This window comes from Terrabacter sp. Soil811 (assembly GCF_001429655.1).
Taxonomy (GTDB): domain Bacteria; phylum Actinomycetota; class Actinomycetes; order Actinomycetales; family Dermatophilaceae; genus Terrabacter.
Map to the genome: position 1 here is coordinate 56,830 of NZ_LMSX01000014.1, position 54,845 is coordinate 111,674.

The 54,845-nt window shown below is 72.1% G+C and carries 50 protein-coding genes and 1 pseudogene (1 of these 51 running past the window's edge); 15 read left to right on the forward strand and 36 right to left on the reverse strand.

Annotation, left to right across the window (positions count from 1 at the left end):
- The 10 genes and pseudogenes from ASH01_RS23800 to ASH01_RS22100 form a co-directional block, all read right to left on the reverse strand.
- Positions 1–167 (reverse strand): annotated as a pseudogene (locus tag ASH01_RS23800) (NADH-quinone oxidoreductase subunit N) (its annotated part extends 1,210 nt beyond the left edge of the window); the annotation flags it as partial.
- Positions 164–1,669, reverse strand: coding sequence for a complex I subunit 4 family protein (locus ASH01_RS22060; RefSeq protein ID WP_056781456.1), 1,506 nt, complete (start codon positions 1,667–1,669; stop codon positions 164–166). The gene ASH01_RS22060 and the pseudogene ASH01_RS23800, both read right to left, overlap by 4 nt.
- Positions 1,660–3,573: an NADH-quinone oxidoreductase subunit 5 family protein gene (locus ASH01_RS22065; protein WP_056781460.1), complete on the reverse strand. Its 1,914-nt coding sequence runs from the start codon at positions 3,571–3,573 to the stop codon at positions 1,660–1,662. The genes ASH01_RS22060 and ASH01_RS22065 overlap by 10 nt, the downstream gene beginning before the upstream one ends.
- Positions 3,570–4,046: an NADH-quinone oxidoreductase subunit NuoK gene (gene nuoK / locus ASH01_RS23965; protein ID WP_056781462.1), complete on the reverse strand. Its 477-nt coding sequence runs from the start codon at positions 4,044–4,046 to the stop codon at positions 3,570–3,572. The genes ASH01_RS22065 and nuoK (ASH01_RS23965) overlap by 4 nt, the downstream gene beginning before the upstream one ends.
- A complete protein-coding gene (locus tag ASH01_RS22075; protein WP_056781465.1) occupies positions 4,043–4,615 on the reverse strand; it encodes an NADH-quinone oxidoreductase subunit J family protein in 573 nt (190 codons plus the stop codon). Before ASH01_RS22075 ends, nuoK (ASH01_RS23965) begins: the two co-directional genes overlap by 4 nt.
- Entirely contained in the window at positions 4,612–5,463 is an 852-nt protein-coding gene (locus ASH01_RS22080) for a NuoI/complex I 23 kDa subunit family protein (RefSeq protein ID WP_056781469.1), read from the reverse strand. Before ASH01_RS22080 ends, ASH01_RS22075 begins: the two co-directional genes overlap by 4 nt.
- Before the next feature lie 27 nt (positions 5,464–5,490).
- The gene (gene nuoH, locus ASH01_RS22085; protein WP_056781588.1) at positions 5,491–6,459 is read right to left on the reverse strand and encodes an NADH-quinone oxidoreductase subunit NuoH; all 969 of its coding nucleotides are present in this window, start codon (positions 6,457–6,459) and stop codon (positions 5,491–5,493) included.
- On the reverse strand, positions 6,456–6,983 hold the full coding sequence (locus ASH01_RS22090) for an NADH-quinone oxidoreductase subunit C (protein ID WP_056781474.1): 528 nt from the start codon (positions 6,981–6,983) through the stop codon (positions 6,456–6,458). The genes nuoH (ASH01_RS22085) and ASH01_RS22090 overlap by 4 nt, the downstream gene beginning before the upstream one ends.
- Complete coding sequence (locus ASH01_RS22095; protein WP_156415711.1) at positions 6,980–7,627, reverse strand: NuoB/complex I 20 kDa subunit family protein; 648 nt, start codon at positions 7,625–7,627, stop codon at positions 6,980–6,982. The genes ASH01_RS22090 and ASH01_RS22095 overlap by 4 nt, the downstream gene beginning before the upstream one ends.
- A complete protein-coding gene (locus ASH01_RS22100) occupies positions 7,627–7,986 on the reverse strand; it encodes an NADH-quinone oxidoreductase subunit A (protein ID WP_056781480.1) in 360 nt (119 codons plus the stop codon). The genes ASH01_RS22095 and ASH01_RS22100 overlap by 1 nt, the downstream gene beginning before the upstream one ends.
- Before the next feature lie 73 nt (positions 7,987–8,059).
- On the opposite strand from ASH01_RS22100, the gene ASH01_RS22105 reads away from it, so the two are divergent.
- The 5 genes from ASH01_RS22105 (at position 8,060) to ASH01_RS22125 (ending at position 14,100) form a co-directional block, all read left to right on the forward strand.
- Positions 8,060–8,356, forward strand: a complete 297-nt coding sequence (locus ASH01_RS22105; protein ID WP_156415712.1) for a hypothetical protein — start codon at positions 8,060–8,062, stop codon at positions 8,354–8,356.
- Between the two features lie 155 nt (positions 8,357–8,511).
- Positions 8,512–10,410: a 2-oxoacid:acceptor oxidoreductase subunit alpha gene (locus tag ASH01_RS22110; protein WP_056781486.1), complete on the forward strand. Its 1,899-nt coding sequence runs from the start codon at positions 8,512–8,514 to the stop codon at positions 10,408–10,410.
- A complete protein-coding gene (locus tag ASH01_RS22115) occupies positions 10,407–11,495 on the forward strand; it encodes a 2-oxoacid:ferredoxin oxidoreductase subunit beta (protein ID WP_056781489.1) in 1,089 nt (362 codons plus the stop codon). Before ASH01_RS22110 ends, ASH01_RS22115 begins: the two co-directional genes overlap by 4 nt.
- Positions 11,492–12,493 carry an EamA family transporter RarD gene (gene rarD, locus ASH01_RS22120; protein WP_082620096.1) on the forward strand — a complete coding sequence of 334 codons (1,002 nt, stop codon included), beginning with the start codon at positions 11,492–11,494 and terminating at the stop codon, positions 12,491–12,493. The genes ASH01_RS22115 and rarD overlap by 4 nt, the downstream gene beginning before the upstream one ends.
- Before the next feature lie 38 nt (positions 12,494–12,531).
- Positions 12,532–14,100, forward strand: a complete 1,569-nt coding sequence (locus tag ASH01_RS22125) for an MFS transporter (RefSeq protein ID WP_056781493.1) — start codon at positions 12,532–12,534, stop codon at positions 14,098–14,100.
- Positions 14,101–14,132: 32 nt separating this feature from the next.
- Here ASH01_RS22125 and ASH01_RS22130 read toward each other — a convergent pair whose 3' ends face one another.
- Positions 14,133–15,869, reverse strand: a complete 1,737-nt coding sequence (locus ASH01_RS22130; protein WP_056781495.1) for a sialidase family protein — start codon at positions 15,867–15,869, stop codon at positions 14,133–14,135.
- Positions 15,870–15,997: 128 nt separating this feature from the next.
- Between ASH01_RS22130 and ASH01_RS22135 the strand changes: the two genes are divergently transcribed.
- Positions 15,998–17,404 carry a class II fumarate hydratase gene (locus ASH01_RS22135; RefSeq protein ID WP_056781498.1) on the forward strand — a complete coding sequence of 469 codons (1,407 nt, stop codon included), beginning with the start codon at positions 15,998–16,000 and terminating at the stop codon, positions 17,402–17,404.
- Positions 17,405–17,603: 199 nt separating this feature from the next.
- On the opposite strand, the gene ASH01_RS22140 is transcribed toward ASH01_RS22135, so the two are convergent.
- Positions 17,604–18,458 (reverse strand): VOC family protein, encoded by an 855-nt coding sequence (locus tag ASH01_RS22140; RefSeq protein ID WP_056781502.1) that lies wholly within the window; start codon positions 18,456–18,458, stop codon positions 17,604–17,606.
- 146 nt (positions 18,459–18,604) lie between these two features.
- On the opposite strand from ASH01_RS22140, the gene ASH01_RS22145 reads away from it, so the two are divergent.
- A complete protein-coding gene (locus tag ASH01_RS22145) occupies positions 18,605–18,919 on the forward strand; it encodes a hypothetical protein (protein ID WP_056781504.1) in 315 nt (104 codons plus the stop codon).
- Between the two features lie 44 nt (positions 18,920–18,963).
- Here the strand turns inward: ASH01_RS22145 and ASH01_RS22150 are convergent, their stop codons facing one another.
- From ASH01_RS22150 to ASH01_RS22240, 19 genes are all read right to left on the reverse strand, one after another.
- Complete coding sequence (locus ASH01_RS22150; RefSeq protein WP_082620097.1) at positions 18,964–20,295, reverse strand: D-arabinono-1,4-lactone oxidase; 1,332 nt, start codon at positions 20,293–20,295, stop codon at positions 18,964–18,966.
- A gap of 4 nt (positions 20,296–20,299) precedes the next feature.
- Entirely contained in the window at positions 20,300–21,481 is a 1,182-nt protein-coding gene (locus tag ASH01_RS22155) for an alanine racemase (RefSeq protein WP_056781600.1), read from the reverse strand.
- 83 nt (positions 21,482–21,564) lie between these two features.
- Entirely contained in the window at positions 21,565–22,584 is a 1,020-nt protein-coding gene (locus ASH01_RS22160; RefSeq protein WP_056781508.1) for a polyprenyl synthetase family protein, read from the reverse strand.
- Positions 22,585–22,630: 46 nt separating this feature from the next.
- A complete protein-coding gene (gene nuoN, locus ASH01_RS22165; RefSeq protein WP_056781510.1) occupies positions 22,631–24,244 on the reverse strand; it encodes an NADH-quinone oxidoreductase subunit NuoN in 1,614 nt (537 codons plus the stop codon).
- Positions 24,241–25,842, reverse strand: a complete 1,602-nt coding sequence (locus tag ASH01_RS22170; RefSeq protein WP_056781512.1) for an NADH-quinone oxidoreductase subunit M — start codon at positions 25,840–25,842, stop codon at positions 24,241–24,243. Before ASH01_RS22170 ends, nuoN begins: the two co-directional genes overlap by 4 nt.
- Before the next feature lie 8 nt (positions 25,843–25,850).
- Positions 25,851–27,836: an NADH-quinone oxidoreductase subunit L gene (gene nuoL, locus ASH01_RS22175; RefSeq protein WP_056781514.1), complete on the reverse strand. Its 1,986-nt coding sequence runs from the start codon at positions 27,834–27,836 to the stop codon at positions 25,851–25,853.
- A gap of 15 nt (positions 27,837–27,851) precedes the next feature.
- Entirely contained in the window at positions 27,852–28,151 is a 300-nt protein-coding gene (gene nuoK, locus ASH01_RS22180; RefSeq protein WP_020145008.1) for an NADH-quinone oxidoreductase subunit NuoK, read from the reverse strand.
- Positions 28,148–28,936: an NADH-quinone oxidoreductase subunit J gene (locus tag ASH01_RS22185; protein ID WP_056781517.1), complete on the reverse strand. Its 789-nt coding sequence runs from the start codon at positions 28,934–28,936 to the stop codon at positions 28,148–28,150. Before ASH01_RS22185 ends, nuoK (ASH01_RS22180) begins: the two co-directional genes overlap by 4 nt.
- On the reverse strand, positions 28,933–29,742 hold the full coding sequence (gene nuoI, locus ASH01_RS22190) for an NADH-quinone oxidoreductase subunit NuoI (protein ID WP_082620098.1): 810 nt from the start codon (positions 29,740–29,742) through the stop codon (positions 28,933–28,935). Before nuoI ends, ASH01_RS22185 begins: the two co-directional genes overlap by 4 nt.
- Positions 29,735–31,156: an NADH-quinone oxidoreductase subunit NuoH gene (nuoH, locus tag ASH01_RS22195; protein WP_056781521.1), complete on the reverse strand. Its 1,422-nt coding sequence runs from the start codon at positions 31,154–31,156 to the stop codon at positions 29,735–29,737. The genes nuoI and nuoH (ASH01_RS22195) overlap by 8 nt, the downstream gene beginning before the upstream one ends.
- The gene (locus ASH01_RS22200; protein WP_056781523.1) at positions 31,153–33,618 is read right to left on the reverse strand and encodes an NADH-quinone oxidoreductase subunit G; all 2,466 of its coding nucleotides are present in this window, start codon (positions 33,616–33,618) and stop codon (positions 31,153–31,155) included. Before ASH01_RS22200 ends, nuoH (ASH01_RS22195) begins: the two co-directional genes overlap by 4 nt.
- Positions 33,615–34,946 (reverse strand): NADH-quinone oxidoreductase subunit NuoF, encoded by a 1,332-nt coding sequence (gene nuoF / locus ASH01_RS22205; protein WP_056781526.1) that lies wholly within the window; start codon positions 34,944–34,946, stop codon positions 33,615–33,617. Before nuoF ends, ASH01_RS22200 begins: the two co-directional genes overlap by 4 nt.
- On the reverse strand, positions 34,943–35,704 hold the full coding sequence (gene nuoE, locus ASH01_RS22210) for an NADH-quinone oxidoreductase subunit NuoE (protein ID WP_056781529.1): 762 nt from the start codon (positions 35,702–35,704) through the stop codon (positions 34,943–34,945). The genes nuoF and nuoE overlap by 4 nt, the downstream gene beginning before the upstream one ends.
- Positions 35,701–37,089: an NADH-quinone oxidoreductase subunit D gene (locus ASH01_RS22215; protein WP_056781533.1), complete on the reverse strand. Its 1,389-nt coding sequence runs from the start codon at positions 37,087–37,089 to the stop codon at positions 35,701–35,703. Before ASH01_RS22215 ends, nuoE begins: the two co-directional genes overlap by 4 nt.
- The gene (locus ASH01_RS22220) at positions 37,089–37,871 is read right to left on the reverse strand and encodes an NADH-quinone oxidoreductase subunit C (RefSeq protein ID WP_056781538.1); all 783 of its coding nucleotides are present in this window, start codon (positions 37,869–37,871) and stop codon (positions 37,089–37,091) included. Before ASH01_RS22220 ends, ASH01_RS22215 begins: the two co-directional genes overlap by 1 nt.
- Positions 37,868–38,422 (reverse strand): NuoB/complex I 20 kDa subunit family protein, encoded by a 555-nt coding sequence (locus ASH01_RS22225; RefSeq protein WP_056781541.1) that lies wholly within the window; start codon positions 38,420–38,422, stop codon positions 37,868–37,870. Before ASH01_RS22225 ends, ASH01_RS22220 begins: the two co-directional genes overlap by 4 nt.
- Before the next feature lie 78 nt (positions 38,423–38,500).
- Complete coding sequence (locus ASH01_RS22230; protein WP_020145018.1) at positions 38,501–38,860, reverse strand: NADH-quinone oxidoreductase subunit A; 360 nt, start codon at positions 38,858–38,860, stop codon at positions 38,501–38,503.
- Positions 38,861–38,987: 127 nt separating this feature from the next.
- Complete coding sequence (locus ASH01_RS22235) at positions 38,988–40,307, reverse strand: geranylgeranyl reductase family protein (protein ID WP_056781544.1); 1,320 nt, start codon at positions 40,305–40,307, stop codon at positions 38,988–38,990.
- Between the two features lie 118 nt (positions 40,308–40,425).
- Positions 40,426–41,118 carry a demethylmenaquinone methyltransferase gene (locus ASH01_RS22240; protein WP_056781547.1) on the reverse strand — a complete coding sequence of 231 codons (693 nt, stop codon included), beginning with the start codon at positions 41,116–41,118 and terminating at the stop codon, positions 40,426–40,428.
- 94 nt (positions 41,119–41,212) lie between these two features.
- Here ASH01_RS22240 and ASH01_RS22245 point away from each other — a divergent pair, with 94 nt between their 5' ends.
- Positions 41,213–42,508, forward strand: coding sequence for an isochorismate synthase (locus ASH01_RS22245; RefSeq protein WP_056781548.1), 1,296 nt, complete (start codon positions 41,213–41,215; stop codon positions 42,506–42,508).
- A gap of 11 nt (positions 42,509–42,519) precedes the next feature.
- Positions 42,520–44,394, forward strand: a complete 1,875-nt coding sequence (gene menD, locus ASH01_RS23515; protein WP_056781551.1) for a 2-succinyl-5-enolpyruvyl-6-hydroxy-3-cyclohexene-1-carboxylate synthase — start codon at positions 42,520–42,522, stop codon at positions 44,392–44,394.
- Positions 44,395–44,410: 16 nt separating this feature from the next.
- Here the strand turns inward: menD and ASH01_RS22255 are convergent, their stop codons facing one another.
- From ASH01_RS22255 to ASH01_RS22270, 4 genes are all read right to left on the reverse strand, one after another.
- Positions 44,411–45,175, reverse strand: coding sequence for a 3-keto-5-aminohexanoate cleavage protein (locus ASH01_RS22255; protein ID WP_056781554.1), 765 nt, complete (start codon positions 45,173–45,175; stop codon positions 44,411–44,413).
- Positions 45,172–46,176 carry an o-succinylbenzoate synthase gene (locus tag ASH01_RS22260; protein WP_056781557.1) on the reverse strand — a complete coding sequence of 335 codons (1,005 nt, stop codon included), beginning with the start codon at positions 46,174–46,176 and terminating at the stop codon, positions 45,172–45,174. Before ASH01_RS22260 ends, ASH01_RS22255 begins: the two co-directional genes overlap by 4 nt.
- Positions 46,173–46,466 (reverse strand): hypothetical protein, encoded by a 294-nt coding sequence (locus ASH01_RS22265; RefSeq protein WP_056781560.1) that lies wholly within the window; start codon positions 46,464–46,466, stop codon positions 46,173–46,175. Before ASH01_RS22265 ends, ASH01_RS22260 begins: the two co-directional genes overlap by 4 nt.
- 135 nt (positions 46,467–46,601) lie before the next feature.
- A complete protein-coding gene (locus tag ASH01_RS22270; protein ID WP_056781563.1) occupies positions 46,602–47,120 on the reverse strand; it encodes an NUDIX hydrolase in 519 nt (172 codons plus the stop codon).
- A 35-nt stretch (positions 47,121–47,155) separates the two neighbouring features.
- Here ASH01_RS22270 and ASH01_RS22275 point away from each other — a divergent pair, with 35 nt between their 5' ends.
- The gene (locus tag ASH01_RS22275) at positions 47,156–48,115 is read left to right on the forward strand and encodes a 1,4-dihydroxy-2-naphthoyl-CoA synthase (protein WP_056781566.1); all 960 of its coding nucleotides are present in this window, start codon (positions 47,156–47,158) and stop codon (positions 48,113–48,115) included.
- Positions 48,116–48,118: 3 nt separating this feature from the next.
- On the opposite strand, the gene ASH01_RS22280 is transcribed toward ASH01_RS22275, so the two are convergent.
- Positions 48,119–49,099 carry an alpha/beta hydrolase gene (locus tag ASH01_RS22280; protein ID WP_082620099.1) on the reverse strand — a complete coding sequence of 327 codons (981 nt, stop codon included), beginning with the start codon at positions 49,097–49,099 and terminating at the stop codon, positions 48,119–48,121.
- A 281-nt stretch (positions 49,100–49,380) separates the two neighbouring features.
- On the opposite strand from ASH01_RS22280, the gene ASH01_RS22285 reads away from it, so the two are divergent.
- The 5 genes from ASH01_RS22285 (at position 49,381) to ASH01_RS22305 (ending at position 54,682) form a co-directional block, all read left to right on the forward strand.
- Positions 49,381–50,922, forward strand: coding sequence for an MFS transporter (locus ASH01_RS22285; protein WP_056781568.1), 1,542 nt, complete (start codon positions 49,381–49,383; stop codon positions 50,920–50,922).
- Positions 50,922–52,106 carry an o-succinylbenzoate--CoA ligase gene (menE, locus tag ASH01_RS22290; RefSeq protein WP_056781571.1) on the forward strand — a complete coding sequence of 395 codons (1,185 nt, stop codon included), beginning with the start codon at positions 50,922–50,924 and terminating at the stop codon, positions 52,104–52,106. The genes ASH01_RS22285 and menE overlap by 1 nt, the downstream gene beginning before the upstream one ends.
- A 47-nt stretch (positions 52,107–52,153) precedes the next feature.
- Entirely contained in the window at positions 52,154–52,435 is a 282-nt protein-coding gene (locus tag ASH01_RS22295; protein WP_235509697.1) for a PLD nuclease N-terminal domain-containing protein, read from the forward strand.
- 19 nt (positions 52,436–52,454) lie between these two features.
- Positions 52,455–53,330: a 1,4-dihydroxy-2-naphthoate polyprenyltransferase gene (locus ASH01_RS22300; protein ID WP_056781576.1), complete on the forward strand. Its 876-nt coding sequence runs from the start codon at positions 52,455–52,457 to the stop codon at positions 53,328–53,330.
- Positions 53,331–53,458: 128 nt separating this feature from the next.
- Positions 53,459–54,682 (forward strand): flavin-containing monooxygenase, encoded by a 1,224-nt coding sequence (locus ASH01_RS22305; RefSeq protein WP_056781579.1) that lies wholly within the window; start codon positions 53,459–53,461, stop codon positions 54,680–54,682.
- Positions 54,683–54,845: the final 163 nt, after the last annotated feature.

Here is a 54,845-nt window from a genome sequence, read left to right on the forward strand (position 1 = left end):
CCGGGCACCGTGGCCACGGCGGACCCGAGCGCGGCCAGGGCGGCGACGGCATAAGGCACCTGGCGCAGGCGCGGGTTGACGAGATCGAGCACGAGCACGAGCACGAGCCCGGCGACCGGCAGGATCGCCGGAAGCAGGATGCTGTAGTCGATGGCGAGGCCCTTCACGGCGAGACCCCCAGTCCGGAGAGCAGGCCGGACGTCGCGGCGTCCGAGAGGCCGAGCAGCAGGTGCGGGAGCAGGCCGAGCGTGATGATGACCACGACGAGCGTCATGACGACCGCCCAACGGGCGCCACGGGCGTCCGCCACGGGCTCGGCCGCAGCCCCCTGCGCGGCGTCGCTGCCCTCACCCGCCCAGACGATGCGGGCGACCCGGAGCGCGTAGGCCGCCGCCAGCGCGAGCCCCACGGCACCGAGCACGACGCAGACGCGCAGGAGCGCGACGGGCCGGTCGGGGGCGGGCGACCACGCGGCGTACAACGCGAGGAACTCACCCCAGAAGCTGACGAGGCCCGGGAGCCCGAGCGCGGCCGCCAGGCCGACGACGAGGGCGAGGCCGAAGCGGGGAGCCTTGTCACGCAGGGCGGCCCGGGCGACGTGGAGGTCGGAGGACCCCCACTGCTCCTTGAGGTCGCCGACGATGAAGAAGAGGAGGGCCGCGACGACGCCGTGGGCGATGTTGCCGAAGAGCGCCGCCTGCAGTCCCGTCTCACTGCCCGACGCGATGGCGAGGGCGACGAAGCCCATGTGCGCGACCGAGCTGTAGGCGATGAGGCGCTTGAGGTCGCGCTCGACGAGGCAGGCGAGCCCTCCCCAGAGGATGCCGACGACGCCGAGGATCGCGAGGACCGGACTCAGCTGCGCGACTCCTGCGGGCACGGTGCCGACCGCGAGCCGGACGATGCCGTAGGTGCCCATCTTGAGCAGGACGGCGGCGAGGAGCACCGAGCCGGCGGTGGGGGCGATGGTGTGCGCCGAGGGCAGCCACGTGTGCAGCGGCCACAGGGGCACCTTGATGCCGAGCCCGAGGAGCAGGATCGCGGCGATCGCGACCTGGAGCGGCCGGGACAGCCCGGCTCCGTGGCGCTCGGCGAGGACCGTGAGGTCGCTCGTGCCCTGGTGGTGGACGAGGAAGAGGATGCCGACGAGCATCAGCGTCGAGCCGAGCACCGTGAAGAGCACGAAGCGGCCGGCGGCGTCGGCGCGGGTCTCGTCGCGCACGTGGTCGTCGCCGAAGCGGCGGACGAGCACCCACATCGGCACGAGGACGACCTCGAAGGCGATGAAGAAGAGGATCGCGTCGCGCGCCATGAACGTGGCGAGCGCCCCCGCCTCGACGAGCAGGATGCAGCCGAGGAAGGTCGACCCGGTGCCTCCCTTGGGGATCGGCCCGGACAGGGCGTGCGCGACGACGGCGACGGTGAGCAGCGCGGTGAGGAGCACGAGGGCCGCCGAGATCCCGTCGACGCCGAAGTGCCACCGGACGCCGAGCGAGCGGATCCACGGCACGTCCACCTCGTGGCGGCCCCACACGACGACGACGGCGAGCACCGCCGTGACGACGGTGGATCCGAGCGCGATGCCGCGCTCGACGGTGGACTCGCCGGGGATCGCGATGAGCGCGATCGCCGCGAGGAGCGGCAGCAGGAGCACGAGGGTCAGCGCCATGCGGCCACCCCCAGGACGGCGACGACCACGACGCCGACGAGCAGGCTGAGCAGCGACAGCGAGGGCACGGCGCGATGGCTCCGCTCCCCCGCCCGGCCGGCGGCCCGGGCGACGACGGCGGTCGCCCGCGGGTAGGCGTCGACGACGTCACGGTCCAGCGCCACGACGAGACGCGCGACCGCGGTGACGGCCCGGCCGAAGCCGACGTATGCCGTGTCGACGCCGAAGCCGCGCACCGCCGGCTCCCGGACGCGGCTGGGGACCCGGTCGGCGACGTCGAGCCGGCCGCGGTCGCTGAGGGACCACACGGCATACGCGGCGCCGGCGACGAGCAGGACGGACAGCAGGGCGCTCAGCAGCCCGACGTGCACACCACCGCGGAGGCTGGCGAGGAAGAGGGTGCCGACGACGGTGAGGGCGGCCAGGACGGACACGACGAGCGCGGCCGGGAGCGTGATGGGGGCGTGGCCGTGGGCGTGGACGCGCTCGACCTCGGCGTCGTCGGCGCTGTCGGTGGTGGTCACGACGGCGACGTCCTCCTCGGCGACGACGGCGGGCTCGACGTCGGGCAGCCGGCCCGTCGCGGCCACGGGGGTGTCGAGCAGCAGCCAGGCGCGGGTGCAGTAGGCCGCCGTGAGGACGACGGTGACGAAGAGGGCGACGACGACGAGCCAGGCGCGGAAACCGCCACCACCCGTCGCGCCCTCGAGCGCGGCGTCGATGACGGTGTCCTTGGTGAAGAAGCCGATGAGCGGCGGTACGCCGGCGAGGGCGGCGAGGCCGATCCCCATCGACCAGCGCAAGGCGCCGGTCGGACGCAGTCGACCGCGCAGGGCGGCGACGGCGGTCGCGCCGGCGAGCACCGAGAGCCAGCCGGCCCCGAGGAAGAGCAGCGCCTTGAAGAAGGCGTGGCCGACGAGGTGCGCGATGCCGGCACCGGGCCCGAGCTCGGCCGGTGCCGCGGCGAGCGCCGAGAGCATGATCGCGATCTGGCTCAGGGTCGAGTAGGCGAGCATCCGCTTGAGGTCGGTCTGCACGAGCGCGAGCAGGGCGGCGTAGACCATGGTCACGGCTGTCAGGACTGCGAGCAGGGTGCGCGCGCCGTCGTCCCCGGCGTAGAGCGAGAAGAGGCGGGCGATGACGTACGTGCCGGCTGCGACCATCGTCGCCGCGTGGATGAGGGCCGACGCCGGGGTCGGGCCCTCCATCGCGTCGGGAAGCCAGTCGTGGAACGGCACGAGACCCGACTTGCCGGCCACACCGATGACGATGCCGACGAGACCGATCGTGAGCAGCGTGCCGTCCCCGCCGGCCGTGAGCACGGCCATGAGGTCGGTCGACCGGGCCCGCACCGAGAGCGCGACGATGCCCACGACCATGGCGATGTCGGCCACGCGGGTGACGATGAAGGCCTTGTAGGCCGCTCGCCTCGCCGCCGCACGCTCGCTGTCGTGGCCGATGAGCAGCCACGAGCACCAGCCCATGACCTCCCAGCCGACGAGCATGAGCACGAGGTCGCCCGACTGGACGAGGAGCAGCATGCCGGCCGCGAAGAGCGAGACGGTCGCGGCGAACTGGCCGTAGCGGGGGTCGTCGCGGAGGTACCACGCGGTGAAGACCTGGATGCCGAGGACGACGAGGGCGACGACGAACGCCACGAGGCCCGAGACACGGTCGGAGAGCAGGTGCAGCGGCACGGAGAGGTCGCCGAGCGGGAGACTGCCGATCGACTCGATGTCGGCCGTGCGCGACGGTGCGACCCACTGGATGAGCCCGAGCACCGCGACGTAGGCCGACACCGACACGGCGACGGCCGCCGCGAGCCCGCGCCGGCGCCGCGTCAGCAGCCCCACGAGGGCGGCCAGCGCCGGGAGCACGATGATCATCCGCACGATCCAGCTCATGCGACGCCCTCCCCCGCTGCTGCCGGCTCACGCGTCGCGTCGTGCGGGTGTCCGTCCCGGTCCTCGGCGCGCGGGTCCTCGGCGTCATCGGTGTCGCTGGCGTCGCCGGTGTCGCCGGTGTCGCCGGCGTCGGCCCCGTAGCCGTCGCCGGCGTCGTCCGGCTCGTCGTCGGTGAGGTCGGGAACCGCCGTGAGGTCGATGTGCCCCGTGCGGCGGAACATCACGAGGATGATCGCGAGCGCCACCGTGATCTCGGCGGCGGCGATCGTGATGACGAAGAGGGTGAGCACCGGACCGGCCGAGAGCGGCGCGCCCGGGCGGGACCCCGCCGTGACGAGCAGCAGGTTCGCGGCGTTGAGGATGAGCTCGACACCGATGAGGACGAGGACGGCGTTGCGGCGTGCGAGGACACCGTAGACGCCGATGCCGGCCAGGAGCGCCGACAGGGCGGCCGGCAGCGAGAGGTGGATCATCCGCGACCGTCCGACCGTGCGCCCGACGGGACTGCGCCCGGCTGGCGCGCGCCGCCGCCGTCGCGGTGCAGGACCAGACGCGACACGGCGAAGGCGGCGATGAGCGCGACGAGGAGCAGCACGGAGAGCAGCTCGAAGGGCCAGACCCACGTGCCGAAGACCGCCTGCGCCACCTGCGGCGTGGTCGTCGTCGGGGTGTCGAGGTCGGCCGTCGCGCCGGAGAAGAGCGGGAGCAGGAGCGAGGCGAGCAGTGCGGTCGTCGCGGCGCCGAGGAGGGCGCCGGCGAGGCGCTGCCACCACGGGGTGTCGATCTCGGCGTGGGGACCGATGGGCGCGCGGGTCAGCATGAGCGCGAAGAGGACGAGCACGACGATGGCGCCGACGTAGACGAGCAGCTGGACGAGGCCGACGAGCTCCTGCCCGAGGACGAGGTAGGCACCTGCGAGCGAGCCGAGCGACACGAGCAGCCACAACGCGGCGTGGACGACCTGCTTCGTCGTCACCGACAGCAGCGCCGACAGGGCCGTCACGGCGCCGACCGCGGTGAAGACGATGTCGCGGGTCGTCACTCGCTCCCCTCCTCGTCGGTCGACACCGTCGGCAGGACCTGGGTCGAGTCTCCTTGTGCCGCAGCCTGGTCCGCTGCCCGCTCGGCCTCGGCACCGTCGGCGGGCGGGAGGACCGAGGTCTGCTCGGCGGCCGGAAGGCTCTCGGTGGACTCAGCGGCGGGCAGCGCGGCCGTCCGCTCGACCGCCGGCATGACCCGGGTCTGCTCGGCCGCCGGCTGAGCCGCCGGCTCGGGCGCGGCGAGCGGCGGCGGGGTCGTGGTCTCCCGACGCACCCGCGTCGGTCGGGCCGCGGCCCCGGCACCGCGCGTACCTGCAGCGGCAGCGGCTGCTCCGGCGGACCCCCGGGCGGGCTTCGCCGCGGCCGTGACCTCGGCAGGGTCGGCACTGCCCGGGTCGAGAGCGGGCGGCGCCGGGACGGTGGCCATCCACGCGCCGAGGCGGTCCTTCTCGTGGAGCAGGTCGCGGATGTCGGTCTCGGCGTACTCGAACTCGGGGCTCCAGTGCAGCGCGTCGAAGGGGCAGACCTCGATGCAGATGCCGCAGTACATGCAGAGCGAGAAGTCGATGGCGAAGCGGTCGAGGACGTTGCGCTGGCGGGCGCGGCCGCCGGGCGTCGTCGGCGGCAGCTCCTCCTTGTGCGAGTCGATGTAGATGCACCAGTCGGGGCACTCGCGGGCGCAGAGCATGCACGAGGTGCAGTTCTCCTCGGTCAGCGCGATGACGCCGCGTGACCGGGGCGGGAGCGCGGGTGAGACGTCGGGGTACTCGGCCGTGTGCGTGTGCCGGGTCAGCGACTTCGCCGTCGTCGCGAGTCCCTTGACGAGCCCCGGAATGATCCCGTCAGCCATGTCGCTCCACCCTCGATCGGTCGTCGGTCACGGGAAGACCACCACCCCGACGGCGGTCAGGGCGAGCTGGAGGAGGGCCATCGGCACGAGCCACACCCAGGCGAGGCGCTGGAGCTGGTCCTCGCGCATGCGCGGCCACGACACGCGGAGCCAGATGACGACGACCGCGAGGAGGAAGCCCTTGAGGACCGTCCACACCCAGCCGAGCCACTGCTCGAACGGCCCTGCCCAGCCGCCGAGGTAGAGCACCGCGAAGAGCAGCGACATGACGACGATGCCGGCGTACTCGGCGAGCAGGAAGAAAGCGAAGCGCAGGCCGGTGTACTCGGTGAAGGCGCCGAAGACGATCTCGGAGTCGGCGAGCGGCATGTCGAACGGCGGGCGCTGCAGCTCGGCGAGGGCCGCGACGAGGAAGACGACGGCGCCGGGCAGCTGCCAGAGCAGCCACCACGGGTTCCACGCCTCGGCGATGGAGACGAGCGACAGGCTCCCGGCGGCGAGGGCGACCGAGGCGACCGCGAGGACCATCGGCAGCTCGTAGGACACGAGCTGCGCGGCGGCGCGCATCGCCCCGAGCAGGGAGTACTTGTTGGCCGAGGCCCACCCGGCCATGAGCGTGCCGATGACGCCGACCCCGATCACGGCGAGCACGAGCACGACGCTCGCGTCGACGTCGGCCCCGACGACCCGTGGCGAGAGGGGGATGACGGCGAGCGCCACGAGGTAGGGGATGAGCGCGACGAAGGGGGCGAGCCGGAAGACCCAGCGGTCGGCCCGGGCCGGAGTGATGTCCTCCTTCTGGACGAACTTCACCCCGTCGGCGACGAGCTGGGCCCACCCGTGGAAGCCACCGGCATACATCGGCCCGAGGCGACCCTGCATGTGCGCCATGACCTTGTGCTCGGTCTGGCCGACGAGCAGCGGCAGCACGAGGAAGGCGGCGAGCACCGCGACGGCGCGCAGCACGACCTCGAGCCAGGGAGCGAGGTCGCTCATCGCGGCCCCCACTCGGGTCCGGGCACGCCGGGCGCCTGGACGCGCCGGCGGCCGGGTGCGCGGGCGGAGTCGTGGCCCTCGCCGGGCTCCTTGGCACCGGGCCAGGCCTTGCTGGCGCGAGCCGCGAGGACGAAGGACTTGCGCAGCGGCGTGCCCTCGAAGCCGTCGGGGAGCAGGAGCGGGCGCAGGCCGAGGCCGCTGCCGTCGTCGAAGCCGTCGAAGTCGATGCCGAACATCTCGTGGGTCTCGCGCTCGTGCCACGCCGCGCCCCGGAAGATCCCCGTCAACGACGGGACCGGCAGACCCCCGGTGACGCGAGTGCGCAGCAGCACCGACCTCAGCGCGCCCGGCGTGCGGGTGTCGAGCAGGTGGCAGACGACGTCGAAGCCCGCGTCGTCGCCCTCGCGGTCGGTCTCGTCGACGGCCGTCAGCCAGTCGAAGTACGCGTAGCCCTCCTCACGGAGCGAGAGCACCGTGCTCGACCACTCCCCGAAGGGCACGTCGCGCACGTCGGTGACCTTCACCGGCCGTCCTCCCCCGGCTTCGCGCCACGGCGCAGGAGGGGACGGCGGAGGTCGCCGGCGCTGCCGACGCGGGTGCCGGCATACCTGCCCTTGAGCTTCTGCGTCGACAGGCGCTCGGCGGCGATCTGCTCCTGGAGGCGGATGATGCCGTGCAGCAGCGCCTCGGGGCGCGGCGGGCAGCCGGGGACGTAGACGTCGACGGGCACGATCTGGTCGACGCCCTTCGTCACGGAGTAGGAGTCCCAGTAGGGGCCGCCGGAGTTGGAGCAGGCGCCGAAGGAGATGACGTACTTCGGCTCGGGCATCTGGTCGTAGAGGCGGCGGATCGCCGGGGCCATCTTGTCGGTGACGGTGCCCGAGACGACCATGAGGTCGGCCTGGCGCGGGCCCGGCGCGAAGGGGATGACGCCGAGGCGGATGAAGTCGTGACGACCCATCGAGGCGGCGATGAACTCGATGGCGCAGCAGGCGAGCCCGAAGTTGAAGACCCAGAGGGAGTAGCGGCGGCCCCAGTTGAGGACGACCTTGATCGGCTTGGGCGCGTGGGCGCCGAGGACGCCCATCGACGCCGGTCCGATGGTCGGCATCGGCAGGCTGACCGGCTGGCTCGCCGACTGGCCGGGCTGGCTCGGCGGCTGATCCATCACACCCACCTCAGCAGACCGCGGCGGCCCGCGTGGGCCAGGCCGAGCACGATGACGCCGATGAAGATGCCCATCTCGACGAGGCTCGCGCGGCCGAGGTCGGCGTCGCGGATGACGGTCGCCCACGGGAAGAGGTAGACCGCGTCGACGGCGAAGACGACGTAGAGGAAGGAGAAGACGAAGTAGCGGACCTTCGTCTGGGCCCAGCCCTCGCCGACCGGGTCGACACCGGACTCGTACGTCGCCAGCTTGGCCGCGTGGGGTGCGCGCGGGGCGAGGAGCCGTCGCACGAGCATCGCCGCCGTGACGAGCAGGACGCCCGCCCCCAGCACCGCTGCGACGGCCACGTACCCGGACATGACGGCCAGCCTATCCATGCCGGTACGCGAGTGGCACGGAGTGGTCAGCCGCATCCGGGCTACCCTGCGGCGCATGGTCGACAGGGGTGGACAGGACCGGGTGGGCTCGCCGCACGAGGCGACGACCCAGGTGCCCGACGACGTGCCCGACGACGCGCCGCTCGACGTGACGGACCCGGGCGTGGACCCGGGCGTGGACCCCTGCCTGGACCCGGGCGTCGACCCGGGCGTCGACCAGCTCGGCTGGGACGCCACCGCCCTCGTCGTGGCGCACGTGGTCCTCGCCCTCGGCATCGGGGCGGCGGTCGGCGCCGTCGGGGGGCGCTACCTCCGCGGTCGGCACGTCCCGGTGGGCGCCTCGGTGCGTTGACCGCGGCTCACCCTGTGTCGGCACCGCGTCGACCCGCGTCGTCCACGTTGTGGCAGGTGCACGATCTGAGGCCCGACGAGACATAGCATGGAAAGTGCCCGCCGCACAGGGCCCCGGGCAGTGAATCGTATGGAAGTTCGAGGACGTCGCAGAGCATGAGCGCCAAACTGGTCCAGAAGCTCGATCGCGTGGTCATCCGATTCGCCGGGGACTCCGGCGACGGCATGCAGCTCACCGGAGACCGCTTCACGTCGCAGACCGCACTGCTCGGCAACGACCTGTCGACGCTGCCGAACTTCCCCGCCGAGATCCGGGCGCCCCAAGGCACGCTGCCCGGCGTCTCGAGCTTCCAGCTGCACTTCGCCGACCACAACGTGCTGACGCCGGGTGACGCCCCCGACGTCCTCGTCGCGATGAACCCCGCCGCCCTCAAGGCCAACCTGCGCGACCTGCCGCGGGGCGCAGCGATCATCGTCAACACCGACGAGTTCACCAAGCGCAACCTCTCCAAGGTCGGCTACGTCGAGAACCCGCTCGACGACGGCTCGCTCGACAGCTACGACGTGCACCCGGTGGCCCTGACCTCGATCGCCGTCGAGGCCCTCGTGTCCTTCACCGACCTGACCCGCAAGGAGAAGGAGCGCGCGAAGAACATGTTCGCGCTCGGCCTGCTCTCGTGGCTCTACACCCGGCCCATGGACGGCACCGAGGCGTTCCTCAAGGCGAAGTTCGCCGACAAGCCCGAGATCCTCGAGGCCAACCTCGCCGCCCTGCGCGCGGGCTTCAACTACGGCGAGACCACCGAGGACTTCGCGGTCGCCTACGAGGTGGCCCCGGCCGCGATGCCGGCGGGCACCTACCGCAACGTCACCGGCAACGTCGCGCTGTCGCTCGGCCTCGTGGCCGCTGCGCACCGCGCACACCTGCCGCTCTTCCTCGGGAGCTACCCGATCACGCCGGCCTCCGACATCCTCCACACGCTCGCCGGGCTCAAGCGCTACGGCGTCGCGACGATGCAGGCCGAGGACGAGATCGCCGGTGTCGGCGCCGCCCTCGGTGCCAGCTTCGGCGGCGCGCTCGGTGTGACGACGACGTCGGGGCCCGGCCTCGCGCTCAAGGCCGAGACGATCGGCCTCGCCGTGTCGCTCGAGCTGCCGCTCATCGTCTGCGACATCCAGCGCGGTGGCCCCTCGACCGGCCTGCCGACCAAGACCGAGCAGGCCGACCTGCTCCAGGCGCTCTTCGGCCGCAACGGCGAGTCGCCGGTGGCCGTCGTCGCACCCGCGACGCCGGCCGACTGCTTCGACGTCGCCGTCGAGGCCGTGCGCATCGCGACGACCTACCGCACGCCCGTCATCGTGCTGTCCGACGGCTACCTCGCCAACGGGTCCGAGCCGTGGCGGCTGCCCCGCACGGCCGACCTGCCGGACATCGCCGTGGAGTTCGCGACCGAGCCCAACGCCGTGGACGACAAGGGCCAGCCGACCTTCCACCCCTACCTCCGCGACCCCGAGACGCTCGCTCGGCCGTGGGCGATCCCGGGCACACCGGGCCTCGAGCACCGGGTCGGGGGCATCGAGAAGGCGGACGTCACGGGCAACATCTCCTACGACCCCGACAACCACGACCACATGACGCGCCTGCGTCAGGCCAAGATCGACGGGATCGCCGACACCATCGGGCAGCTCGTCGTCGACGACCCGACCGACGACGCCGACGTCCTCGTCCTCGGCTGGGGCTCGACCTTCGGCCCCATCGCCGCGGGCGTCCGCCTGGCGCGGGCCACCGGAGCCCGTGTCGCCCAGGCGCACCTGCGCCACCTCAACCCCTTCCCCGCCAACACGGGCGACGTGCTCCGCTCCTACCAGCGCGTCATCGTGCCCGAGATGAACCTCGGCCAGCTCGCGATGCTGCTGCGGGCCAAGTACCTCGTCGACATCGAGTCGCACACCTCGGTGCGCGGCCTGCCGTTCCAGGCGGGCGAGCTCGCCGACGTCATCGCCACCGCGGTGGCGTCCGTCTCGGACGTGCCCCTGAAGGAGGCCGCCAAGTGACCACCGACCTGGGTATGCCGTCCAGCGGGCCAGGCGCCCCCGGTGCCCACGGCACCGCCGGCGTCCCACGCCTCACCGACGGCACCGCGCTGACGAAGAAGGACTTCACGTCCGACCAGGAGGTGCGCTGGTGCCCCGGGTGCGGAGACTACGCGATCCTCGCCGCCGTGCAGGGCTTCCTCCCCGAGCTCGGGCTCAAGCGCGAGAACATCGTCTTCGTCTCGGGCATCGGGTGCAGCTCGCGCTTCCCCTACTACCTCGACACCTACGGCATGCACTCGATCCACGGCCGTGCCCCGGCCATCGCGACCGGCCTCGCGGCGACGCGAGAGGACCTCTCGGTCTGGGTCGTCACCGGCGACGGCGACGCCCTGTCGATCGGTGGCAACCACCTCATCCACGCCCTGCGCCGCAACGTCAACCTCAAGATCCTGCTCTTCAACAACGAGATCTACGGCCTGACGAAGGGGCAGTACTCCCCCACCTCGCACGTCGGCCAGGTGACGAAGTCGACGCCGCTGGGCTCGCTCGACACGCCCTTCAACCCCGTGTCGCTCGCGCTCGGCGCCGAGGCGAGCTTCGTGGCCCGCACGATGGACTCCGACCGCCAACACCTGACGTCGGTGCTGCGTGCCGCGGCCGAGCACCGTGGGTCGGCGCTCGTCGAGATCTACCAGAACTGCCCGATCTTCAACGACGGCGTCTTCGACGTGCTCAAGGACCGCACCGAGGCGGCCGCCCGCATCCTGCACCTCGCCGACGGCGAGGAGGTCGGCACCGCCGAGACGGTCGTCGTGCGTGACGACCGCGGGTCGCTCGCCGTCGTGCCGCGCGCCGAGGCCGACCCGGCCCGCATCGTGCGCCACGACGAGTCGGCCCACGACCCGTCCGCGGCGTTCGCGCTCTCGCGGCTCGACAGCCCCGACCTCGGGCACGTCCCGATGGGGATCTTCCGCAACGTCCAGCGCCCGACCTACGACGACTCGCTGCGCGAGCAGATCGCCTCGGCCCGCACGGGTGAGGTCACGGACGCCGACATCGACGCCCTGCTCGCCGGTCGGGACACCTGGACCGTGGGGGCGTGACCGCGCGCGAGACCGCTCCGTCCCTCGCGCCGAGCGAGTCCGGCACGCGCGGGACGGGGTCGACGGCACCCCACGGCGAGGTCGGGCGGGGCACCCTGCTCGGATTCGCGGCCTACGGCCTCTGGGGGCTCTTCCCGCTCTACTTCGACGCGCTCAAACCCGCCGGGCCGTGGGAGATCCTCGCCCACCGCATCCTCTGGACGCTGCTCTTCTGCGTCGTCGTGCTGCTCGTCGTGCGCGACCTCGGCTGGATCAGGCCGCTGCTGCGTCGGCCGCGGCTGCTCGCCGGCACCGCGGTGGCGGCGGTGCTCATCGCGGTCAACTGGGTCGTCTACGTCGCGGCCGTGACGTCGGGCAACACGTCCGAGGCCGCGCTCGGCTACTTCCTCAACCCCCTCGTCACGGTCGCCCTCGGCGTCGTCGTGCTCGGTGAGCGCCTCCGCGTCCTCCAGTGGGTGGCCGTCGGCATCGGTGTCGTCGCGGGCGTCTACCTCGGCGTCTCCGGCGGACGCGTGCCGTGGGTGGCCCTGACGCTGGCGGTGTCCTTCGCGCTCTACGGGCTGACGAAGAAGAAGGTCGGCGTCAGCCTCGACGCCATCCACGGGCTCACGGTCGAGACCGTCGTGCTCGCCCCCGTCGCCGTCGTGCTGCTGCTCGTCGTCGGCGCGCAGGGCGGCCTCGAGTTCGGCCTGCACGGTGGCGTGCACACGTCGCTGCTCGTCCTCTCCGGGCTGGTCACCGCGGTGCCGCTGCTGTGTTTCGCCGCCGCGGCGCGCCGCATCCCGCTCGTGTCGATCGGGCTCATCCAGTTCATCACCCCGGTCATGCAGCTGCTCTGCGCGGTGGTCCTGCTCGACGAGCACATGCCGTCCGAGCGGTGGATCGGCTTCGGCATCGTCTGGCTCGCGCTCGTCGTCCTCACCGTCGACTCGCTCCTCAGCCTGCGTGGCGCCCGGGCCGCGCGGCGCGACCTGCCCGTCGACGACTGCCCGCGCTGAGGAGCCATTCGTCGCACCCGCGGTGACAGACTGCCGGTGTGAGCGACGTCGTCCTGGGCTCCCGCACCGGTCGGTTCGTCATCGCCGCTGCCGTGCTCGGCTCGGGGATGGCCCTGCTCGACGGGACCGTCGTCAACGTCGCGCTCGTCCGGATCGGCGAGGAGCTCGGCGCGAGCCTCGCCGAGCTGCAGTGGATCACCAACGGCTACCTCCTCGCGCTCGCCTCGCTCATCCTCCTCGGCGGGTCACTCGGTGACCGCTTCGGCCGCCGACGCGTATTCGTCATCGGGGTCGTGTGGTTCACGGTGGCCTCCGCCGCCTGCGGTCTCGCGCAGTCACCCGTCCAGCTCATCGTCGGCCGGGTGCTCCAGGGCGTGGGAGGGGCGCTGCTGACGCCGGGCAGCCTGTCGATGATCCAGGCGTCCTTCCGTCCCGACGACCGCGGCAAGGCCATCGGCACGTGGTCCGGACTCGGCGGCATCGCCTCCGCCCTCGGGCCCTTCGTCGGCGGGTGGCTCGTGCAGTACGCGAGCTGGCGCTGGGCCTTCCTCGTCAACCTGCCCCTCGGCGCCGCGACCGTCTGGATCGCGCAGCTGCACGTCCCCGAGACCAGGGACGACCGTGCCGACCACCACTTCGACGTGACCGGCGCGGTGCTCGCGACGCTCGCCCTGGGAACGACGACCTTCGCCCTGATCCAGCACGAGTCGCTCGGAGCGACGGCGGCCACCGGGGTCGGGCTCGTCGGCCTCGCCATCGGCGCGGCGTTCGTCGTCGTCGAGCGCCGTATCTCACACCCGATGGTCCCGCCCGCTCTTTTCGCGTCGCGCCAGTTCAGCGCGGCCAACGCGATGACCCTGCTCGTGTATGCCGCCCTGGGCGCCGTCTTCTTCTTCCTCACCCTCCAGCTCCAGACCGTCCTCGGCTACGGCCCGCTGCTCGCCGGCATGGCCTCGCTGCCGGTCACCGTGCTCATGCTGCTCTTCGCGGCGCGGGGAGGTGCGCTCGCCTCCCGCATCGGGCCACGCCTGCCGATGACGGTCGGCCCGGTCGTGTGCGCGGTCGGCGCCCTCCTGCTGTCGGGTGTCGGCGCCGGCTCGACCTACTGGACCGGCGTCCTGCCCGGCATCTCCGTCTTCGGCCTCGGGCTCACCCTGCTCGTCGCGCCGCTGACGGCGACGGTCCTCGCCGCGGCTCCCGACCGCTACGCCGGCGTCGCCAGCGGGGTCAACAACGCCGTCGCGCGCGCGGGCAGTCTCCTCGCCGTCGCCGCACTGCCGGCCGTCGTCGGGCTCAGCGGCTCGGACTACGCCGTCCCCGAGGCCTTCTCGTCGGCGTACCGGACCGCGATGCTCCTGTGCGCCGGGATGCTCGCCGCCGGAGGTGTCGTGTCGTGGCTGCTCATCCGCAACCCCGCACCCGCGCCGTCCGGCACCGACGAGACGGGTGCCGAGCGGCAGGGGCGCGCCGCCGCAGCGGGGGCGACACGGCATACGCGAGCGGTTCCGGCCGGCTGGTCGTGCGCCGGCTCGGAGGGGTGCCCGGGGACGGCGCACCACCACGACGAGGACCTGCCCGCGCTGGGCGGGGCGCCGACCGGGCGCTGACGCAAGTCCGCCCCGCCCGGTCGGCCGCACCGTCAGGGCGTCGGGTCGGCCCAGCTCCCACCACGGATGTCGCTGTTGCCGAAGGTCGCCGGGCACGCCGCGAGGACGTCGGGCGGCGGCTTGGGGCTCGCCGTGTAGAGCGAGGCGCGGTACGAGTCGATCGCCGGGCAGTCGGCGGCGTGCGACGCGTCGTTCCAGACGCCGACCACGCCGTCGCGGGTCGCGGCCGCATAGACGTAGTCGCCGAGGAACTCGGCGGTCAGGCCGTTCTGGCTCGTCCCGCGCGGGTCGCCGACGGCGCTGCGGTCCAGTGACGACCACCCGCTCGGCACCCCGGCCACGATGTTCGCGTGCCAGACCTGACCGACGAGACCGCGGGACGACGCCGTGTCGTGCCGGTAGGGCGTCGTGAAGGCGTTGTCGACGACGTAGAGGTCGGTGCCGTCGGGAGACAGCGCCGGCGCGGTGTAGACGGGGCGGTCCCCCGTCGGCAGCTCGAGCGCGGCCGGAGCGGTCCAGCTGGCGCCCGCCGTGGTGGAGGTCGTCCACAGCAGGCTCTCGTGGTCGAGTCCGGAGGCACCGTCTGCCCAGGTCATGACGATCTGGTTCGTGGCGCCGGCCCCGCTCGGGGCCCCGTTGGCGATGTCGACGCTCGGGCCTGCCGCCAGGTCGACGCGAGCTCCTGCGATCCCGTCCATGGTCGGGCGACCGAGCACGGGGTCGGTGACACCGGGCTCGGTGACCCGGGCGACGACCGTCGGGCCTGCCCAGTGGGCGCCGCCGTCGGTCGAGCGGTACATGAGCTGGAGATCGGTGCCCGCACGCCTGCCGATGCCGAAGACGTACACGTTGCCGTGGCTGTCCGTGCGGACCGTGCAGCCGTCAGGTTGCCCGTTGATCCCGTTGTCGGTCGCGGGGCCGACCTGCTTCGTCGTCCACGTGCCTCCGCCGTCCGTCGACCGCGCGACGATGAGGGGCGTCGGGAGGGCGTTGCCGCGGCTGTTGCTCCTGAACGAGGCCCAGCACACGTAGACGTTGCCGAAGAACCGACTCGACTCGGCGTTGTCGGCCCACACCTGCTCCTTGTCGGAGAACGTCGTCGACGACTGCTTGGAGATGATCACCGGGTCCTTCCACGCCGTGGCGTCACCCGCGGCTGCCGCGTGCGGGTCGTCGGTCCTCGACACCGCGATGGCCTCGAAGCCCTTGAAGGTCGCGGACTCCTTGTCCGCCGAGACGTTCGAGGTGAGGTTCGCGTAGTAGAGGCGCGAGCCGTTGACCCACGAGAACGTCCCGTCCGACGCGGGACGCGGGCCGAACGCGACCGCCGGGTCACCGTCCGAGACGAGTCCCTTCGCGGCGTAGCCGGGGAGCGTGCCGATGGGGCCGGGGTGCGCGGTGCAGGCCGCGGGTCCGAGGCAGTCACGGCCCGTGAGGCCGGTGTAGGTCGGCTGGGTCCACCCGCTGCCGCCGGTGAACGAGAAGTACACCCCGGAGACACCCACGCCGTCCGTGAAGGGGCAGGTGGTCGGGTCCCCGGCCGCGCACGACTCGTCGTCGATCTCGTCGTTGGCCCCGGCCGCGACGACGCTCGGGTCGTGGGCGTCGATCGCGACGGCGGGTTCGTTCTGCTTGTTCTGCGAGAAGGGGGTGGGCGGACTGGCGACGCTGACGATCTCGTCGGGTGGGGAGGCCACCGCGACCGCGGCTCCGGCGAGGGCGGTCGCGACGGACACGATGCACGCGGTGAGAACTCGACGGTGAGCCATGGCCTCTCCTCAGGGTGGTACGTCAAAGGATCGCGTCGGCGCCCGCACCGTCCAGCGTGCGCCCGCGACCCGGCATCCGACAAGGTCTACGGCGCGGATCTCGTCGGCGAGACGTGGATGATGGGGACATGAGCGACGTGTCAGCGGCAGGCTTCCGGACCGAGCACGACTCGATGGGCGAGGTACAGGTGCCCGCCGACGCGTTGTGGGGCGCGCAGACGGCGCGGGCCGTCGAGAACTTCCCGATCAGCGGGCAGCCGGTGCCGCCGGGCGTCGTCCACGCCCTCGCTCGGCTCAAGGCCGCCGCCGCCGACGTCAACGCCGAGCTCGGGGTCCTCGACGCCGATCGGGCCCGAGCCATCGCGGCGGCAGCCGGTGAGGTCGCGGACGGCGACCACGACGACGAGTTCCCGATCGACGTCTTCCAGACCGGGTCGGGCACCTCGACGAACATGAACGTCAACGAGGTCGTGGCACGGATCGCACACCTCGCGAGCGACCTCGACGTGCACCCCAACGACCACGTCAACGCCGGCCAGTCGAGCAACGACACGTTCCCCAGCGCGCTGCGCATCGCGGCGACGACGGCGAGCGTCCTCGACCTCGTGCCGGCGCTCGAGCACCTCGCGCTCGCCCTGGGCCGCAAGGAGACCGAGTTCGCCGACGTCGTCAAGGCCGGACGCACCCACCTCATGGACGCCGTGCCGGTGACGCTCGGGCAGGAGTTCGGCGGCTACCGGCGCCAGGTCGAGCTCGGCGCCAGCCGGGTGCGCAGCGCGGCGGAGGCGACGAGCGAGCTGCCCCTCGGTGGCACGGCCGCCGGAACCGGTCTCAACGCGGCACCCGGCTTTGCCCGCAAGGTGATCGAGCGGGTCTCGGGGGTCACCGGCATCCCGTTCCGCGAGGCCGCGAACCACTTCGAGGCGCAGTCGGCGCAGGACGCCGTCGTCGAGCTGTCCGGGGCGCTCAAGGTCGTGGCCGTGAGCCTGACGAAGATCTGCAACGACCTGCGCTGGATGAGCTCCGGGCCCCGCACGGGCCTCGGCGAGATCCACCTGCCCGACCTCCAGCCCGGGTCGAGCATCATGCCCGGCAAGGTGAACCCCGTCGTGCCCGAGGCGACCCTCATGGCGTGCGCGCAGGTCATCGGCAACGACGTCGTCATCACGACGGCCGGCGCTGCGGGCAACTTCGAGCTCAACGTCATGCTGCCGGTCATGGCCAAGAACGTCCTCGAGTCGATCGGGCTGCTCGCCTCGACGAGCCGCCTGCTCGCCGACCGCTGCGTCGACGGCATCACGGCCGAGGTCGAGCACGCGCGGGCCCTCGCCGAGGGCTCGCCCTCGATCGTCACGCCGCTCAACCGCTACCTCGGCTACGAGGCGGCGGCCGCGGTCGTCAAGCAGGCGGTCAAGGAGCGGCGCACGATCCGCGACGTCGTCATCGCGCAGGGTCACGTGGCCGACGGCAAGCTCACCGAGCAGCAGCTCGACGAGGCCCTCGACGTCCTCTCGATGACCCGCCCCGAGGACTGACGTCGAGGTCCCTGTGCGTTGAGTCATCCAGCGACCCAGCGTCCACCCGGCCACCGGCCGACCCGGCTGCCGGGGCGCTGAGTCACCTCACGGTGCAAGGCACAGGGCGCACGGCGCAACCCGGCCACGTCGGCCGTGTGCACGGTGAAGGTCCACGGCTGACGCGACCCCGCTCGCCGAGCAGCGGGAGGTCCCGCGATCAGCCGAGGAACTGGCTGACCGTGAAGACGGCGCCCTGCGGGTCGCGCACGACGGCGGTGCGCGTCCAGTCGCTGTCGCCGGTGCGGACGACGGACCCGCCGAGCCGCACGACACGCTCGGCCGCCGCGTCGCGTTCGGCGACGGTAAAGGTCACGTGCCAACCCGGCTCGGCGGCCGGTGCGACGGGCACGACCCAGCCGATGGCGTCGGCAAAGCCCGGTGGCACCCTCGCCCCGGACTGTCGCTCGTGGATGTCGGGGTCGACCGTCGAGGCGAGGTGGTCGCCGTAGCCGGGCACCCGGATCATCGTGGCGAAGCCGACGTCGGCGAACTCCCAGCCGAAGGCCCGGGCGTAGAACTGCTGCGCGGCCGCGGGCTCGTCGGTGTGCAGGTCGCTGAAGTTCCAGGCACCCGGGACGTTGGTCACCTGCGAGCCCAGACGTCGCCTGGCCTCCCAGAGGCGCACCTCGAGTCCCTGCGGGTCGCGCACGACGGCCGACCGGCCACCCTCGCCGGCAGCCGTCGGCGGTTGGACGACCGCTCCCCCGGCCTCCTCGACGCGGCTGGTCGCGGCCTCGGCGTCGTCGACCGCGACGTAGGTGTGCCACCGGGCCGCTCCACCGCCATCACCACCGGCGTCCTCGGCCGCGGGTGTCGCGGGGCCGCCGAGCCCACCGACGTCCTGGCCGTCGAGCTGGGCGATGAGATAGCGGAACGGCACCCCCGGCGGGGTGGCCTCGGTGAACGTCCAGCCGAAGAGCCCGCTGTAGAAGTCGGCGGCGGCATCGACGTCGTCCTGCTCGGTGTCGACCCACGAGGTCACGCCCTCGGGGTAGGTCCTCTGCTCGGTCACGGCATCCTCCTCGGCGTCGGTGTGGGTCGTTCTCCACCGTAGGTGGGCCCGCCGACAGCCGTCGACGCACACGACGGTCGTCACCAGGTGCCGCCGAGCGGGAGCGCACGCCCCGCAGGCCGGCCCGTGCGGTCTACCGTCGGTGGATGACCCTGGACGACGTCGACGAGTACCTGCGGACGCTCGACGGGGTCCGCGCCAGACGCACCGACGGGCGCCGCGCGTGGTACGTCGACGGGCTGCTCGTGGCCCGAGCCGACGTTGCCGGCACGCTGCTCGTCCGCCTCGGCGGCCGCGACCGCGAGCAGCTCGTCAGCGCCCACCCCGACACCTTCGGCGTGCCGCCCCGGTGGGAGGCGCACGCCAAGCTGCAGGCCGACCTCACGGGCGACGAGGACGCCATCAGGCGCTCGCTGCGCCTCGCCTGGGAGCGACAGCGCTCGGCGCGCGCCGGCGCCTGAGTGGCGGACACGGCATACGCCATCGCTCGCCGGGACGGCGGCGCTCAGGGGCCGAGGACCCGCTCGAGGTAGGGGTTGCCGAAGCGGCGCTCCGGGTCGACGCGGTTGCGCACCGCGAGGAAGTCGTCGAAGCGCGGGTAGACGCCGCGGAGGTAGTCGGCGTGGCGCGTGTGGAGCTTGCCCCAGTGCGGGCGACCGCCGTGGTTGACGGCGATGGCCTCGAACGCGTCGAAGTAGGCACCCCGCCCCTGCCGGTGGTACTTGTGGATCGCGATGTAGCAGCTCTGGCGCTCGTAGGCCGTCGAGAGCCAGACGTCGTCGGCAGCGGCGACGCGGCACTCGACGGGGAAGGAGATGCGCTCGTCGTGGGTGTCGACCCACTCGCGCAGCTCGAGCAGCACCTCGGACAGGCTCGCGCGCGGGAAGGCCCACTCCGACTCCATGAAGCGCACCTCGCGCGCGGTGACGAAGACCTTGCGCGAGCTGTCGGTGAACTGGCGCTCGCTCAGGGCACGCGACGCGATGGCGTTGATGCTCCTCGTCGAGCGCGGCATCCGGGTGGCGACACGGTTGGTCAGCTCGAAGAAGCGGTTGCTCAGGAGGTCGTCGTCGAGCTTCTCGCGCCAGGCCGGCAGCGGGCGCCTCGCCGTGCCCTCGGGCACGCGGTTGTTGCGCTTGGTCAGGGCCCGGTCGGTGTGGGGGAACCAGTAGAACTCGAAGTGGTCGTTGGCCTCCGCCGAGACGTCTGCGTGGGCCAGCACGTCGGTGAGGGACTCGGGACGCTCGACGGCGTGGAGCAGGAAGGCGGGCACGACGGCGACGGTGATCTCGGTGACGATGCCGAGAGCTCCGAGCCCGAGACGGGCAGCCTGGAAGAGCTCGGGCTCGTGCGTCGGGGAGCACTCGACGAGAGACCCGTCGGCGAGGACGATGCGCAGCGCCCGGATGCCCGCGGACAGGCCCGTCAGGCGCAGACCGGTGCCGTGCGTCCCGGTGCCGGTGGCGCCGGCGAGGCTCTGCCGGTCGATGTCGCCGAGGTTGGGCAGCGCGTAGCCGAACGCCTCGAGCTCCTCGTTGAGGACGTGCAGCGGGGTGCCGGCGCGCACGGTGGCCTCGCCGCGCGTCGAGTCGATCGAGGTGACCCCGCTCAGGGCGCCGAGGCGCAGCTGCACCCCGTCGGTCACGGCGACGCCGGTGAACGAGTGACCGGCGCCGATCGCCTTGACCCGCAGCCCCCGGTCGGCAGCTCGCACGACCTCCTCGACGACCTCCGCCTCGCTGCGCGGCGTCGCCACGCGCGCGAGCTTCGAGGACTCGGTGCCGGCCCAGTTGGACCAGTCGATGCTGCGTACGACGCGACGCTTCACGCCACCCACGCTGTCAGCCAAAACACTGCCCTTCCCCACGATAGGTCGCGGCCCGTCCGACGACCCGGTCGCCTCCGTCGCTGCTGACGAGCGCGAACTCCGTGAAGCGCTCGGCCAGCTCCCCTGCCTTGGCGTGCCGGAACCATATCCGATCACCCAGTGAGAGCCGGTCGGCGCCCGGACCCTCGAGAGGCGTCTGCACCTCGCCCGCCCCCTCCCGCCGGAGCAGCGCGACCTCGTGCTCGGGCAGCGGGCTCGGCACGCGGGACCAGCCGGGCGGCCCCGACGCGACGTAACCGCCGCCGTATGCCGTCACCATCCCTGCGCCGGGTCGGCGCACCACCGGGGCGGCGAAGTAGGCGGCCGGACGCAGCGACAGCGCGTCGTAGCCGTCGAAGAGGGTCGGCGCGAAGAGACCCGACCCCGCAGCGAGCTCGGTGAGCGACGGGTCGTGGTGCGTGACGTGGAGGCTGCCGGTCCCACCGCCGTTGACGAGCTCGAGGTCGGCGAGGGCGCGCGCGGCCGCGACGACCTCGGCCCGGCGGGTGCGCAGCTCGGCGTCGGACACCTTCTTCATCCGGCGCACGACGGGCGAGGAGTCGGGCAGACCGGCGATCTGGGCGTCGTAGAACATGAGGCCGGCGACGACGAGGCCCCGCTCCTGGGCCCGACGGATGACCGCCTCGACGTCGGCCGGCGTGCGGGTGGGTGACCGGCGGACCCCCATGTGTGCGGGGCCGACCCGGAGCGACGCGTCGACGTCGATCGCCACGCGCAGGCCCTCGTGGCCGGGCACCTCGCGGGCGATGAAGTCGACGTGCTCGACGCTGTCGACCATGACGACGACGGCCCGGGTCAGGGCGGGGTCGGCAGCGAGCTCGGCCAGAGCGGGGACGTCGACGCTCGGGTAGGCGACGAGGAGGTTGTCGTGACCGTCGCGGGCCCACCAGAGGGCCTCGCGCACGGCGTAGCACATCAGGCCCTCGAAGCCGCCGCGCCCGAGGGCCCGCTCGATGAGGGGTCTGCTGCGCAGCGACTTCGTCGCGATGCGGATCGGCACGCCCGCGGCGAGGTCGACGAGGGTCGCGGCGTTGGCGTCGAAGGCGTCGAGGTCGACGACGGCGAGCGGGCCGTGCAGGTCGGCGGTCGCCGCCGAGAGGCGCGCCGCGACGGGCGGCGACAGGCGGCGATGCATGGTCTGCACCCTACCCAGCGTCACCCCACCCCGTGACCCCCCGATCTCACTCGAGTTGGGGTGAGGGTGGTCGCGAGGGGACGTCAGCCGACGCGGTCGACGACGCTCATCGCCAGAGCCTGTAAGGCTGCCTTGGCGTCGCTGTCGGGCAGCGGGTCGAGCAGGGCCTGCGCCTCGCGGGCGACGGCATACGTCTCGTCGCGCGCGACCGCGAGGGCCGGGTGGGCCCGGAGGAGCCCGAGGGCCTCCGCCAGGGCCGCGTCGTCGTCGGTGAGGTCACCGTCGAGGAGCTCGAGCAGACGTGCGTCCGACGCATCGGCGGGATCGGCCGTGGCGCGAAACCGCAGCACGGCCAGGGTGTCGACGCCCTCGCGCAGGTCGGTGCCGGGGATCTTGCCGCTGTCGTCGGCGTCGGACGCGATGTCGATGAGGTCGTCGGCGAGCTGGAAGGCGATGCCGAGCTTCTCGCCGTAGGAGCGCATGATCTCGACCGACTCGGGCGAGCCGCCGCTGAACATGACGCCGTAGCGTCCGGCCGTCGCGATGAGCACGCCGGTCTTGTCGGCGAGGACACCGAGGTAGTAGTCGACCGGGTCGACGCCCTCGGGGCAGGGACGGTCGTCGCGGATCTGCCCGTTGCAGAGGCGGACGAACGTCTGGGCCTGGATGAGGACGGCCTCGGCGCCGAGACCCGCGACGAGCTCGGACGCCTTGCCGAAGAGCAGGTCGCCCACGAGGATCGCCGTCGAGTTGTCGTAGGCCGCGTTGACCGACGCGACACCACGCCGCACGCTCGCCTCGTCCATGACGTCGTCGTGGTACAGCGAGGCGAGGTGGGTCAGCTCGACACCTGCCGCAGCCGCGACGACGTCGTCGTTGATGCCCTCACCGAGCTCGGCCGCGAGGAGCGTCAGCAGCGGCCGGAACCGCTTGCCGCCCGCCGCGACGAGGTGCCCCGACGCGGCCGCGATGAACGGGTCGTCGTGGTCGACGACCTGCGTCAGCAGGGCGTCGACCCGGGCCAGGCCGTCACGCAGGCGTGCCGACAGGTCCGCAGTCGCCCCGGGGATCCCGAGGACCGGCGGGGTGGCGTGCGTCGTCATCGAGCCCCGTGACCGGACGGACGACCCTGCAGCCGTGGCTGAGCCGTCATCGGACGAACTGCGAGGCGCGGTCGGCCAGGTCGAGCAGCGCCGACGGCAGGACGCCGAGGGCGAGCGTGGCCAGGGTGCCGATGGCGATCGAGAACGTCGTCGAGACCGACGGGATGACGACCTCGACGGCGTCGTCGGGGGCCTCGCTGAAGAACATCAGGACGATGACCCGGGCGTAGACGAAGACCGTGATCGCGCTGCACAGGACACCGACGATCGCCAGGACCGTGCCGGTCGCGCCACCCGTGCCGATCGCCGCCGAGAAGACGCCGAACTTCGAGACGAAGCCCGAGGTCAGCGGGATGCCGGCGAAGGCGAGCATGAGGAAGGCGAACGCGCCGGCCACGACCGGGTAGCGCTTGCCGAGGCCGGCCCACTGCGACAGGTGCGTGGCCTCGGCGCCGTTCTGGCGCACGAGCGAGACGATGGCGAAGGCCGCGATCGTCGAGAAGCCGTAGGCGACGATGTAGAAGAGCACCGCGCCGACGCCCTTGCGGTCGAAGGCGAGGACGCCGACGAGGATGAAGCCCGCGTGCGCGATCGAGGAGTAGGCGAGCAGGCGCTTCATGTCGGTCTGCGTCACCGACAGCACCGAACCGACGACCATGGTGAGCAGGGCGACGAGGACGAGCGCGTTGGTCCACTCCCAGCGGCCGGTGTCGAGGCCGACGTAGCCGAGGCGCAGGATCGCGCCGAACGCGGCGGCCTTGGTGCACGCGGCCATGAAGCCGGTGACCGGCGTCGGAGCGCCCTGGTAGACGTCGGGCGTCCACGCGTGGAACGGCACCGCGCCGACCTTGAAGAGGAGGCCGACGAAGACGAGGAACGCACCGGGCACCAGCAGGCCGTTCATCGCGAGCGGTCCGGCCGCGATCGCCTTGGACAGGTCACCGAAGTAGACCGAGCCGGCGTAGCCGTAGAGCAGGGCCGTGCCGAAGAGGAAGAAGGCCGAGCTGAAGGCACCGAGCAGGAAGTACTTCAGGGACGCCTCCTGCGAGAGGAGGCGGCGACGACGCGCCAGGCCCGAGAGGATGTAGAGCGGCAGCGAGAGCACCTCGAGGGCGACGAACATGCCGATGAGGTCGTTCGTCGTCGGGAAGAGCATCATGCCGAAGATCGCGAACATCGTCAGCGGGAAGACCTCGGACGTCAGCGCGCCCGCGCGGGCTGCCGCCGTCTCGGTGGCCGAGCCCGGCGTCGACGCACCGCTCGGGGTGAAGGCGTCGGGACCGACGCCGCCGAACCGCTCGGCCATCGTCAGGACGCCCAGGACACCCAGGAGCAGGATCGTGGCCTGCATGAAGAGGGCCGGCCCGTCGATGGCCAGGGCGAAGAGCTGGCGGTTGGTCGAGCCGTCCGTCAGACCCATCGTCAGGCCCTGGTGCTTGGCCGCGAGGATGATCGCCGCGGCGGCCGCGAGCAGGCCCGCGACGGCGAGCGTCACCTGGATGGCGTGGCGACGCTCCCGCGAGGCGAACGCCTCGACGAGGACGCCGATGAGCGCCGTGCCGAAGACGATGAGCAACGGCAGGATCGCGAGGTAGTCGACGTTCGACTGCTGGAACGCTGCGGGAAGCGTGGGCAGCGCCAGCGGAGCGACGGCGGTCACTTCGAGCTCCCTTCGGCCACGGTGCCGGCCGGGTTGAGGTTCGGAACGGCTTGCTGGACGTGCGACAAGGTCTTGTCGACGGCCGGGTTGATCACGTTCAACGCGAGGTTCGGCAGGAAGCCGAGCACGACGAAGGCGGCGATCAACGGGGCGGCGACGAGCTTCTCGCGCGTCGTCAGGTCACGCACGGCGGTGAGGCCGCGACGGCCGCGCTCGTCGAGCCGGTCGTGCTCGCGCTCGCCCACGAGGCCCTCGGGCTTCGGGCCGGTCATGACCTTCTTGTACATGAGCAGGATGTAGAGCGCGGCGAGGATGATGCCGGACGTCGCGATGACCGTGGCCACCGGCTGCGTGGAGAAGCTGCCGACGAGCACGAGGAACTCCGAGACGAAGCTCGACAGGCCCGGGAGGGCCAGACCTGACAGGCCCGCGACGAGGAAGATGCCCGCGAGTGCAGGGGTGATGCGCTGCCACCCACCGAAGTCGGGGATGCGCTTGCTCCCCCTGCGCCGGACGAGCATCGCGGCGAAGAGGAACAGCGCCGCCGTCGAGAAGCCGTGGTTGACCATGTAGAGCGTCGAGCCGCCCTGGCCCACCGTCGTGAAGGCGAAGATCCCCAGCACGATGAAGCCGAAGTGGCTCACCGAGGTGTAGGACACGAGCCGCATCATGTCGGTCTGGCCGATTGCGAGGAGCGCACCGTAGATGACCGAGAGCACCGCGAGGGCCACGACGACGGGCGTCGCCCACGTGCTCGCCTCCGGGAAGAGCTGGAGGCAGAAGCGGATCATCCCGAACGTGCCGACCTTGTCGAGCACGCCGACGAGCAGCGTCGCCGTCGCGGGCGAGGACTCGGTGGCGGCGTCGGGCAGCCACGTGTGGAACGGCACCATCGGCGCCTTCACCGCGAAGGCGAAGAAGAAGCCGACGAAGAGCAGCCGCTCGGTGGTCGGGTCGAGCGAGAGACCCGTGAGGCGCTCGATGAGGAAGCCGTCGGTGCCGCCGGGGCCCTGCAGGTAGAGGGCGATGACGGCGACGAGCATGATGAGCCCGCCGGCCAGCGAGAAGAGGAGGAACTTCATCGCGGCGTACTGCCGGCGCGGCCCGCCGAAGCGGCCGATGAGGAAGTAGACCGGGATGAGCATGGCCTCGAAGAAGACGTAGAAGAGGAACACGTCGGTGGCGGCGAACACCCCGACCATGAACGTCTCGAGCACGAGGATGAGCGCGAAGTACGTCTTGACGCGCTGGCCGCCCCGGGGGCCGGCCTCCTCGGGGACGTCGTGCCAGGCGGCGAGCAGGCAGATCGGGGTCAGCACGAGCGCCATGACGATGAGCACGAGCGCGATGCCGTCGACGCCGAGCGAGTAGCTGACGCCGAACTGCGGGATCCACGAGTGCTGCTCACCGAGCTGGAACTGCTTGCCGGAGGCACGGTCGAACTGCGTCGCGGCGATGATGCCGACGACGAGCGTGACGACGGAGAACCCGATCGCCATCCGCTTGGCGTTCTCGGCGCTCCCCGGCACGAAGGCGACGACGAGCGCGCCCACGAGAGGGATGAGGCCGAGGATCGTCAGCCAGGGGACGGTGGACATTGCGGTCATCAGGACATCACCCAAAGAGCACCGAGGATGGCGACGACACCAGCGAGCATCGTCAGGGCATAGGAGCGCGCGAAGCCGTTCTGCAGCTTGCGCAGGCGGGAGCTCGTCCCGCCGACGAGGGCGGCGAGGCCACCGGCCGCACCGTCCACGCCCTTGCTGTCGGCGAAGACGAGCGAGCGCGTGAGGTGGATGCCGGGCCGCATGAGGAGGGCCTCGTTGACCTGGTCCTGGTAGAGGTCCTTGCGCGCCGCCTGCGTGAGCAGCGAGCCGGCCGGGGCCGTGACCGGCACCTCGTCACGCCAGTAGCGCAGCCACGCCAAGGCGCCACCGGCGGCGACGAGGACGAGCGTGAGGGCCATGAGGACCGGCACCGGGATGACCGGGTGGGCACCCTCGGGCTCGGCGCCGGTGACCGGCTCGAGCCAGGAGGTGAAGAGTCCCGTCGGGCCGAGGATCAGACCGAGGAAAGCCGAGCCCACCGCGAGGACGATCATCGGGACCGTCATGAGCTTGCCCGACTCGTGCGGGTGCACGTCGTCGGTCCAGCGCTTCTTGCCGTGGAAGGTCATGAAGAACAGGCGCGACATGTAGAAGGCCGTGATGCCGGCACCGAGGAGGGCGGCCAGACCGAAGACCCACGGGCGCCAGCCCTCGCCGATGAAGGCGGCCTCGATGATCTTGTCCTTGGACCAGAAGCCCGAGAACGGGGGCACGCCGAGGATGGCGAGCCAGCCGACGGCGAACGTCGCCCACGTGATCTTCATGGCGCCGGACAGGCCGCCGAAGCGGCGCATGTCGACCTGGTCGTTCATGCCGTGCATGACCGACCCGGCCCCGAGGAACATCCCGGCCTTGAAGAACCCGTGCATGAGCAGGTGGAAGATCGCGAACGCGTAGCCGACCGGGCCGAGGCCTGCGGCGAGCATCATGTAGCCGATCTGGCTCATCGTCGAGGCCGCGAGGGCCTTCTTGATGTCGTCCTTGGCGCAACCGACGATCGCACCGAAGAGCAGCGTGATCGCGCCGACGATGACGACGACGAGCTGGGCCGTGGGCGCCGCCTCGAAGATCGGCGCCGAGCGCACGACGAGGTAGACGCCGGCGGTGACCATGGTCGCGGCGTGGATGAGCGCCGAGACCGGCGTCGGGCCGGCCATGGCGTCACCGAGCCAGCTCTGGAGCGGGAACTGCGCCGACTTGCCGCAGGCGCCGAGCAGGAGCATCAGGCCGATGGCCGTCATGAAGCCCTGGTTGGCGTTGCTGCTGGCCGCGCCGAGCACCGTCGCGAAGTCGACCGCACCGAAGTGGAAGAACATCACGATGATCGCGATGGACAGACCGAAGTCACCGACGCGGTTGGCGACGAACGCCTTGTTGGCCGCGGTCGCGTAGGCCGGGTTGTAGTTCCAGAAGCCGATGAGCAGGTAGCTCGCGAGGCCGACGCCCTCCCAGCCGACGTAGAGCAGCAGGTAGGAGTTGGCGAGGACGAGCAGCAGCATCGCCGCGACGAACAGGTTGAGGTAGGCGAAGAAGCGCCGCTTGTCGGCGTCGTGCTCCATGTACCCGATCGAGTAGACGTGGATGAGCGAGCCGACGAAGGTGATGAGCAGGACGAAGACCATGGACAGCTGGTCGACGAGCAGCCCCGCGCTCACCTTGAACGAGCCGGCGGCGATCCAGTCGAAGAGGTTGATGCCGACGGCGCGGTCCTCGGCACCACGGCCGAGCATCGCGAGGAAGACGAGCGCGCCGACGACGAACGCACCCCAGGAGAGGGCGGTCGCGAGCACGGGCCCGAACCTGTCGGTGCGGCGGCCGCCGAGGAGGAGCACGGCGGCACCGAGCAGCGGCAGCGCGACGAGCAGCCACGCGTATGCCGTCACCCCGGTGGCGGCGTGCGCCTCACCTTCGTGCGTGGCGAGGCCCGCGGCATACGTGCTCAGCGTGCTCGACGAGCTCGCGAGCGTCTGGACGAGAGTTCCCATTCTGGCCGGCGCTCCTTACAGCTTCAGCAGGTTGGCGTCGTCGACCGAGGCCGAGCGGCGGGCGCGGAAGATCGCCATGATGATGGCAAGTCCCACGACGACCTCCGCGGCTGCGACGACCATGACGAACAGGGCCATGACCTGCCCGTCGAGGGCGCCGTGCATCCGGGAGAAGGTGACGAGGGCGAGGTTCGTCGCGTTGAGCATGAGCTCGACGCCCATGAAGACGATGATCGCGTTGCGTCGCACCAGCACTGCAGCCGCGCCGATGGCGAAGAGCAGCACCGAGAGGTAGACGTAGTGCATCGGGCTCACTTGGACCGACCTTCCTCGATCTCGCGCTCCATGTGGCGCTCGACGTCCTTGAAGCCGTCGGTCGTCGCGACCTGGTCACGGGCCACGAGGACGCGCGAGACGGACAGGTCGCTCGGCGTGCCGTCGGGCAGCAGCGCCGGGGTGTCGACCGCGTTGTGGCGGGCATAGACACCCGGCGCGGGCAGGCCCGCGACGTTCTTGTTGTCGCGGACGCGCTTGGCGGCCCACTCGGCCTGCGTGATGCGCGGCGTCAGGCGCTCGCGGTGCGCGAGCACCATGGCGCCGAGGGCGGCCGTGATGAGCAGGGCCGAGGTGACCTCGAAGATCCAGACGTACTGGCCGAAGATCAGCTCGGCGAGGCCCGTCACGTTGCCGGTCTCGGCGTTGGACGAGACGAGCTTGTCCATCCCGGCCTGCACCGTCTGCTCGTCCATGACGACGCGGCCCAGCGAGAAGACGAGGATGCCGGCGAGGCCGATGACGAGCAGCAGCGAAGCCCAGCGCTGACCCTTGATCGTCTCGACGATCGAGTCGGACGAGTCGACGCCGACGAGCATGAGGACGAAGAGGAAGAGCATCATCACGGCGCCGGTGTAGACGAAGATCTGCACGATCCCGAGGAAGTCGGCCTTCTGCATGATGTAGAAGACGCCGAGGATGCACATGACCAGGGCCATGCCGAGGGCGGCGTGGACGGCCTTCTTGGCGAAGAGCAGGCCCAGCGCGGCGAGGACCGCGATCGGGGCGAGCACCCAGAAGCCGACGGCTTCGGCGGTGGAGGTCACGGGTTGGCCCCTTCCCTGGTCTCTGCTGCGGTCGGGTGGGTGGAGTGCACGAGGTCGTGGACCCCGGGCACCGCCGCCCCGACGTTGCCGGGCCCACCGGCATACGCGTCGTCCTCGTCGTCGGCCGCGTCGCGGGCGTCGACGTAGGCGCGCTGCGCGGCGGTCGGCTCGCTCACCTTGCCCTGGTAGTAGTCGCGCTCCTCGAGCCCGTCGGACATCGGGAACGGCGTCTGGAGCATGCCGCTCTGGAGCGGGGCGAGCAGCTGGTCCTTGGTGAAGATCAGCTTGCCGCGGTCGTTGTCGGCGAGCTCGTAGAAGTTCGTCATCGTCAGGGCGCGCGTCGGGCACGCCTCGATGCACAGGCCGCAGAAGATGCAGCGCAGGTAGTTGATCTGGTAGACGCGGCCGTAGCGCTCGCCCGGGCTGAAGCGGCCCTTGCCACCCTGGTCGAGCGGGGTGTCGTCGTTGTCGGCACCCTCGACGAGGATCGCGTCGGCCGGGCAGGCCCACGCGCACAGCTCGCAGCCGATGCACTTCTCGAGGCCGTCCGGGTAGCGGTTGAGCTGGTGGCGACCGTGGAAGCGCGGCGCCGTGGGGCGCGGCTTCTCGGGGTACTCCTCGGTCGCGACCTTGCGGAACATCGTGGAGAACGACACCCCGAAACCGGCCACCGGCGCGAAGAGCTCGGACAGGAAGCCCTTGCTGCGGTCGTCCTGACCGGGTCGCTGGTCACGGGGCGCGCCGACCTCTGAGCCCCTGCCGGGGCTCTGGGGTGACACGTCCTTGCCGACGGTGTCGTCAGCCATGGTCCTCCTCCTTGACGGCGGTCGAGGTGCTCGAGGTGCCGGCGGTCGTGAGCACGGGCTCGCGGGATGCCGCCAGCTGGTGGCCCGACCGGGTCGGCTCGTTGAGGCGCTGACCCGGCAGCGGCGGGACGGGGTAGCCGTCCTCGAAGGGGTCGATCTCCTCCGGCGGGGTCACGTCCTCGGCAGCGGCACGGGCGGCGCGCTTGTCGTCCCAGATCCACGCCGCGGCGAGTGCGATGACGGCGACGATGCTGACGATGACGACGGTCGCGACGGACAGCTCGCGCCCGGCGAAGGTCAGCTTGCTGTCACCGAGGAAGCCGAGCTGCGCGCCGCGGATGAAGGCGACGGCCACGACCCAGGCCAAGGTGATCGGGATGAGGAACTTCCAGCCGAAGCGCATGAACTGGTCGTAGCGGACACGCGGCAGCGAGCCACGCAGCCAGACGAACATGAACATGAACAGCCACAGCTTGGCGGTGAACCACAGCAGGCCCCACCAGCCGCCGCCGAACATGTTGTCGTTGATCGCCGAGATGAACGGCGGGGCCTGCCAGCCACCGAGGAAGAGCGTGGTGGCCAGGGCCGAGACGGTGAACATGTTGACGTACTCGCCGAGGAAGAACATCGCGAAGCGCATCGAGGAGTACTCGGTGTGGAAGCCACCGGTCAGCTCACCCTCGCCCTCGGCGAGGTCGAACGGCAGGCGGTTGGTCTCGCCGACCATGGTGATGACGTAGACGGCGAAGCTGAAGAACGCCGGGAGGATGTACCAGAGCGAGCTCTGCGCCGAGACGATCGCCGAGGTCGACATGGACCCGCTGTAGAGGAAGATCGCGACGAGCGAGAGTCCCATGGCGATCTCGTAGCTGATGACCTGGGCGGTCGAGCGCAGGCCACCGAGCAGCGGGTAGGTCGAGCCGGAGCTCCACCCGGCGAGGATGATGCCGTAGACGCCGACCGAGGCGACGGCGAGCACGAGCAGCACGGCGACGGGGACGTCGGTGACCTGCAGCGGCGTCTCGTGGCCGAACATCGAGACGGTGCCGCCGACCGGGATGATCGCGAACGACACGAAGGCCATCGTCGCGGCGAGCAACGGCGCGAGGGTGTAGATGAGCTTCTCGGCGTTGGCCGGCGTGATGTCTTCCTTGAGCATCGACTTCATGCCGTCGGCGAGCGTCTGGAGCAGACCGAAGGGACCGTTGCGGTTCGGGCCCGGGCGCTGCTGCATGCGGCCGATGACGCGGCGCTCGAACCAGATGACGAGCAGCGTCGAGACGAGCAGGTAGACGAAGATGCCGACGGCCTTGATCAGGGCCACCCACCACGGGGTGTCGCTGAAGTCGGCCGTGGGGTTCTCGGACACGGGCAGCGTGGCTGCCACCCCGTATGCGGTCAGGCCGAGGCTCATGCCGCACCACCCTTCGTGACGTGGACGCGGCCACCGGCGTCGGTGCCGAGGCCCGAGCGGATCGAGCAGTCCCGGTGGGTCGAGTCGCTGGTGGAACGCGAGTTGGTCGGGACCCAGACCACGCCGTCGACCATCCCCTCGGTGACGACGGCGGGCAGCGTGACGCTGCCGGCCGGGCCGGAGACCGTGACGTGGTCGCCCTCGACGAGCCCGAGGCCGGCGGCCGAGGCCTCGGACAGACGGGCCACGGCGAGCGGCGCGGTGCCGGCGAGGAACGGCTCGCCGTCCTGCATGCGGCCGGCGTCGAGGAGCGTGGCCCAGCTCGACAGGACGAAGTCGCCGCTGCCGTCGGGGGCCGTCGCGACGCGCTGGCCGTCGGGGGCGCTCGTGGCTCGGGCGCCACCCCACGGGCCGAGGGCCTCGAACTGGGCGTGGATCTCGCGCTGGGTGCGGGTCTCGAGGAAGACGCCCATCTCGCTCGCGAGCATGTCGAGGGCGCGGTGGTCGCTGACCGCGTTGGTCTCGAGGGCCTCCTCGAAGGCGCGGACGCGGCCTTCCCAGTTGACGTAGGTGCCGGTCTTCTCGGACTGCGAGGCGACGGGCAGCACGACGTCGGCGACGGCCGTGACCGGCGACTCGCGCAGCTCGAGCGAGACGACGAACGCCTTCTCGAGCGCCGCGGTGGCGGCCGGGTCACCGAGGTCGGACGGGTCGACACCACCGACGACGAGGGCCGCGATGTCGCCGGCCGCAGCGGCCGCGACGATGCCGGCCGTGTCGCGGGCCGGGGTGGCCGGGACCTGGTCGACGTCCCACACGCGGGCGACCTCGGCGCGCGCCGATGCGTCGGAGACCGGGCGTCCGCCGGGCAGGAGCGCACCGAGCGCACCGGCTTCGAGGGCGCCGCGCTCCCCCGCCCGACGGGGCACCCACGCGAGGCGGGCACCGGTGGCGGCGGCGAGGTCGGCCGCGGCGCGCAGGGCACCGGGCGAGGTGGCGAGGCGCTCACCGACGAGCACGACGCCGCCGGCACCGAGGGCCTCGCGGGCCTTCGCGCCGAGCTCGGTCGAGCCGAGGTCGGTCAGGGCCGAGGCCTCGTGGCCGGGGACGGTCGGCAGCAGCGTGCCGCCCACCTTGGTCAGGCCGCGCGTCGGGTGGGACGCGACGGCATACACCTGCGTCTGGTGCTTGCGGAACGCCTTGCGCAGGCGCAGGAAGACGATCGGGCTCTCGTCCTCGGGCTCGAAGCCCACGAGCAGGACGGCCTTGGCGGCCTCGAGGTCGGCATACGTGACGGCGCCGCCATCGGGTCCCGTGGCGGCGACGTGCTCGGCGAGGAAGGCGACCTCCTCGGCCGAGTGCGGTCGCGCCCGGAAGTCGACGTCGTTGGTGCCGAGCACGACGCGCGCGAACTTGCCGTAGGCGTAGGCGTCCTCGGCGGACACGCGTCCACCGACGAGCACGCCGGCCTTGGTGCCGGCGAGACCGGCCGCCGCGGCAGCGAGGGCCTCGGGCCAGCCGACGACCTGCAGCTCGCCGTCGGCGTCACGGACCATGGGCAGCTCGACGCGGTCGGGCAGCGTGGCGTACGTGAACGCCCACCGGCCCTTGTCGCAGTTCCACTCCTCGTTGACGGCCTGGTCCTCGGCCGCCATCCGGCGCAGCACGACGCCGCGGCGGTGGTCGGTGCGGGTCGCGCAGCCGCTCGCGCAGTGCTCGCAGACCGACGGCGTCGACACGAGGTCGAAGGGCCGGCTGCGGAAGCGGTAGGCCGCACCGGTCAGCGCGCCGACCGGGCAGATCTGGACGGTGTTGCCCGAGAAGTAGCTCTCGAACGGCTTCTCCTCGTAGATGCCGATCTGCTGGAGCGCACCGCGCTCGACGAGCGCGATGAACGGGTCACCGGCGACCTGGTCGGAGAAGCGGGTGCAGCGGGCGCAGAGCACGCAGCGCTCGCGGTCGAGCAGGACCTGCGAGGAGATGTTGACCGGCTTGGGGTAGGTGCGCTTGACGTCGTCGAAGCGCGACACCGGGCGGCCGGCGCTCATCGCCTGGTTCTGCAGGGGGCACTCGCCGCCCTTGTCGCAGACCGGGCAGTCGAGCGGGTGGTTGATGAGGAGCAGCTCCATGACACCCTGCTGCGCCTTGTCGGCGACCTTGGACGTGGCCTGCGTGTTGACGACCATGCCCTCGGACACCGTCATCGTGCACGAGGCCTGCGGCTTCGGCATGGGGCGGACGTTGCCCTCGCGGTCAGGCATCGCGACGTCGACGAGGCACTGGCGGCACGCCCCGACGGGGTCGAGCAGCGGGTGGTCGCAGAAGCGCGGGATCTCGACGCCGATCGTCTCGGCGGCGCGGATGACGAGCGTGCCCTTGGGGACGCTGACGGGCACGCCGTCGATCGTCAGGCTGACGTGGTCGGGCGCCGTGGGCGCCTTCGTCTCCGTCGTGGCGGTCATGCGGACACCATCCCGCTGGACTCCTTGGTCTGGACGTCGAAGAGGACCGACTTCTCGGGCGGGAAGAGCTCGTGGGCCGGCGTGTGCATGCCGGCCTCGAACTCCTCGCGGAAGTACTGCACGGCCGAGGTGATCGGGCTCGTGGCCGCGTCACCGAGGGCGCAGAAGCTGCGACCGAGGATGTTGTCGCAGATGTCGACGAGCTTGTCGATGTCGTCCTGCGTGCCCTGGCCGTTCTCGATGCGGTTCATGATCTGGCGCAGCCACCACGTGCCCTCGCGGCACGGCGTGCACTTGCCGCACGACTCGTGGGCGTAGAAGTCGGTCCAGCGGGCGACGGCGCGCACGACCGACACGGTCTCGTCGAAGACCTGCAGGGCACGCGTGCCGAGCATCGAGCCGGCCGCGGCGACCGAGTCGAAGTCGAGGGGCACGTCGAGGTGCTGGTCGGTGAAGATCGGCGTCGAGCTGCCACCCGGCGTCCAGAACTTCAGCTTCTTCCCGCCGCGCATGCCGCCGGCGAGGTCGATGAGCTCGCGCATCGTGATGCCGAGCGGGGCCTCGAACTGGCCCGGGTTGGCGACGTGGCCCGAGAGGCTGAAGATGCCGAAGCCCGTGGACTTCTCGGTGCCCATGCCCTTGAACCAGTCGGAGCCCTCGAGGATGATCCCGGGCACCGAGGCGATGGACTCGACGTTGTTGACCGACGTCGGGCGGGCGTAGAGACCGGCGGCACCGGGGAACGGCGGCTTGAGGCGCGGCTGGCCGCGGCGACCTTCGAGCGAGTCGAGCAGCGCCGTCTCCTCGCCGCAGATGTAGGCGCCGGCGCCGGCGTGCACGGTGATGTCGACCTTGACGCCCTTGCCACCGACGTTGTCGCCGAGGTAGCCCGCGGCACGGGCCTCCTCGACGGCGCGCAGCAGGCGGCGGTAGACGTGGACGACCTCACCGCGGAGGTAGATGAACGCGTGCTCGCAGCCGATGGCGTACGAGGAGATGGCCACCCCCTCGATGAGCGCGTGCGGGTTGGCCATCATGAGCGGCACGTCCTTGCACGTGCCCGGCTCGGACTCGTCGGCGTTGACGACGAGGTAGCGCGGGCCGCCGTCGGGCGGCGCCATGAACGACCACTTCATGCCGGTCGGGAAGCCGGCACCACCACGGCCACGGATGCTGGAGTCCTTGACGGCGTCGATGATCGCCTGCGGCTCCATGTCGAGCGCCTTGGTCAGGGCCTTGTAGCCGTCGTGGCGCTCGTAGGTCGCGAGGGTCCAGGACTGCGGGTCGTCCCAGAACTTCGTGAGGATCGGGGTCAGGGTGTCGGTCACTGCGATCCGTCCTTCCCGTCGGGCTGCGACGAGTGCGAGCCGTTGCTGCTGTTGGCACCAGGGGCGACCCAGCCGCGGTCGTTGGCGATCTTGAGACCGAGCAGGGACGCCGGACCGGCGCCCACGCCCTCGTCGGCGCGGCCGTCCTCGAAGCCCGCGAGGACCCGCGAGACCTCCTTGAACGTGCAGACCTTGGCGGCGCCGCGCGTCGGGGCGACGTCCTTGCCGGCGCGAAGGTCCTCGACGAGGCCGATCGTGCTCTCCGGCGTCTGGTTGTCGAAGAACTCCCAGTTGGCCATGACGACCGGCGCGTAGTCGCACGCGGCGTTGCACTCGACGCGCTCGAGGGTGATCCTGCCGTCGTCGGTCGTCTCGTCGTGGCCGATGCCGAGGTGCTCGGAGAGCCGGTCGAAGATGAGGTCGCCGCCCATGACCGCACACAGCGTGTTGGTGCAGACGCCGACGGTGTAGTCACCGTTGGGGTGGCGCTTGTACTGCGTGTAGAAGGTGGCGACACCGCTCACCTCGGCCTCGGTGAGGTCGAGCACCTCCGCGCAGAAGCTCACGCCGCGGCCCGCGACGTAGCCGTCGACCGACTGCACGAGGTGCAGCAGCGGCAGCAGCGCCGAGCGCTTCTGCGGGTAGCGCGAGATGACCTCGGCGGCGTCGACGTGCAGCTTCTCGAGGACGTCGGCGGCATACGGCGCCTTGGACTCGGGGCTGACGTGCAGGTGGCCTGACGCGTCGTGACCGCTCAACGGTCCACACCTCCCATGACGGGGTCGATCGAGGCCACGGCGACGATGACGTCGGCGATCTGGCTGCCTTCGCACATCGCGGCCACGGCCTGCAGGTTGTTGAAGCTCGGGTCGCGGAAGTGGGCGCGGTAGGGGCGCGTGCCCCCGTCGGAGACGACGTGGCAGCCGAGCTCGCCCTTCGGCGACTCGATGGCGACGTAGGCCTGTCCAGCCGGCACGCGGAAACCCTCGGTGACGAGCTTGAAGTGGTGGATCAGGGACTCCATCGAGGTGCCCATGATCTCGCGGATGTGGTCGAGGCTGTTGCCGAGACCGTCGCTGCCGAGCGCGAGCTGCGCCGGCCAGGCGATCTTCTTGTCGGCCACCATGACCGGGCCCTCGTTCGCCTGGAGGCGGTCGGTCGCCTGCTCGATGATCTTCAGCGACTCGTACATCTCGTCGATGCGGATCCGCAGGCGGCCGTAGGCGTCCTGGCTCGTGCGGGTCTTGATCTCGAAGTCGTAGGTCTCGTAGCCGCAGTAGGGGTCGAGCTTGCGCAGGTCGTGCGGCAGGCCGGTCGAGCGGAGCACCGGGCCGGTGATGCCGAGCGCCATGCAGCCGGCGAGGTTGAGCACGCCGACGTCGACGGTGCGGCCCTTGAGGATGGGGTTCTCGTTGAGCAGCGCCTCGAGCTCGCCGAGACCACGGCGCACCTCTGGGACCATCTCGCGGAGCGCGTCGATGGCGCCGGGCGGCAGGTCCTGCGCCACACCGCCGGGGCGGATGTAGGCGTTGTTCATGCGCAGGCCCGTGATCATCTCGATGACGCGGAGCAGTCGCTCGCGCTCGCGGAAGGCGACGGTCATGACCGTCGTCGCGCCCATCTCCATGCCACCGGTGCCGAGGCAGATGAGGTGGCTGCTGATGCGCGTCATCTCCATCATGAGCACGCGGATGACGTTGGCCCGCTCGGGGATCTGGTCCGTGATGCCGAGGAGCTTCTCGATGGCGAGGCAGTAGGCCGCCTCCTGGAACATGGGCGTGAGGTAGTCCATGCGCGTGCAGAACGTGACGCCCTGCACCCAGGTGCGGTACTCCATGTTCTTCTCGATGCCGGTGTGGAGGTAGCCGATGCCCGCGCGGGCCTCGGTCACCGTCTCGCCGTCGATCTCGAGGATGAGGCGGAGCACGCCGTGCGTCGACGGGTGCTGCGGCCCCATGTTGACGACGATGCGCTCCTCGCCGAGCGAGGTGGCCTCGTCGACGAGGTCGTTCCAGTCGCCGCCGGCGGCGTTGAAGACGTGGGCACCCTCGCTGGCCTGCTCGTCGGCCACGGACGTGGCGTAGACGTCGTTGGCGCCGGGCTCCGGCACCTCGGTCTGGGTGAACTCGGTGTGCGTGCTCATCAGTTGTACGACCTCCGCTGGTCCGGCGGCGGGACGGTGGCGCCCTTGTACTCGACGGGGATGCCGCCGAGGGGGTAGTCCTTCCGCTGCGGGTGGCCCGGCCAGTCGTCGGGCATGAGGATTCGGGTGAGGGCCGGGTGGCCGTCGAACTCGATGCCGAACATGTCCCACGTCTCGCGCTCGTGCCAGTCGTTGGCCGGGTAGACGGAGACGATCGACGGGATGTGGCGGTCGTCGTCGGGGCACGAGACCTCGACGCGGACCCGCCGGCCGCCGTGGGTGATCGACAGGAAGTGGTAGACCGCGTGCAGCTCCTCGCCGGTGCGGTTCGGGTAGTGCACGCCCGAGACGCCGGTGACGATCTCGAAGCGCAGCGACGCGTCGTCGCGCAGGACGCGGGCGACGGCCAGCAGGTGCTCGCGGCGGACGTGGATCGTCATCTCGCCCCGGTCGACGACGACGCGGTCGACGGCCTCGCCGTAGGAGGCCGTGCCGCCGACGAGGCCACGCTCGAGGTTGTCGGCGATCTCGTCGAAGTAGCCGCCGTAGGGGCGCTCCGAGGCGCCGGCGACGAGGATCGGGCGGACGAGGCCGGAGTAGCCGGTCGTGTCGGCGCCCTGGGTCGCCCCGAACATGCCGTGGCGCACGCCGACGACCTCGGGCTCGGTCGCGCCGCCCGTCTGGGCGAGCTCGATCTCGTGGGGCGTCAGGCCGGAGGCCTGGTCCTTGGTCGTGTCGGCGTTCACGGCGTTCGTGTCGTCCTTCTTCTCCCCGTCGCTCATGCGAGGAGACCCTTCATCTGGTGCGTCGGCGTCGCGGAGAGGGCCGCGACCTCGGCGGCCTTGGCCGCGTCCTCGCGGTTGACGCCGAGCGGCGAGGTCTCGATCTGGTGGTGCAGCTCGATGATCGCGTTGAGCAGCATCTGCGGGCGCGGCGGGCAGCCGGGCAGGTAGATGTCGACCGGGATGATGTGGTCGACGCCCTGGACGATCGCGTAGTTGTTGAACATGCCGCCCGAGCTGGCGCACACACCCATCGAGATGACCCACTTGGGGTTGGGCATCTGGTCGTAGACCTGGCGCACGACAGGGGCCATCTTCTGGCTGACGCGACCGGCGACGATCATGAGGTCGGCCTGGCGCGGGGTCGCCGAGAAGCGCTCCATGCCGAACCGGGCGATGTCGTAGTCGGGCGTGCCCACGGCCATCATCTCGATGGCGCAGCACGCGAGGCCGAACGTGGCCGGCCAGATCGAGGCCTTGCGCATGTAGCCGGCGAGACCCTCGACGGTCGAGAGCAGGAACCCGGCTGGGAGCTTCTCTTCGAGACCCATTGCTTACTCCTTAACCTTTCCTGACGAACCCGGTGGACGCGTACCCGCTGGTGCGGGTGCTCACGTTTGCAACGGGCGTCAGTCCCACTCGAGGCCGCCGCGACGCCAGACGTACGCGTACGCGACGAACACCGTGAGGATGAACAGGACCATCTCGACCAGCGCGAAGAGGCCGAGCTTGTTGAAGGCCACCGCGAACGGGTAGAGGAAGACGGACTCGATGTCGAAGATGATGAAGAGCATCGCCGTCAGGTAGTACTTGATCGGCACGCGGCCACCACCGGCCGCCTGGGGCGTCGGCTGGATGCCGCACTCGTACGCCTCAAGCTTGGCGCGGTTGTAGCGCTTGGGCCCGACGACGAGCGAGGTGAAGACCGACAGCGCGGCGAACGCGAAGCCGAGCCCCAGCATGAACAGGATCGGGACGTAGGAGTTCATCCGAGGTCACGTGCCTTTCGGTCGTGCTTGACGTGCGAAGCAGGGGCGCAGGTGCGCGGCGCACCCATCCTAGGGGCGTCGGCATCGATTGTGCTCGGCGTCACAATGGCGCCGACGGGCGGGTGGCTCATGCGCTCGGAGCCAGCCGCGAGAGGGTGGTGATGAGGCGGTCGCTCGCGCCCTTGCTCGCGGGGTCGGCGAGGTTGGCCATGATCTTGAGCAGGAGCGGCATGAGCTTCCTGCGGGGCAGGCCGTACTTCGTCGCGAGCCGCATGACCTCGGGGTTGCCGATGGCGTGGGCGAACCAGCGACCGAGCGTGAAGTAGCCGCCCAGCTCGTCCTTCATGACCTTGGGGTATGCCGCGAGCACCCGTTCGCGCGCAGCGTCGCTCGGGCGCGCCATGGCCTGGGCGACGAGCTCCGCGCCGAGGCGCGCGGCCTCGAGGGCGTAGTCGATGCCCTCGCCGTTGAAGGGGTTGACCATGCCACCGGAGTCGCCGACGAGGAGCAGGCCGTCGGCGTAGAGCGGGGTGCGGTTGAAGCCCATCGGCAGCGCGGCGCCGCGGATCGGACCGGCCGACTCGTCGTGCTCGAGCTGCCACTCGGGATTGATGTCCTCGACCCAGCGACGCATGACGTCCTTGTAGTCGGTCTTCTGGAAGGCCGAGGTGGTGTCGAGCGTGCCGAGGCCGACGTTGGTGCGGCCGTCCTCGAGCGGGAAGAGCCAGCCGTAGCCGGGCATGAGGATGCGGTTGCCGTCGTCGTCGCGGCTCCACAGCTCGAGGTGGCTCTCGAGGTAGTCGTCGCGCTTCGGCGTCGTGTAGTAGGCGCGGACGGCCACGCCCATGACGCGGTCCTCGCGCTTGGGTCGGCCGACGGCCGTGGCGAGGCGGCTCGAGACGCCGTCGCTCGCGACGACGACGGGCGCACGGTAGGAGACGGTCTCGCCCGTCGCGCGGCCGGCGTCGTCGAGGCGCTTGGCCGTGACGCCGGTGACGCGGCCCGAGGAGTCGCGGAGCGGGGTGGAGACGCTCGTGCGCTCGTGGAGGCGCGCGCCCCGGGCCTCGGCGTGGCGGGCCAGGGTCTCGTCGAGCTGGGCGCGGGTGCGGACCATGCCGTAGCCCGGGAAGGCGTCGGACTCGGGCCAGTCGAGCTTCAGCGTGTGGCCGCCACCCTTGATGCGCAGGCCCTTGGTGCGCTGCCACCCCGTCGTGTCGACGCCGAGGGAGATGAGCTCCTTGGTCGCGCGGGGGGTCAGGCCGTCGCCGCAGATCTTGTCGCGGGGGAAGGCCGACTTCTCGAGGAGGACGACGTCGAGACCGTGGTCGGCGAGGTAGGCCGCCGTCGCGCTGCCGCCCGGACCGGCGCCGACGACGATGACGTCGGCCCGCTCGACGGGTGCAGCACCAGACCCCGAGGGGCGGGGCGCGACGCTCGAACTGGTCATGTCTCCCTGCACGCTTCCGAACCGCTTGTGAAGATCTTCACGAACTAACTTCGGGAGTCTATTCCCGCGATTTCGCGCTTGTCAGATAAGGCATGCCTAACTCTCGACAAGCCGACGGTCAGCGCTTGGTGCCGTGGTGCAGCGCGACGATGCCGCCGGTCAGGTTGGTCCAGCCGACCTGCTGCCAGCCGGCCGCCTCGACGACTCGGGCGAGCTCGCCCTGCGGCGGCCAGGCGCGGATCGACTCGGCGAGGTAGACGTAGGAGTCGGGGTTGCTCGACGTGCGGCGGGCGACCGGCGGGAGCGCGCGCATGAGGTAGTTCGAGTAGACGGTGCGGAAGACCTTGTTGACCGGCTGGCTGAACTCGCAGACGAGGAGTCGGCCGCCCGGCTTGGTGACGCGGAGGAACTCGCGCAGCGCGGTCTCGGCATCGGCGACGTTGCGCAGCCCGAAGCTCATCGTCACGACGTCGAAGCTCTCGTCGGCGAACGGCAGGCTCATCGCGTCGGCGGCCGTGAAGGCCATGTCCGGGCGACGCCGGCGGCCGACCCGCAGCATGCCGAGCGAGAAGTCGGCCGGGACGACCTCGATCTCCTCGTTGGCCCACGGCTCGCTCGACGTGCCCGTGCCCGCCGCGATGTCGAGGATGCGCTCCCCCGGCTTGGCGTCGACGGCCTTGACGACGGCCCGGCGCCACAGCCGGTCCTGCCCGAGCGAGAGCACGTCGTTGGTCACGTCGTACTTCTCGGCGACGGTGTCGAACATCGACGCGACGTCGACCGGCTTCTTGTCCAGCTGCGCACGGGTCATGCGCTCATCCTCGCACCCACGACGGGTGTGGGTCGGGTCGCACCGGCGACCACGAGAGCGGGGTGGCTCACGATCGGCCGTAGAGTTGCCACCGATGTCCACGCTTCCCGCCCCCGAAGCGCCGTCCCCCGCCGCGGGACCGACGGTCGTCGTCCGCACGGTGCCCCTCGAGGCCGCGGACCCACTGCTGGCCTACCTCCCGGCCGACGTCCCGCACGACGAGCTGCTCTCGTGGGTGCGCCGAGGCGAGGGCCTCGTCGGCTGGGGGTCGGCACTGTCGTTCGAGGCCAACGGCGACAGCCGTTTCCGCGAGGCCGAGGCCTGGTGGCGCGAGGTCAGCCGGCACGCCGTCGTGCGCGACGAGGTGGGCCGCCCGGGCACGGGTCTCGTGTGCTTCGGCTCGTTCCCCTTCGCCTCCGACTCCGCCGAGGCGGCCCGGCTCGTCGTCCCCTCGACGATCGTCGGGCGTCGGGACGGGCAGACCTGGCTCACGACGGTCTCTCTCGAACCGCAGCTCACGCTGCTCGAGAAGCCCTCTGTCGCAAGCGATCCCGAGCCTCCTCGTGACGTCGCCTTCGCCGACGGCCAGGTGTCCCCCGCCGACTACGCCCATGCGGTCGCCGACGCCGTCCAGCGCATCGGGGCGGGTGAGGTCGACAAGGTCGTCCTCGCCCGCGACCTCGTCGCGACGGCCTCCGGCCCCATTGACCCGCGCTGGCTGCTGCGTCGCCTCGCCGAGCGCTACGAGAACACGTGGGTCTTCTCGGTGGCCGGTCTCGTCGGAGCAACCCCCGAGCTGCTCGTGCGCCGCGACCAGGGACTCATCACCTCGCGTGTGCTGGCCGGCACGATCCGCCGCACCGGCGACGACGCCAAGGACCTCGCCCTCGCGGCCTCGCTCGCCCGCTCGTCGAAGGACCTCGAGGAGCACGAGTACGCCGTGCGCTCCGTCGCCGAGGCCCTCGCCCCGCACTGCTCGTCGATGAACGTGCCCGAGGCACCGTTCGTGCTGCACCTGCCCAACGTCATGCACCTCGCGACCGACGTCGCCGCCGTCAGCGCCGACGAGGCCTCGGCCCTGACGCTCGCCGCGTCGCTGCACCCCTCGGCCGCCGTCGGCGGGACCCCCACGGCCCGCGCGGTCGAGCTGATCGGGGAGCTCGAGCACATGGACCGGGGGCGCTACGCCGGCCCGGTGGGCTGGATGGACGCCAGTGGCGACGGCGCGTGGGGCATCGCCCTCCGCAGCGGCGCCATCGATCCCGGCAACCCGTCACAGATCACGCTGTATGCCGGGTGCGGCATCGTCGCGGGGTCCGACCCCGAGTCCGAGGTGGCCGAGTCCAACGCCAAGCTCATCCCGATGCGCGACGCGCTCGCGAGCGACTGATCGGGGCGACGGTGACCGCTCGTCTGAGTGCGCCTGAGATCGCGCTGCACGTGCTCCAGCAGCTGTGGCTCGGCGGGGTGCGCGACGTCGTGCTGGCCCCGGGGTCGCGATCGGCACCCTTCGCCCTCGCCCTCGACGCGGCCGACCGGGCCGGCGACCTGCGCCTGCACGTGCGCGTCGACGAGCGGTCCGCGGGCTTTCTCGCGCTCGGTCTCGCCACCGGGTCACGCCGACCGGTCGCCGTCGTCACGACGTCGGGCACGGCCGTCGGCAACCTGCTCCCGGCGGTCATGGAGGCGCACCACACGGGGCGCCGGCTGGTCGTCGTCAGTGCCGACCGGCCCGACCACCTGCGGGGCACGGGCGCCAACCAGACGACCGACCAGGCCGGCATCTTCGGCACCTTTGCGCCGTGCCACGACCTCACGGCGGCCACGCCCGACGACGAGCTGGCCGGCCTCGTGGCACAGGCGTGCTCGCGACCCGGACCGACCCAGCTCAACGTCCAGCTCGACGGTGACCTGCTGCCCTCGGACGCCGACCCAACGACGTGGTGGCAGCGCCCGGCCGAGGAGCCCTCTCCTCCCTCCCTCCCCACCTCGATCGACCACCACAACTCCGCCCCGGCGGACCTCGGACGCGACACCGGAGCCGAACCTCACGACAAGTCCGCACCGGCGGACCTCCGACGCGAGACCGGAGCCGAACCCCACGACAAGTCCGCCCCGGCGGACGTTGCGCGCGCGGGCCGGGCCGGACGAGGCGTCGAGCCGTCGGTGTCGGTGCCGACCGACGGCGAGGTGCTGCCGCTCGGGCCGCGCACCGTCGTCGTCGCCGGTGACGACGCCGGACCGGCCGCACGCCTGCTCGCCGAGGCGGCGGGCTGGCCGCTCGTCGCGGAGCCCACCTCTGGGGCGCGCATCGGCCGGCAGGCCCTGCGCACCGGGCGGCTGCTGCTCACCACCGACCTGCGCGGGGACGTCGAGCGCGTCGTCGTCGTCGGCCACCCGACCCTGTCCCGCCCCGTCACGAGCCTCATCAGCGACCCGCACGTCGAGGTCCTCTCCGTCCGAGGTCGTGACGGCGTGGCCACCGACCCGGGCCGGGTGGCGCGCGTGCTCGTCGTCGTGCCACGGGTCGAGGCCGCCGACGCCCCGGCCTGGTTCGACGCCTGGCGTGGCGCCGACCAGCGACTCGGCGCCCTCATCGATGCGGGACTCGTTGCGCCCGAGGGAGATCCGTCACGAGCCCCCGGGGACGGCGGCCTGTCGCCACTCGCCGTCGCGGCTGTCGTGGGCGCCGCGGTCGCCGCCGACACGACGCTCGTCGTCGGCTCGTCGAACCCCGTCCGCGACCTCGATGTCATGGCCACACCGTGGACGCCGCTCGAGCACCGCTTCGTCGTCGGCAACCGTGGTCTCGCCGGCATCGACGGCATGGTCTCGACGGCCGTCGGCGTCGCCCTCGGTCGCCCACGAGCCGCGCGCAGCATCGCCTACCTCGGCGACCTGACCTTCCTTCACGACACGAACGGCCTGCTCACGGGTCGCGGTCAGCGGCGGCCCGACCTCACCTTCGTCGTGCTCAGCGACGACGGGGGCGCGATCTTCAGCACCCTCGAGCAGGGCGACCGCCGCTACGCGCGTGCCTTCGAACGCGTCTTCGCGACCCCGCACGGCACCGACCTCGAGGCCTTGTGCGCGGCGCACCACACGGCATACGAACGCGTCGACGACCTCGGCCGGCTTGCCGAGGCGCTCGCCGAGTCCCCTTCTGGCACCAGGGTCCTCGAGGTCCCCGTCTCGCGGGCCGACCGCCGGGCCGAGGCCGCCTGGCTGCGCGAGCTGGCTCAGCAGGTCGTGACCCACCGCGACGACCGCCGCTGACCGGACCGGCGTCGGGTCAGCCCGGGGCGTCGGGGACCGGCCACTGGGACGGCGTGCCCGGCTCGGACCGCACCGCTGCTGCGACGAGCTCGGCACTGTCACGCGCCTCCCGCCCGTAGGGCAGGTGGACGGTGTCCTCGAGGCCGATGCGCACGTCGTAGCCCGCAGCCTGCGCCCAGCGCAGCACCCGCCAGGTCCAGCGCCCCTCACCGTGCACGAGGACCGGCACCGGCGACATGCCGAGCGCCGCGAGGATGCGCTCGGCCGCCCACGGCCCGTCGGAGCCGGGGGTCACACCCGGGATGAGCTCGACGAGCACCCGCTCGACCTGCCAGGGCCAGTTCGTCCCCACGTAGCGGCTGGCCGCCATGGGCGTCCAGATCCCCGCCTCGACGCCGGATCCGTTGTCGCGCAGGGCTGCCGCGACGTCCACGGCGCCCTCCTCGTGCCAGTTCACGCTCGCGCAGTCCGGGCCGCCGAGGTCCGGCGACGGCCACTCCGACACGTGGGCGAGCTTGCGGCGGGCGCTGTCGACGATGCCGTCGCGGGTCGAGACGCTGATGCGGAGCCCCGGCGTCGCAGCCCGGATCGCGCTGACGGCGTCGACGACGTGCCGGGTCTCGAGCGTCTCGCGGCCGGACTCGTCACGCGGGTGCACGTGCACCATGACGGCACCCGCCGCCACGGCGTCGGCCGCGGCGCGGGCGAGCTCGTCGGGCGTCTGCGGCACCGTGCGGTGCTGGCCGCGGGTGCGGTCACCGTTGAGGCAGGCCTGGATCATCGGGGGCTTCCCTCGGCGAGCACGGTGTGGCAGCGCACGAGCCGGTCACGCCACCACTGCTGCCGGTCAGGTGGAGCCGCGAGGTCCGCGAGCGCGTCGGGGTCGGCCACGGCACGACCGACCCCCAAGAGACCGCCCGACGGACGCCACGGGTCCGCCGAGACGTCGCGCTCGAAGAGACCCACCGTGCCGAGGCCGCACGCGTGGTCGAGCGACGGCAGCGCCGCGGCGAGGGCCACCCCCGCAGCGATGCCGACGCTCGTGTCGAGCGCCGACGACACGACGGCGGGCAGCCCGCAGGCCTCGACGACACCGAGCGCCGACGCCACGCCACCGAGGGGTGCGACCTTGACGACGACGAGGTCCGCGGCACCGAGCCGGGCCACACGGATCGGGTCCTCGGCCTTGCGGATCGACTCGTCGGCCGCGATGAGCACGTCGATCCCGTTGCGTGCCAAGGCGGTTCGCAGCTCGACGAGGTCCTCGACGCTGGCACAGGGCTGCTCGGCGTACTCGAGGTCGTATGCCGTGAGCCGCCGCAGCGCCTCCGTGGCGGTCGCGACGTCCCACCCTCCGTTGGCATCGACCCGGATGTGCGCCGACGGACCCATCGCGGACCGGACTGCCGCGACCCGGTCGATGTCGTCGTCGAGCGTCTGGCCACGCTCGGCGACCTTCACCTTCGCCGTCGTGCACCCGTCGAAGCGCGCCAGGACCTCCGGCACCCGGTCGGGGCCGACGGCCGGCACGGTCGCGTTGACCCCCACGGCGTCGCGCACGGGAGCGGGCCACACGGCATACGCCGCCTCGAGGGCCGCGGACAGCCAGCGCGCGGACTCGCGATCGGCGTACTCGACGAAAGGGCTGAACTCACCCCAGCCCGAGGGCCCTTCGAGGAGCAGGGCCTCGCGCACGTCGACGCCGCGGAAGCGCACCCGCATCGGCAGGGCGACGACGTGGGCCCGGGCGAGGAGCTCGTCGGCAGGAGGCAGCGTCGTCATGCCTCCATCATCACCGACGGCGCTTGGCGGGCGGGGAAGGCCTCGTGCCGGTCCTGCGTCGGGTCGGGCTGCGCCGGGACCGGCTGCGTCGGGGCGTGGTCGTCGTGCGGGAGCCCGCGGTCGTGGGAGCGACGGGCCCGACTGCCACAGGCGTGGCCGCGGGTGCGGCCGGCGGCGTGAGGGAGCACCCAGAGGAGCCCGAAGAGCCACCAGAGGCCGTGACCGGACGCACCGAGCGCGACGGCGATGAGCACGACTCCGGCGATGATGAGGTTGCGTGGCGAGAACACGTCGGTCTCCTCCGTCCGCGGGACCGGTCGGCCCCGTACTCCCTCGACGGTAGGCCTGCGAAGCCCGCCGGACCCGGTCCCTCTGTCAGCGCCTCCCCCTGACAGATGTCACCTCCGCCGGCCGGGACGGGGCGCTCACTCGACTGGGGCGGGGCGCTCACCTGAGTGGGAGAGGGGGCCGAGGACGACGTCGCGCGGGTCGTCGACGGCCACGGCGATGCGGTCGCGGAAGACCTGGCGCATCTGCGGGAGGGCGTCGAGGGGGAAGAACCGCGCGTCGGTCGACTCGTCGTCACCCGGTCGGGGCTCGCCCGAGACCCAGCGACACCGGAAGGTGTGGTCGAGGTACTGCCCGAGGTCGCCGTTGACGTGCGTCACGACGCCGCTCGCCGAGACCCAGACGAGCCGCTCGACCTCGGCGACGACGCACGCCTCCTCCTCGACCTCCCGGACGGCGGTGACGTGCGGGTCCTCGCCGGGGTCGACGATGCCGGTGACCGGCGTCCACGCGCCGTTGTCCGAGCGCTTGACGAGCAGCACCTCGTCGGCGCCGTCAGCGCTCGTGCGGAGCACGACCGCCGTGACCCCGGGCATCCAGAGCAGCTCCGTGCCGACCATGGTGCGCAGGTGGGAGACGTAGGGAGGGATCGGCATACGGCCGACCCTAACCCCGCCGATAGGGTCGGTCCGTGAGCAGCGAGCCGGGCCAGAGCGCCGTGTCCGAGACCTTCGACCCGAGTGAGTGGGCACCCGTCGAGGGCTTCGACCTGACCGACATCACCTACCACCGGCGCCGGCCCGTGGCCGGACGCCCGCACGCGGAGTCGGGGGTCGTGCGCATCGCCTTCGACCGGCCCGAGGTGCTCAACGCCTTCCGCCCGCACACCGTCGACGAGCTCTACCGCGCGCTCGACCACGCCCGCATGACGCCCGACGTCGGCGTCGTCCTGCTCACCGGCAACGGCCCGAGCCCCAAGGACGGCAAATGGGCCTTCTGCTCGGGCGGCGACCAGCGCATCCGCGGGCGCTCCGGCTACCAGTACGCCGAGGGCGAGACAGCCGACACCGTCGACGCGGCCCGCACGAAGGCCCAGGGCGGGCGACTCCACATCCTCGAGGTGCAGCGGCTCATCCGCACCATGCCCAAGGTCGTCATCGCCGTCGTGAACGGCTGGGCGGCCGGCGGCGGGCACTCCCTCCACGTCGTGTGCGACCTGACGATCGCGAGCCGAGAACAGGCCCGCTTCAAGCAGACCGACGCCGACGTCGGCTCGTTCGACGCCGGCTACGGCAGCGCCTACCTCGCCAAGATGGTCGGCCAGAAGTTCGCCCGCGAGATCTTCTTCCTCGGGCGCACCTACTCCGCCGAGGACATGCAGCGGATGGGCGCCGTCAACATCGTCGCCGACCACGCCGACCTCGAGCGCGAGGCCCTGCAGGTCGCGACGGAGATCATGGGCAAGAGCCCGCAGGCGCAGCGGATGCTCAAGTTCGCCTTCAACCTCACCGACGACGGGCTCATGGGCCAGCAGGTCTTCGCCGGCGAGGCGACGCGCCTGGCCTACATGACCGACGAGGCCGTGGAGGGCCGCGACCAGTTCCTCGAGAAGCGCGAGCCCGACTGGTCGCCCTTCCCCTGGTACTTCTGACGCTCAGAGCCCATCGACCAGGGCGACGGTGGCGGCCACGATCTGGCGCTGCGCCTCGGCCCGACTGACCGTCGGGGTGCCGTCCCCGGGCTGGTCGCCGTAGTCACCGAAGTAGGAGTGCACGGCCCCCGTGACGGCGGTGTATGCCGTGTCGCCGGGCAGGAGCGGCCGGCTGGCCGCGATGTCGGCGGGCGTCGTGAAGCCGTCGCGGGTGCCGCTCACCGAGGCGACGGCGAGGTCGGTGCGCTCGGCCATGGAGTCGACCGGATAGGACGCCCAGAGCACGAGTCCCTTGACGACGCCAGGGTGGTCGTGGGCGAACCCGGCCGCGACGACGCCGCCGAGGCTGTGCCCGGCGATCGTCCACGACGTCACCTCGGGATGACGGTCGATGAAGGCGTGGGGCGCCGTCGTGGCAAGGAAGCCGATGCCGAACGGCTGCTTGACGATGAAGACGATGACGCCCTGCCGGCTCACCTCCGACAGCATCGGCACGTAGGCGCGCGGGTCGACGCGGGCGCCGGGCTGGAAGATCAGGCCGCGGGTCGGCGTGCCGCTCGTCGGCGCGATGACGATGTGGGCCGGCGCGTCCATGACGCGGACGTCGGCGCTGCCGGACATCGCGGCCACGGCCTCGGGGGTCGCCCCGAAGGGCCGCAGCCAGACGAGCGCCCCGAGCACGACGACCGTGACCAGGACCCCGGCCACCCGGCCGACGACACGGAGCACCGGTCGCGCGGTCCGACGTCGCGGGTCCGGCTCCGAGCGGTCCCGCACGAGGAGCACGACGCCGATGAGACCGCTCGCCGCGAGCGCGATGACCTGGGCCGGGTTGCCGGCCAGCAGGACGGAGTGGTCGAGCAGGAAGAGCACGAGCGGCACGACGAGCCAGAGGACCCCGAGCACGACGGTGAACCGCGCGCGAGGGCGCCGTCGGGCCCCGGCCCCGGTCCCCGCCAGTCCCTCGTCCGGCACGGTCGTCACGCCCTGAGGGTAACCACGCGGGAGGGCCCAGCGGCGGCGTGGACGCCGGCATTCCGGAGGACGGACGTCCCGGCCGCGGCGAAGCCGGTGTCGGTCGCCCGCCGGCCCGCGGGACAGGGCAGGATGTTGGAGTGGAACCGAGCGACGACCGCCGCGCCAGCCCTGGCCGTCGTGCGCCCGGTTCCGCGCCACGTGGTCGCGCCGCAGCAGGCGCCCCGCACGGGACCGACGGATCGGCCGCACCCCCTCCCGCTCCCCCTCCCGCACCCGAGACCCCGGACGTGCCCGAGGGCGGCCGGCCCGCGGACTTCCGCCAGCCACCGCGCACGACCGCGGCCAACGCGACGCGCGCCGTCGGGCGCGGGCTCGGACGGGCCGCCACCGGCACCGCTCGCCTGACCGCACGCTCGGGTCGCTTCGCCGCCGCCAAGGCGCATGCGTACACCCACTCCGGCGGAGCCGGCGAGAGCGGTCTGGCCCGGATGACCGAGCTGCACGCGAGCCACACCGCGGGCGACACGATCATGACGCTGGCCCTGGCCGGCACCCTCTTCTTCAACCCGCAGACGGCCCAGGCCCGCGGCGACGTCGCGACGTTCCTGCTGCTGACGATGGTGCCCTTCGTCCTCGTCGCGCCGCTCATCGGGCCGCTCCTCGACCGCTTCTCGCACGGCCGGCGCTGGGCCATCGGCACGACGCTCGCCGTGCGGGCCTTCCTCTGCTGGGTGCTCGCCGAGGCCATCACCCACGACAGCGGCTGGCTCTTCCCCGCTGCGCTCGGGTGCCTCGTCGCCTCCCGGGCCTACACCATCACGCGCGCGGCAGCCGTCCCGCGGCTCCTGCCGCCGGGCACGACCCTCGTCAAGGCGAACTCCCGGGTCTCGATGGCCGGAGTCGTCGGCGCGGTCATCGGGGGCGCCCTGGGCGGGGTTGCGATGCTCGCCGGACCGTCCTGGGCCCTCCGCGTCGGCTTCGTCGTCTTCGTCGTCGCCACCGTCCAGGCGATCCGCCTCCCGGCGCGTGTCGACAGCTCGCTCGGCGAGGTCTCCATCGAGGACACGACCCCGATCCCGGTACGAGGCGCGCACGACGACGCGAGCGCACCCGGGGCCGGCTCGCTCCGCGGCACCCGGCGCGGCTGGGGCGACGACCCGGCCCGGCGGCATACGCCCTCGGACGGCGACGCGCTCACCGTCGACTCGCTGGGACCCCTCGGCCGCTTCCGCCGGCGCAAGCAGGCGATCCCCTGGCCGGTGATGCACGCCATGTGGTCGACGGGTGGCACCCGGGTGCTCACCGGCTTCCTCATCCTCTTCATGGCGTTCCTCGCGAAGGAGCACCCCATCGACGGCATCCGCGGCGAGCTCGTCCTCGCGTTCATCGCGGTCGCCATCGGGGTCGGCAACGGCATGGGCAGCGTCGTCGGCAACGTCGTGCGCGACCAGCGGCCCGAGCGCATCGCCATGGTGTCGGTCCTCGCCGCGACGGTCTGCTGCGTCGCGACGGGCATCTGGTACGGCGTGTGGACGCTCGTCGTGCTCGGCTTCGTCCAGGGCATGTCGGCGCAGCTGTCCAAGCTGGGCTTCGACGCGCTCGTGCAGCGCGAGGTGCCCGAGAACGTCCGCACGTCGGTCTTCGCCTGGTCCGAGACGATGCTCCAGGTGCTGTGGGTCGTCGGCGGCACCCTCGGCATCGTGCTCCCGCTCAACCCCTACGTCGGCTTCCCCGTCTGCGCGGTCGCGCTCGTCTGGACCGTCGCCATGGCCGCGCGCCAGCGCCGGCGCGCCGCCCCCACCGCACCCCCGAGAGCGAGACGTGCCTGATGGCCGCGCCGTCCCCCCGCCCGCTGGCGGTCCCCGCCGGACCCGCCGTCCTCGGCGTCCTGCCTGCCCTCGAGGCGGCCCTGACCGGCCGCTCCCCCGTGCTGCCGTATGCCGCCGACACCCCGCCGCCGACCGTGCCGTCCCACGACCCGGCCGAGCTCCCCGACGGTCTCGCGGTCGCGATCGGCACGTCGGGCTCGACCGGCCGGCCCAAGCGCGCGCTGCTGACGGCGGACGCCCTCGAGCGGTCGGCGTGGGCCACCCACCAGGTGCTCGGCGGCAGTGGCGCGTGGCTGCTCGCCATGCCGGCCCACCACGTGGCGGGGCTCCAGGTCCTGCTCCGGTCGCTCGCCTCGGGCGTGACGCCGGAGGTGCTCGACCTGCGCGACGGCTTCTCGGTCGCGGGCTTCGCGGAGGCCGCGGCCCTGGTGCGGCCCACGAGCGCGGCACCCCGGCGCTACACCGCGCTCGTGCCGACGCAGCTGTCCCGTCTCGTCGACGACCCCGTCGGGCTCGACGCCCTGCGCACCTTCGACGGGGTGCTCGTCGGCGGCGCGGCCACGCCGCCCGCCCTCGTCGAGCGCTGCCGCTCGCTGGGCGTCGCGCTGAGCCTGACGTACGGCATGAGCGAGACGGCCGGCGGCTGTGTCTACGACGGCATCCCGCTGCCCGTCAGCAGGGTCCACGTCGACAACGACCGGCACGTCGTGCTCGGCGGCGACACCGTCGCGCACGGCTACCTCGGCGAGGCGCGCCTCAGCCGCGACGCCTTCGCCGTCGACCCCGACGGCGTGCGGTGGTTCCGCACCGACGACCTCGGCCACTTCGACGACGACGGTCTGCTCGTCATCGACGGCCGCGCCGACGACGTCATCAACACCGGGGGCCTCAAGATCAACCCCGGAGTCGTCGAGGACGCCATGACCCGGCACCTCGACGACGTGCTCGACGTCGTCGTGCTCGGCCTCCCCGACCCCGAGTGGGGCGAGGCCGTCTGTGCCGCAGTGACGCTCGTCGACCCGACCGGCCACCTGACGACGCGCGCCGTCCGCGAGAGGCTGCGCGGCATCCTCCCCGACGCGGCGCTGCCGCGCCGGGTCCTCGTGCTCGCCGAGATCCCTCAGCGCGGGCCCGGCAAACCCGATCGGGCCGCCATCCGACGCGCCGTGCAGGGCCTCGGCTGAGCGGTGGCAAGATGGGGGTGTCCCACCCGTCGCCGAAGGAGGTCGCCGTGCTGCGCGTCGTGCTGATCGCCCTCGTCGTCTTCGCCACGATCTACGCGCTGGTCGACTGCCTCCAGACCGATCGTCGGCTCGTGCGGATCATGCCCAAGACCGTCTGGCTGATCGCGGTGCTCGTGCCCGTGCTCGGCCCGGTCTCCTGGCTCGTCGCCGGGCGCAGCGACGCCCGGGGCGGCCCCGGTCCCGCGTCGCGCGGGCCCGGCCGCCGGCCGCCCGGGCCCCGAGGCCCGATGGGCCCCGACGACGACCCCGACTTCCTCCGCAAGCTGTAGAAGGACCCCCCGGAACTCCATGGCCACCCTGTCCCAGTGGATCGAGGGCGCTCGCCCCCGCACGCTGCCCGCCGCCGTCTCGCCCATCCTCGTCGGCACTGGTGCCGCCTACCAGACCGGTCACGTCGTCTGGGCGTACGCCGTCCTCGCCCTCGTCGTCGCCCTGGCCCTGCAGGTCGGGGTCAACTTCGCCAACGACTACTCCGACGGCATCCGCGGCACCGATGAGGTGCGCGTCGGGCCGGTGCGGCTCGTGGGCCAGCGGCTCGCCGCACCCCGCTCGGTCAAGATCGCGGCCTTCGCGTGCTTCTTCTTCGCCGCGCTCATGGGACTCGCGCTCGTCGGGCTGTCGGAGCTGTGGATCATGATCCCGATCGGCGCGGCCGCCATCGTCGCGGCCTGGTACTACACCGGCGGCACGCGGCCCTACGGCTATCTCGGCCTCGGCGAGGTCTTCGTCTTCGTCTTCTTCGGGCACGTCGCGACCCTCGGCACCATGGCGACGATGACGCCGCCCACCGCCGCCGGCTGGTGGGGCGCCATCGGCGTCGGGTCGCTCGCCTCGGCGATCCTCGTCGCCAACAACCTGCGCGACATCCCGACCGACCGCGAGCACGGCAAGCGCACGCTCGCCGTGCGGATGGGCGAGTCAGGGACCCGGGCCTTCTACGTCGCGCTGATCGCCGTCGCCTTCGTCATGACGGGCCTCGCCTCGCTCACCTCGCCGTGGGCCCTGCTCGCGCTCCTCGCGGCGCCGCTCGTCGTGCGGCCGATGCAGGCCGTCGTCGGGCGCGCCACGGGGCCCGGCCTCATCCCGGCCCTGGCCGGCACGGGGCAGTTCCAGCTCGCCTGGTCGCTGCTGCTCGCCGTCGGCCTGGCGCTCGGCCGCGTCTGAGCCGGTGAACCGCCCAGCCGCTGAGCCGCTGCGCCGCAGCGGGTCGAGGTGATCCCTCGCGACCGGGCGCGACGGCATACCTCGGCATTCGGCTGACGGGAGCCACGTCCCGGTGCCACCGTGGACGCGTGTCCGAGGAGATCGACGTCGTCGTCATCGGGGCCGGGCAGGCGGGCCTCGCGACGAGCCACGAGCTCGACCAGCGCGGCGTCGAGCACGTCGTCCTCGAGGCGAGCGTGCCCGGGTCGTCGTGGCTCGGCCGGTGGGACAGCTTCACCCTCGTCGGCCCCAACCACACCGTCCGCCTGCCGGGCGCCGCCTATGCCGGCGACGACCCCGGCGGCTTCATGACCCGCACGGAGGTGGCCGGGCACCTGCAGGCGTATGCCGGCCGGCTCGGTCGGGTGCGCGAGGGGGTCCCCGTGCACGGGCTCTGGAGACGCGACGGCGCGTTCGAGCTGCGCACCGACGACGACACGATCCGCAGCCGCATCGTCGTCGTGGCGACAGGCGCCTACCAGCAGCCACTCCGACCGGCAGCGGTCGCCGGTCTCTCGCCGGACGTGCCGTGCATCGACGTGCTCGGCTACCGGAACCCGGGCGCGCTGCCCGACGGCGCGGTGCTCGTCGTGGGCAGCGGACAGAGCGCGTGCCAGATCGCCGAGGAGCTCGCGCTGTCGGGGCGGGACGTCGTCATGGCGTGCGGCAGGGCGCCGTGGTTCCTGCGGCGGGTCGGCGGCCGCGACCTCTTCGAGTGGCTGATGGACTCGAGCTTCTACGAGCAGACGCCCGACCAGCTACCGAGCCCGGCGGCGCGGCACGGCGCCAACGTCCAGGCGAGCGGCGCCGGCGGCGGTCACGACCTGCACTACCGGACGCTCGCCGCGCTCGGGGTGCGCCTCGTGGGACACCTCGTCGACATCGACGGCCACACGGCGCGCTTCGCGCCCGACCTGCCCGAGGTCATCGCCGCCGGCGACGCCGGGTTCGGGTTCGTGCGCGACACCATCGTCGCTGGGTGCCGGGAGCGCGGGATGCCGGCACCCGAGATCCCGGAGCCGGGCCCTCTCGACACGTCGGCGCCCACCGAGCTCGACCTGCGGGGCTTCGGAGCGGTCGTCGTGGCCACGGGCTTCCGCTCGCGCTACACCGAGTGGGTCGACGTCCCCGGGCTCGTCGACGAGCAGGGGTTCCCCGTGCACGTCGACGGCGAGAGCGTCGTGGCCCCCGACCTGCACTTCGTCGGCGTCCACTTCCTGCGCCGGCGCCGCTCGTCCCTGCTCTTCGGCGTCGGGGACGACGCCACAGCCACGGCCACCCGCATCGCCACCCGGCTCGGCCTCCCCACCTGACCCACCCCGCCCACTCGAGTGAGCGCCCCGTCCCACTCGACTGAGCGCTCCGTCACACGATCGTGGGGCGGTCTCAGATCGTCTGCGCAACACGGATGTCGTGTGAGGCGGGACGATGACTGCAGGGCTGAGGCGGTATTCGTGGGGTCAGCGGGAGCAGGCG

Bases quoted from the DNA above. Each gene is read 5' to 3' on its own strand.
- ASH01_RS22170 (WP_056781512.1), bottom strand. From the start codon at position 25,842: ATGTCCACCGTCCCCTGGCTGACGATCCTCGGCCTCATCCCTCTCGTG.
- nuoH (WP_056781588.1), bottom strand. From the start codon at position 6,459: ATGAGCGACCTCGCTCCCTGGCTCGAGGTCGTGCTGCGCGCCGTCGCG.
- ASH01_RS22145 (WP_056781504.1), top strand. From the start codon at position 18,605: ATGACCCTGGACGACGTCGACGAGTACCTGCGGACGCTCGACGGGGTC.
- ASH01_RS22100 (WP_056781480.1), bottom strand. From the start codon at position 7,986: ATGTCCGGGTACGTGGCCGTCGCAGCGGTGCTGGGGGCGGGCGTCCTG.
- nuoK (WP_056781462.1), bottom strand. From the start codon at position 4,046: ATGATCCACCTCTCGCTGCCGGCCGCCCTGTCGGCGCTCCTGGCCGGC.
- nuoI (WP_082620098.1), bottom strand. From the start codon at position 29,742: ATGGCTGACGACACCGTCGGCAAGGACGTGTCACCCCAGAGCCCCGGC.
- ASH01_RS22240 (WP_056781547.1), bottom strand. From the start codon at position 41,118: ATGACCCGTGCGCAGCTGGACAAGAAGCCGGTCGACGTCGCGTCGATG.
- menE (WP_056781571.1), top strand. From the start codon at position 50,922: ATGGCCGCGCCGTCCCCCCGCCCGCTGGCGGTCCCCGCCGGACCCGCC.
- ASH01_RS22130 (WP_056781495.1), bottom strand. From the start codon at position 15,869: ATGGCTCACCGTCGAGTTCTCACCGCGTGCATCGTGTCCGTCGCGACC.
- ASH01_RS22110 (WP_056781486.1), top strand. From the start codon at position 8,512: ATGAGCGCCAAACTGGTCCAGAAGCTCGATCGCGTGGTCATCCGATTC.
- ASH01_RS22260 (WP_056781557.1), bottom strand. From the start codon at position 46,176: ATGACGACGCTGCCTCCTGCCGACGAGCTCCTCGCCCGGGCCCACGTC.
- ASH01_RS22220 (WP_056781538.1), bottom strand. From the start codon at position 37,871: ATGAGCGACGGGGAGAAGAAGGACGACACGAACGCCGTGAACGCCGAC.
- ASH01_RS22065 (WP_056781460.1), bottom strand. From the start codon at position 3,573: ATGAGCTGGATCGTGCGGATGATCATCGTGCTCCCGGCGCTGGCCGCC.
- ASH01_RS22235 (WP_056781544.1), bottom strand. From the start codon at position 40,307: ATGACCAGTTCGAGCGTCGCGCCCCGCCCCTCGGGGTCTGGTGCTGCA.
- nuoL (WP_056781514.1), bottom strand. From the start codon at position 27,836: ATGGGAACTCTCGTCCAGACGCTCGCGAGCTCGTCGAGCACGCTGAGC.
- ASH01_RS22245 (WP_056781548.1), top strand. From the start codon at position 41,213: ATGTCCACGCTTCCCGCCCCCGAAGCGCCGTCCCCCGCCGCGGGACCG.
- ASH01_RS22270 (WP_056781563.1), bottom strand. From the start codon at position 47,120: ATGCCGATCCCTCCCTACGTCTCCCACCTGCGCACCATGGTCGGCACG.
- ASH01_RS22215 (WP_056781533.1), bottom strand. From the start codon at position 37,089: ATGAGCACGCACACCGAGTTCACCCAGACCGAGGTGCCGGAGCCCGGC.
- ASH01_RS22155 (WP_056781600.1), bottom strand. From the start codon at position 21,481: ATGCATCGCCGCCTGTCGCCGCCCGTCGCGGCGCGCCTCTCGGCGGCG.
- ASH01_RS22255 (WP_056781554.1), bottom strand. From the start codon at position 45,175: ATGATCCAGGCCTGCCTCAACGGTGACCGCACCCGCGGCCAGCACCGC.
- ASH01_RS22095 (WP_156415711.1), bottom strand. From the start codon at position 7,627: ATGGATCAGCCGCCGAGCCAGCCCGGCCAGTCGGCGAGCCAGCCGGTC.
- ASH01_RS22105 (WP_156415712.1), top strand. From the start codon at position 8,060: ATGGTCGACAGGGGTGGACAGGACCGGGTGGGCTCGCCGCACGAGGCG.
- ASH01_RS22230 (WP_020145018.1), bottom strand. From the start codon at position 38,860: ATGAACTCCTACGTCCCGATCCTGTTCATGCTGGGGCTCGGCTTCGCG.
- ASH01_RS22160 (WP_056781508.1), bottom strand. From the start codon at position 22,584: ATGACGACGCACGCCACCCCGCCGGTCCTCGGGATCCCCGGGGCGACT.
- ASH01_RS22300 (WP_056781576.1), top strand. From the start codon at position 52,455: ATGGCCACCCTGTCCCAGTGGATCGAGGGCGCTCGCCCCCGCACGCTG.
- ASH01_RS22135 (WP_056781498.1), top strand. From the start codon at position 15,998: ATGAGCGACGTGTCAGCGGCAGGCTTCCGGACCGAGCACGACTCGATG.
- nuoH (WP_056781521.1), bottom strand. From the start codon at position 31,156: ATGAGCCTCGGCCTGACCGCATACGGGGTGGCAGCCACGCTGCCCGTG.
- ASH01_RS22200 (WP_056781523.1), bottom strand. From the start codon at position 33,618: ATGACCGCCACGACGGAGACGAAGGCGCCCACGGCGCCCGACCACGTC.
- ASH01_RS22060 (WP_056781456.1), bottom strand. From the start codon at position 1,669: ATGGCGCTGACCCTCGTGCTCCTGCTGCCGCTCCTCGCGGCGATCGCG.
- ASH01_RS22225 (WP_056781541.1), bottom strand. From the start codon at position 38,422: ATGGGTCTCGAAGAGAAGCTCCCAGCCGGGTTCCTGCTCTCGACCGTC.
- ASH01_RS22080 (WP_056781469.1), bottom strand. From the start codon at position 5,463: ATGGCTGACGGGATCATTCCGGGGCTCGTCAAGGGACTCGCGACGACG.